Source organism: Arthrobacter sp. P1_D12, assembly GCF_056406175.1.
On record NZ_JBFUAR010000026.1, the window covers coordinates 56,102 to 113,772 of the forward strand.

The window sequence follows — 57,671 nt, forward strand, 5'->3', positions numbered from 1 at the left end:
TCCTCGTCAAACCAGGCCTCCCTGAAGTGCAGGGTGCCCTCTTCGTCACGCTTGTAAACTCTGATAATTCCACTCATATGCCAGTTCCTTCCTGGGCCGTCCGGCGCCGGATTCAGTGGCGCCCACGGGTAGTGCTCAACGGATGTGCTGGCTACAGCTGCGGGATGCTGCCGGTGCTGGGGTGTTCCTGGCCGGGCAAGGGGCGCGCAAACGGCACCTTGGTGCCCAGGACCTGGGCGACGACGTCGTGCGTGATCTGCTGGGCGGTCAGGCCCACGCGTTCGAGCACCTGGCTGCGCGTGCCGTGTTCGAGGAACTCGACCGGCAGGCCGACCTCGTTGAGGGCGGTGTCGACGCCCGCGGCACGCATCTCCTGGCGGATCCGGGAGCCGACGCCGCCGGCCCGCACACCGTCCTCGATGCAAATGACCAGGCGGTGGCGCGCGGCGAGATCGATGATGGACTGCCGGACCGGGAGGACCCAGCGGGGATCCACCACCGTGGAGCTGATGCCCTGGGCACCGAGCCGGCTGGAGACGTCCAGCGCGAGTTCTGACATCGCGCCCACGCTGACGATCAGGACGTCGTTCTCGCTCGAGCCAGCGGGCCGGCGGGCCAGCACGTCCACGCCGTCGTCCAGGCGTTCGACCGCCTCGACTTCGGGGCCGACGTTGCCCTTGGAGTAGCGGAGCACGCTCGGGGCGTCTTCAATGGCCACGGCCTCGCGCAGTTCCTCCCGCAGCCGGGTGGCGTCGCGCGGCGCGGCGAGGTGCAGCCCGGGGACGATCTGGACCATGGCCATGTCCCACATGCCGTGATGGCTTGCGCCGTCGGGTCCGGTGACGCCGGCCCGGTCCAGCACGATCGTGACGCCGGCTTTGTGCAGGGCGACATCCATCAGCAGCTGGTCGAAGGCACGGTTCAGGAACGTCGCGTAGACCGCGACCACCGGGTGCAGTCCCCCGAACGCCATGCCGGCAGCCGAGGTGAGGGCGTGCTGCTCGGCGATGCCGACGTCGAACACGCGCTCCGGGTGCCTGGCGGCGAACTTGTGCAGCCCGACCGGAATCAGCATGGCACCGGTAATCCCGACGATGTCCTGGCGCTCGTCGGCGATGTCGGCGATCTCGTCGGCGAACACCGCGGTCCAGGACTTCGCGCCACCGGCCTCGGTGGGTGCCCCGGTCTCCGGATCGATGATCCCTACGGCATGGAACTGGTCCGCTTCATGGGCGCGGGCCGGGGCGTAGCCGTGGCCCTTTTCCGTCATGGCGTGCACAATCACGGGGCCGGCATAGTTCTTGGCGGTGGACAGGGCGTTTTCCATGGCCTGGAGGTCGTGGCCGTCGACGGGACCGATGTACTTCATGCCGAGGTCCTCGAACATGCCCTGCGGGGCCCACCAGTCCTTGATGCCCTTCTTCATGGCGTGCAGGCTCTTGTACGTGAACTGCCCCGCGGGGCCGCCCTTCTGCAGTTTGCGCTTCCACCACTCGAGCGTGCCTTCATAGGAGGGGGCGGCCCGGAGGGAATCGATGGTGGGGCGCAGGGACGCCAGGTAGTCGGCGAAGCCGCCGACCGTCGGGGCGTACGAGCGGCCGTTGTCGTTGACCACGATCACGACACGGCGTTTCTTGTCCGCCGCGATGTTGTTGATGGCCTCCCAGGCCATGCCGCCGGTCAGGGCGCCGTCGCCCACCACCGCGACGACGAAGCGGTCGCCGTCGCCGGTCAGCTGCCGGGCGCGCGAGATGCCGTCGGCCCAGGACAGCGAGGAAGACGCGTGCGAGCTTTCGACGATGTCGTGCTCGGATTCGCCGCGGTCCGGGTAGCCGGACATGCCGCCCTGCTGGCGGAGCGTGCTGAAATCCTGCCGTCCGGTGAGGAGCTTGTGCACGTAGGACTGGTGCCCTGTGTCGAAGACAATGCTGTCGCGGGGGGAATCGAAGATCCGGTGCACCGCGATGGTGAGCTCGACGACGCCGAGGTTCGGGCCCAGGTGCCCTCCCGTCCGGGAGACGTTGCCGATCAGGAAATCCCTGACCTCGGCTGCCAGCTGATCCAGCTGCGCCCCGGACAACTTACTCAGGTCCTGCGGATTCCGGATGGTGTCCAAGATTCCCAACGGCCCCTCCTTCGGGTGGTAGACATGCCTTTTAACTCTAACGCCTCCGGGCAGGCCGCCGCGCCGGAGGCGTTCCGGCGCCCTGCACGGCCCCGCCCGCCGCTCCCCCGCTCGAGATCCAGCACCCGCGGCCGAAACCGGGAACGCAACGGCCCCGGCCGGTCAGTGACGTGCCCGGCAGCTCCGCTAGTGTGCGGAGATCTGGCGCAGGACGTACTGCAGGATGCCGCCGTTGCGGTAGTAGTCTGCCTCGCCCGGGGTGTCGATGCGCAGCACGGCGTCGAAGGACGTGACGGAACCGTCTTCGGCGGTGGCCGTGACCTTGAGGGTCTTCGGCGTGGTGCCGTCGTTCAGGGCGGTGACGCCCTCAACTGCGTAGGTTTCCGTACCGGTCAGGCCGAGGCTGGCGGCGTTCTGGCCGGCCGGGTACTGCAGCGGGAGGACACCCATGCCGATCAGGTTGGAGCGGTGGATGCGCTCGTAGCTCTCGGCAACGACAGCCTTGACGCCCAGCAGGGCAGTGCCCTTGGCGGCCCAGTCACGGGACGAACCCGAGCCGTACTCCTTGCCGGCCAGGACCACCAGCGCGGTGCCGGCTGCCTGGTAGTTCTGCGCGGCGTCGTAGACGTAGGCCTGCGGGCCGTCGGCCTGGGTGAAGTCGCGGGTGAAGCCGCCCTCCACGCCGTCCAGGAGTTGGTTCTTGATGCGGATGTTCGCGAACGTGCCGCGGATCATGACCTCGTGGTTGCCACGGCGTGAGCCGTAGGAGTTGAAGTCCTTGCGCTCCACACCGTTGGCCAGCAGGTACTGGCCGGCCGGGGTGTCCGACTTGAAGGAACCGGCCGGGGAGATGTGGTCCGTGGTGACGGAGTCGCCCAGCTTGAGCAGCACGCGCGCACCGGTGATGTCCTGGACCGGCTCCGGCTGGGCCTTCATGCCCTCGAAGTACGGGGGCTTGCGGACGTACGTGGACTTCTCGTCCCAGGCGAAGGTGTCGCCGGCGGGGGTGTCGAGCGCCTTCCAGCGATCGTCGCCCTCAAAGACGCCTTCGTAGCCGCGGGCGAACATTTCCTTGTCGATCGAGGAATCGATGACCTGCTGGACCTCGACCGGGTTCGGCCAGATGTCCTTCAGGAAGACGTCGTTGCCGGCCTCGTCCTGGCCCAGGGCGTCGTTGTCGAAGTCGAAGTCCATGGAACCGGCCAGGGCGTAGGCGATGACCAGCGGCGGGGAGGCCAGGTAGTTCATCTTCACGTCCGGGTTGATCCGGCCTTCGAAGTTACGGTTGCCGGAGAGCACCGCGGTGACGGAGAGGTCGTTGGCCTGGATGGCCTCGGAGATCTCGGCGTCGAGCGGACCGGAGTTGCCGATGCAGGTGGCGCAGCCATAGCCCACGATGTAGAAGCCGAGCTTCTCCAGGTACGGGGTCAGGCCCGACTTGTTGTAGTAGTCGGTGACCACCTTGGAACCGGGAGCCACGGAGGTCTTGACCCAGGGCTTGGACGTCAGGCCCTTGTCGACGGCGTTGCGGGCCAGCAGTGCGGCGGCCAGCATCACGGACGGGTTGGACGTGTTGGTGCAGGAGGTGATCGAGGCGATCGAGACGGCGCCGTGGTCGAGCTCGAACTCGCGTCCGTCCGCGGTCTTGACGCTGACCTTGTTGGACGGGCGGCCGTTGGACTTCGGGCCGTGCGCGTGCGGGGCCACGTCGCTCGGGTGCGACGAAGAGGCGGTGAATGAGGGCGAGTCCGAAGCCGGGAAGCTTTCGTCGATCGCTTCGTCCAGGCTTCCGTCGGCCAGGTCTTCCTTCACGTAGTTGCGCAGGTCCTCGCGGAACTGGGCCTTGGACTCCGTGAGGATGATGCGGTCCTGCGGGCGCTTCGGGCCGGAGATCGACGGCACAACCGTGGACAGGTCCAGTTCGAGGTACTCGGAGAACTTGATCTCGCGGGAGGGGTCGTGCCAGAGGCCCTGTTCCTTCGCGTACGACTCCACGAGCGCGACGTTCTCGTCGGACCGGCCGGTGAGGCGCAGGTAGTCGAGGGTGACGTCGTCGATCGGGAACATCGCGGCGGTGGAGCCGAACTCCGGGCTCATGTTGCCGATCGTTGCACGGTTGGCCAGCGGCACAGCCGCGACGCCTTCACCGTAGAACTCGACGAACTTGCCGACCACACCGTGCTTGCGCAGCTGCTCGGTGATGGTCAGGACGACGTCGGTGGCGGTGGCGCCGGCCGGGATGGAGCCGGTGAGCTTGAAGCCCACGACGCGCGGGATGAGCATGGACACGGGCTGGCCGAGCATGGCAGCCTCGGCCTCGATGCCGCCAACGCCCCAGCCCAGTACGCCCAGGCCGTTGACCATGGTGGTGTGCGAGTCGGTGCCGACGCAGGTGTCCGGGTAAGCGCGGACAACGCCGTCGACTTCACGGGTCATGACGGTGCGGGCCAGGTACTCGATGTTGACTTGGTGCACAATGCCGGTGCCCGGCGGGACGACCTTGAAGTCGTCAAATGCAGTCTGGCCCCAGCGCAGGAACTGGTAACGCTCCCCGTTGCGCTGGTATTCGATCTCCATGTTGCGCTCCAGTGCGCCGGAGTTGCCGAAGGCGTCAATCTGGACCGAGTGGTCAATGACCATTTCGGCCGGTGCCAGCGGGTTGACCCGCTTCGGGTCTCCGCCGAGCTCCTTGACGGCCTCACGCATGGTGGCGAGGTCAACGACGCACGGCACGCCGGTGAAGTCCTGCATGATCACGCGCGCCGGCGTGAACTGGATCTCGGTGTCGGGCTCGGCGCTGGGATCCCAGCCTGCCAGCGCACGGACGTGGTCGGCCGTGATGTTGGCACCGTCCTCGGTCCTCAACAGGTTTTCAAGCAATACCTTGAGGCTGAACGGAAGGTTTTCTGCACCTTCGACGGAGTTCAACCGGAAAATTTCATATTCGGTTCCGGCTACATTAAGTTTGCCTTTTGAACCGAAGCTGTCCACAATGCTCATCGCAGGACTCCTCTCGCAACAGTTTCATCTTTGCCGCGCCGCAGGACCCTTGCTAGTTAGGTCGGCCTAACTAATACAGGCATCGGTACATCAAGGTACGCAATGCAGGTAAGAAACGCAGGGAACGGCCGATCAACGCCAGTCCATTAACAGCAATGGTGATGGAGCGCGACGACGGACTACTACGCCCATCCTAGTGGCATCACGGTTGGGGAGTCAGTAACGCCACAGTCTCCATGTGGTGGGTGTGCGGATAGAGGTCGAAGGCACGCAGCCCGGCCATGCCCCAACCGCCCTGCCGGAAGTAGCCGAGGTCGCGGGCGAACGACGCCGGATCGCAGGAGACGTAGGCAACGGCCCGGGGACCGGCGTCGATCAGCTGTTTGACTACCGCCTTGCCGGCACCTGCGCGTGGCGGGTCCAGGATCAGGGCGTCGAAGTTGCGGGGTTTCTGCCGCAGCACGCGCTCCACACGGCCCTGGACGATCTCGACCTGGGCGGCGTCGTGCAGGTTCTTGCGTGCATCGCGGCTGGTTCCGGGTGCTCCCTCGACAGAGAGCACGGATCCGGTCACGCCCACGGCATCGGCCAGCGGTGCCGTGAACAGTCCGGCCCCGGCGTACAGGTCCGCCACCACCGAGCCCGGCGCGAGGTAGCCGCCGTCGTGCAGGAAACCGGTGACGGCGCCGACGAGTGTCTCCGGGGCATCCCGGTGGATCTGCCAGAAGCCGTCGCCGGTAACCCGGTACTCGTGGCCCGCGGCGGACTCCTGGACGTAGGTGCGGCCGCGCAACTGCAGCACCTCGCCGGTGGCCGGGTCCAGGCTGGCGACCGAGACGTCGTCGGGCAGCTGGGCCAGGATGCCGCTGAGCCGCTTGGACCGGGTTCCCGGGGCTGGGACCAGCAGCACCAGCGGCCGGGAGCCGTTCGCCGGGGCGGCAACCTCGACCCGGTCGATGCCCTGCAGGTCGATGTCCCAGAGCCGGAGCGCGTTGATCCCGTCCACGGCCAGCGGCATGTCGCGCACGGGCAGGATGGCATCGGAGCGGTGGGCGTGCATGCCGAGCTTGCCGGCCGCCGTCACGGCGAAGCCGGCGCGCGTCCGCCAGCCCAGGCCGGAAGGGGCCGGCTCCCCCGCACTGCCGGCATCCTCCGGCGCGCCTGCGCCGGCCCCTGCCGCCGCGCCGACGGCTTCGACTGTGATCTGCCCCGCCGGCGCAAATTCGACGCCGGCCAGCCGCTTGAGCTGTTCGGCCAGGACCTCGGCCTTGAGGCTGCGCTGGCGCGCCAGGGACATGTGGCCGAGTTCGGCGCCGCCGACGGGCGGGTGCCGGTGCGACCAGGAACGCGCGGAATCGGCGAGGTCCCAGAAGTGCGGCACCCGGTCCGGGGAGGGCTCCAGGACCTCCACCACATCGGCGCGCCAGAATTTCGCGGCCGGGCCGTCGTCAGTGAGCCGGACACGGGCCTTCTCACCGGGAATGCCGTGCCGGACGAAGATGACGCGTCCCTCGTGCCGGGCCACGCAGTGCCCGCCGTGGGCGACGGGTCCGACATCTACGACGAGATCGGTGTGGGCGTGCGTCCGGGTGTCGGGGGTCATTGGATATCCTGCAGGTTCTTGGCTTCTTCGGACGATTTCAGCTGCCACGGCACACTGGCCACCATGACGCCGGGCTCGAAGTGCAGCCGGGTCTTGATGCGCAGCGCGGTCTGGTTGTGGACCAGCTGCTCCCACCATTTGCCGACGACATACTCCGGGATGTAGACAACGATCAGGTCGCGGGGCGAATCCCGGCGCATGCTCTTGATGTACTCCATGATCGGGGTCACCGTTTCACGGAACGGGCTGGCAAGCACGGTCAGCGGCACCGGGATTTCGAGCTTCTCCCAGTCCGCAACTGTCGCCTCGGTCTCTTCGGGGCTGATGTCCACCGTGATGGCATCCAGCCGCGACGGGCGTGAGGCCCGGGCGTAGGCGAGGGCGCGCAGCACCGGTTTGCGCACGTGCGAGACGAGCAGCACGGCGTGCACACGGGTGGGCAGCGCGCGCGGCGAGGAGTCCTCGTCCACGGCGAGTTCCTTGGCCACGTTGTCATAGTGCGCCCGGATGCTCCACATGATCAGGAACAGCACGAACATGGCCAGCAGTGCGATCCAGGCGCCCTGGGAGAACTTGGTGATGAGGACGATCACCAGCACCAGAGCGGTCATGCAAAAGCCCACCGTATTGATGGTCCGGGATTTGATGATGCGCAACCGCACGGCGGAGTCCTTGGACAGTTTCAGTTCCCGGCCCCAGTGCCTGATCATGCCCAGCTGGCTCATCGTAAAGGAGATGAAGACGCCCACGATGTAGAGCTGGATGAGCTTGGTGACGTCGGCGTTGAAGGCGAGGATCAGAACGATGGCGCCGGCCGCCAGGGCCAGGACGCCGTTGCTGAAGGCCAGCCGGTCGCCACGGGTGCGCAACTGGCGCGGCAGGTAGCCGTCCTGGGCCAAAATTGAGCCGAGTACCGGGAAGCCATTGAACGCCGTGTTGGAGGCGAACACCAGGATGACGCCGGTGGCGGCCACCACGATATAGAACGGGATGGACCCCTCGCCGAAAACTGTCTGCGCGATCTGGCTGATAGCCGGGTTCTGGATGTACCCCTCTTCCAGCGGTTTGCCGTTCAGGAGGAATTCCGTCGCCGGATCCAGCACGATGTGCACCTTGGTGGCGTTGGCCAGGTAGATGATGCCCGCGAGCATGGCGGAGGCAATCACGCCGAGCAGCAGCAGAGTGGTGGCCGCGTTCTTGCTCTTGGGCTTCTGGAAGTTGGGCACACCATTGCTGATGGCCTCGACGCCGGTCAGGGCCGCCGCACCGGAGGAGAAGGCACGCAGCAGCAGGAACGCGCCGGCCAGGCCGACAAGTCCTTCATCGAAGCCCGGCTCCGGCACAATCTCGAACGCTGCCGAGGGTGCCTGCCCCAGTTGGCCTGTCACGGCCTGGTAGATCCCGACGGCGGTCATGCCCAGGATGGAGGCCATGAAGATGTAGGTCGGGACGGCGAAGACACTGCCGGCCTCCCTGATGCCGCGCAGGTTCACGAGGGCCAGGATGATGACGCCGATCGTGGCAATCGCCGCCTGCTGTCCGTGCAGCGAGGGCACGGCGGTGGTCAGGTACGTCGCGGCCGAGGACATGGACACGGCCACGGTCAGGACGTAGTCGACCAGCAGCGCCGAGGCGACGGTGAGGCCGGCAAATTTGCCGAGGTTGACGTTGGCGATCTCGTAGTCGCCGCCGCCGGAGGGGTAGGCGTGGACGTTCTGGCGGTAGGAGGCCACCACGGTCAGGAGCACCACCATGACGGCGAGGCCCACCCACGGGGCGACGGCGACAGCGCTGACGCCGGCGATGGCCAGGGTCAGGAGGATTTCGTCAGGGGCATAGGCCACGGAGGACAATGCATCCGAAGCGAAAATGGGCAGCGCGATCCGCTTCGGCAAGAGCGTGTGGGCCAGACGGTCGTTCCGGAAGGGCTTGCCTACCAGCACCCGCTTCACGGCATTGAAAATTGTCAGCACCACACAAAGCTAGTCTGATTCGGACGCGATGTCATGACGGCGAAGTCGGCGTCCGCAAGGGCGCCGGCCGGCGCCCCGTGCCCGTGGCCTTCCGGGACCGCGTGGCCGGTAGAGTTTTACGCAGTATCAGACGCAGAACCAAGAGGAGGCCCATGTGGCGCACTTCGTGATCATGGGTTGTGGCCGTGTCGGGGCAACCCTGGCACACACGCTCGAGGACGCCGGGCATTCGGTGGCCATCATCGACCAGGACGACCGCGCCTTCCGGCGGCTCCGCACAGGATTTTCCGGACGGAAGGTCACGGGGGTCGGGTTTGACCGCGAGACGATGAAGCGCGCCGGCGTAGAGGAAGCCTACGCCTTCGCGGCGGTTTCCAGCGGCGACAACTCCAACATCCTCGCCACCCGGGTGGCGCGGGAGACCTTCCACGTGCCCCATGTGGTGGCCAGGATCTATGACCCGGGCCGCGCCGAAATCTACCAGCGCCTCGGCATTCCCACGGTCGCCGCGGTCCGCTGGAGCGCCGACCAGGTACTGCGCCGCATCCTGCCCGAACAGCACATCGCCGGTGACTTCCGGGAGCCCTCGGGCCGGCTGGTGCTCGCCGAGGTTGACCTCAACCCCGACTGGATCGGGCACCCGATCTCCTCGATCGAGAAGGCGGCCGGCATCCGGATCGCGTATCTGACCCGGTTCGGTGAGGGCATGCTGCCCGCTGCCGCCACGTCCTACCAGGACGGCGACACTGTCCACGCCATGCTGAACGTGGACCGGAGCTCCGAGATCGGCCACATTCTCGCCAAATCCCCCGCCAAGGAGTCCTGAGTGAAAGTCGTCATCGTCGGTGCCGGAAGCGTCGGGTCCTCGATCGCCCGCGAGTTGCTGGCCCACAAGCACGAAATCCTGCTGATCGACGAGAAGCCGGAGGTCATCGGCCGGAGCGGGCTGCGCGGAGCCCACTGGCTGGTCGGTGATGCCTGCGAGCTGAGCACGCTGCAGGACGCCAAACTCGAGGACGCCGACGTCGTGGTTTCCGCCACCGGTGACGACAAGGTCAACCTGGTGGTCTCGCTGCTGGCCAAAACGGAATTCGGCGTCGGGCGTACCGTCGGCCGGGTCAACAACCCCAAGAACGACTGGATGTTCGACGACTCCTGGGGCGTCGACGTCGCGGTCAACACCCCGCAGCTGATGACCGCCCTGGTGGAGGAGGCGGTGGAGATCGGTGACCTGGTGCGGCTGCTGACACTGCAGACCGGGGTGTCCTCGCTGGTGGAGTTCACGGTCCCGCACGACTCGCATGTGATCGGGCTGACCGTGGGCGATGTCCAGTGGCCCGAGGACGCCACCCTCGTTGCGATCCTGCGGGACCAGGCGCCCATCACACCGAGCCGCGACGACGTGATCGACGGCGGCGACGAACTGTTCTTTGTCACCACGATCGCGGCCGAGGACGACCTCCGCGCCCTGCTGGCGCCCGAATCACCGCTGGAGGACCAGCACCCGGTGACCTCGGACCAGCATGGCCACGGCACCCAGCCGGCCGGGGACGACGGCTTCGACGGCTGATCCGTTCCGCTCCCAATAGTTGCGCTACCAGATATGGCCGTTCCCGAAGTTTGGGAACGGCCATATCTGATAGCGCATCGGGTCAGTTGGCCTCTGGGGCCGCGGCGGGCACCGGGGCCGGCCGGGTGATCAGCCACGCAATCCAGATGCCGAGGATGTACAGCGGGGCGCCCATGAGGAGCCTGGTGGTGGCGAGGGCGGCGAGGCCCTGCTCGCCCATAAAGTAGAGCGGCACCTGCACCACGAGCCGCAGGACCAGCACGGCAACGATCACCCACGTGCCGATGCTGTACGCCCTGATCCGTTTCGGGTCCTTGCGCCATTCCAGGCCCTCGTTGCGGATGAAGCCGAAGAGCAGGCCGGCGATCGGCCAGCGCACGAACACGGAGATCGACATTGCCAGGATGTAGCCGACGTTGGTGAAGAACCCCAGGACGTAGAAGTTCTCTGCTTTGCCGGTCGAGGTGGCCAGCCAGGCGGAGAGGCCGACGCCGATGAAGCCGGCGAGAGCCTGCGTCAGTGGTTTGCGCTGAACCAGCCGCGCCACGGTGAAGACGGCGGCCACCGCCAGGGAGGCCGTGACGGCCATCGCCAGGTTTTCCCGGTCGATAGTGAAGGCAATCAGGAAGACCAGGCCCGGGAGGATGCTCTCGGCGATGCCCTGGATGCCGCCGGCGCTTCTAAGCACATCGATGTTGCCGTTGCTCGACCGGTGCAGGCCGGCCTTGGCCGCGTAGTCCCCGGCAAGCTGTGCGACAGTTGGCGCGGCGGTTGTGGGCTCGGAAGTCACGGGTGCGGAGATGTCCCGGCCGCCGTCCGCGGATTCCGCCGGCTCCTGCCGGTCGGTGTCTTGTTGAGGCCGCTCCGGGCGGTCCCGCTCGGGGTGTTCGGGCAAGGTCATTGCTCCTCCTGGCGGGAGAGTATTTCGTAGCGTGGGTTGAAGATCGTGGGCAGCCCGTCGCGGATGGTGACCATGCCCTCGAGCCGGAGCTCCGTTCCGGCGTCGACGCCGGGGATCCGGCGCCGGCCCAGCCATACAACGCGCAGCCGCTCCTTGGGACCGGCCGGCCGCTGGCGCTGGGCGCCGGGGCGCACCCGGTGTGTTGATACCCCGTTGGCCGGCAGGCTGCTGGCCGCCCCGGCACCGGAGCCGGCTTTGGCACCAAAACCCGGGAAACGGCTGACGGGCGCAGGTAGGTCGTGATCGATCAGGATCGCAATGAAGGAAGCCACCTGGTTGGCGGGCACGTACGTGACGGACTCGATGAAGCCGTGGCACAGCACCCGCCCGCGGTCCGGCAAGTCCCGGACGGACATGGCGGCGGTGGCTTTCTTGCCGGCGGCATCAGCCAATCTGGGTTATCTCCGGTCCGCGTTCGGGCTGTTCGAATTCGGGGGCCGCCTGCGGCGACGGTGCAGCGGCGGTGTCCTTGGGCAGGCGCAGCTGCAGCAGGTCACGCGGCGGCATGGGGTTCTCGCCGCGGACCACGACGATCTTCCGGAAGAGCCCCTCCAGTCCGGCCGCCGCGTCGCGGTCAAGGGCTGCCTCGCCGCCGAAGACTCCGCGGAGGAACCAGCGCGGGCCATCGACGCCGATGAAGCGGGCCACGCGGTATCCCTGGCTGCCGTCCGCGCCGCCGGCGGGAAGCTTCGCCACGAGTTCGGTGCCGAAGCTGCCCTCGACTTCCTCGACCTGGCCGCCCTGGCTGCCGACAGACTGCCCGATCTGCTCACGGATTTCATCCCACAGGCCCTCGGAGCGGGGGGCGGCGAAGGCCTGCAGCTGAAGGCTCGATCCCTCCAGGTCCATGGTGACGGCGACGACGCGCTGGCTCGCCTCTTCAACCTCCAAGCGGAGCTGGAGTCCCTCGCGGGGTGCGATCAGCAGCGCACCGAGGTCCACGTACCCGTCCTGGTCGTCGATTTCCGAGACGTCGAAGGGGCCGGTCGCGGCCCGGCCGGCGGTTTCGGCAACGTTCCCGGCCGGTGTCGCGGCGGCGTCACCAGCAGCTTCCGTGGCCACAGCGTTCTGGTCCGTATCGGCCCCGGTCGGCTGCTCCTGTTTGGCTTTCCTGCCGCGCCCAAAAACCATGGGGTGTCTCCTTCAGTTGTGATCCTGTACCGCCGCCCGGCGCCGTCCTGGCGCCTGTCCGCGTGGCCGCCCGCTACCCCGCGGCCGGCTCCTTATTCCGTGCATCATTGCCTGCATGTGCTGCAGTGCCAGCGGCGCTGCAGAAACGCAGTTGGCTCCCGTGGCGTTGCCGGGGCCTGCGCTCAGGCCGGTCCGCCGAAACCGCCGGTGGAACCGAAGCCTCCCCCGCCGCGGACGGAGCCGTCGAGCTCCTCGACCGGGAGGAACCTGGCGTACTCCACGCGCTGAATGACCATTTGTGCAATTCTATCGCCGCGGCGGAGCTCGATCGCCTCGTCCCGGTCCGTATTGAGCAGTGTCACCGCGATTTCACCGCGGTAGCCGGCGTCCACGGTCCCCGGGGCGTTCACCACCGTGAGTCCGTGCTTGGTGGCGAGGCCGGACCTGGGGTGGATCAGCGCAACGAATCCATCCGGAAGCGCAATCGAGACGCCTGTCGGGACGAGACGGCGCTCCCCCGGGGCGAGGACGACGTCCTCGCGGGCGCGGAGGTCAGCGCCCGCATCGCCCGGGTGCGCGTACGACGGCGGCTCGAGCCCGTCGTCGAGCATTTTCAGCTGTACCGTCAAGGTGGGCGTTCCGTAGGCTGTGTCGCTGGCGGTCGGTGCGGCACTGGCGACGGCGGTGTTTTCTTCAGTCACAGTCCCTCACTCTAACGCCCGCAAGGAACATCGTCCTAGCCGCCGCTGGCCTGCCCGGGCACGGCCCCCGCAGGTTGATCCAGGGCTGGAGCCGGGCGGGGCCGAGGTGAAATAGCCCGGGAAAGATGAAAAGCTGTGCTTATGCCCGAATCCAGCGCAGCCGCGCCTGCCCCGAAGAGCGCCCCGAGCGACTCCACTGCCCTTTACTCCGAGAAGCTTTGGCCGAACTTCTGGATCTGGCTGGTCGCGGCGGGGTTCTCCAGTGCCGGGATCCTCATGCTGGCGCCCATCAGCATCTGGGCCGGTATCACCGCAGCGATCGTGCTCTTCGTCATCATCTCCGTGCTGCTGGTCCTATCCACGCCGTCAATCACTGTCACGAGGACCACCCTGAAGGTGGGCAGGGCCACGATTGAACGCGGGTTCCTGGGCAAGGCCACGGCGTTCCGGGGCAAAGAAGCGACGGCGGAGCGGGGCACCCGGCTCAATGGGCTGGCGTTCCTGTGTATCCGTGGGTGGGTGGATCCGGTGGTCCGAATCGAGATCGAGGACCCCTCGGACCGCACCCCGTACTGGCTGGCGTCCAGCCGCCACCCGGAGCAACTGATCGCCGCGCTCAACGCTTAGTTCCCACCGCCTCCTGCACGGCTCTCCCCAACTCCCAGAGGGCACCTCACGTCGGCTCCTCCCCGGTCCTGACATGCGTGCCCGGGATCCGGGATGCGGGGTCCTGGTCAGGACTGCCGCGTGCCTAGCCCTCGCAATCCTTGCAGTACTTGAGGCCGTCCTTTTCGCGGGCAATCTGCGAACGGTGGCGGACGAGGAAGCAGGAGGCACACGTGAATTCGTCAGCCTGGGCGGGCAGGACCCGGACCAGCAGTTCCTCCCCGGACAGGTCTGCGCCGGGAAGTTCGTAGCCTTCGGCGAGGTCGGACTCATCTTCATCCACCACGGCGGAAGGCTTCTCCGTACGCCGCGCCTTCAGAGCCTCAATCGAATCCTCGCTGAGGTCTTCTTCGGTCTTACGCGGCGCATCGTAATCAGTCGCCATTATTTGTTGCTCACACTCCGCATTCGTTCGATTGATTCGCCGTTCCGGGATGGCCCGCCGGGATGGTAACCCTGGGCACCGGGAACGGTTCACCGTTGTAACGCCGGACATGCGGTTTTTGTGCCCGGTGTCGGGTCATTTTTGCTTAAGCGCCTCCCGAATGCCAGAGCCCACCGGTCCTCTCGCCCCGATCTCTCCCACAGACCAGCAAAAACCGGCGGAAAGTCGCGGAAAGTCGCGGAAAATCACGGCGCGCCTGCCGTCCTAACCCGAAATGCGTCCCGCTGGTGGCAGAGTTTCGATTGTTAGTAATGCCAGGGTGGAGGATTTGTATGCAGGATCTACGGCTTGTAGGCGTCCACGACGACGGAGAGCATCTCCTGTTGAGTGGCACCGGCGGCGAGATGTTCCAGCTGCCGATCGATGAAGCACTTCGGGTGGCAGCCAGCCGGACGTCGGCGAAGACCGCGTCCAGCGCGGCCGCACCCCCTATTGCCATGTCACCGCGCGACATCCAGACCAGGATTCGCAACGGGGCCACCGCCGCCGAAGTGGCGGAGCTGTCCGGAATTCCGCTGGAGAAAGTCCAGCGTTACGAGGGCCCGGTCCTGGCCGAACGCGAGTACATCGCGCAGCAGGCCCGCAAGGTGGAGGTCGCCTCCCCCGCCCCGGGCCACGACGCCTACCGGTCGGTGTTCGGTGAAAACCCGGCGTCCCTCAGCGACATGGTCGAGCACCGGCTCCGGGCCTACGGTGTCGAGCCCTCAACCCTGGAGTGGGATTCCTGGCGACGTCCCGATGGCAGCTGGAACGTGGTGGCCCGCTTCGAGCCCAAGCCCGGCGGCCCGGCCGGAATCGGCGAGGAGCCGCCGGCCCTGTGGACCTTCCACCCCGCCCGGAAGACCCTGCAAAACGCCAACCGCTGGGCCCAGCAGCTGAGCGAACTTGAGCCGCTCGAAGGCCCAGTGCCGACCCGGCGCCTTACGGCCGTCTCCGACCGGCCCTTCGACTTTGAAACCGATGCCGAGGCCGCGGCCCGCACAGCGACCGGCCAGCACAGCATTATTCACCAGATGCTGCTCCAGCAGGACAGGATCCACCAGGAACAAGACGCCGACGGGCTGCTGGACATGCTGCGTTCCCGCCGCGGCCAGCGGATCGGCGTGGACGAGGACGCGGACGACGCCCTTGCCACGCTCCTGACCACCGGCGTCCCCGCGGCCCMCCCCCGCCCGTCGGAGGTCCCGGAAGCAACCGGGCTTCCGGCAGCTGTGGAGCCGGACGCCATCCCCGAATCCGCTGCGGAGGGCGATCCCGTCCCGGCCGAGACCGATCCGGCTCTCATCAACCCCGGTCTGCCGGACGTTCCGGCAGTGGAGGCGGCCGCCGCGTCGGAAACCGACTCCTTCACGCGACGGCGCGACGGCAGGCCGTCGATGCTCTCGCGGCTGAGCCTCGCACCGCGCCTCCCGGAGGAGGACGATGCCCTGAAACTGCACGACGGCGTCAGCACGGAGACCCGGGAAGTCACCATCGCGGCCTCGCAACTGCGCCCGGCCCCTAAGAGCGGCCCGACGGCGAGCCCGGGCCTGGATGAATTGATCGGCGGCGGAACGTCCCGGCGGCAGCACCGCGAGTCCCACGCCGCTGCCCGGAGCGAGCCCGGAACGGACCAGCCCGAGCGCCAGCCGGCCAAGCCGAAGCGCTCCAGCGTTCCGAGCTGGGACGAAATCGTCTTCGGAACCCGCAACGACCAATAAGAACCGGGCCCGCGTTTCCAGCAGGAATTTCAGGCAGCGATTTCCGGCGTGGCCGTCAGCCGCGGGGTGCTTTTTTACCGTCCGCCTGGAAGTAGAGCAGCGGGACTTCCCGCTCGGCTTTCGTCAGGGAACCGTGCTGGCCCACGACCTCAAGGGCAGTGGGCCGGACCCTGCGTGTATCGTAAAGCGCCAGCGCGTCCCGGGCCGCGATCATGACGTCGCCGATCCGCAAGGCAGCCTCGGCCCGCACGTCGCCGAACAGGCCGCCCGCGATCGCTTCCTCACGGGTGAAGGCCCATATTCTGTCCCCGAAACGGGACCGCCAGTTGGCCAGCAGGCGGCCGCGGGCGTCGTCGTCCGTTCCATCCTCGAGGTAGAGGTGGACCATGCGCGGCTCTCCAGCGGTGTGCCGCACGCCGGCGAGCAGCGCCGGCTCCGCGGAGTAGTCGATCCGCTGCGATTCGGGCACGTCCACCATTCCGTGGTCCGCCGTCAGCAGTACGGTGGTGCCGGCCGGCAGGGTGGCGTTGAGCCGGCGCACAGTGGCATCGAGCTCTTCCAGCTGGTGCTCCCACTGGGCTGACTGGCAGCCGTGGCGGTGCCCGGCCTTGTCGAGCTCATTGACATAGAAGTACATCAGCGAAGGACCGGCGCCGGCCATGGCCTCGGCGGCAGCTTCGGTCCGGGCGTGCGACGTGGTTCCGGTGAGGAAGCGGCCTCCGCGGAGCGCGGCCTCGGTCATGGCCGAGGTGCTGAACTGCGGCAGGCTGACCGTCGTGACATCGACGTGTTCCGCGGCCCGTTCGAAAACGGTGGGGAACGGCTGCCACGTCCGCGGGTCCACGCCGGCGTCCCAGTTGCCCAGCATGTTCACTACCCGGTCCTGATCCGGATCCAGGACGTCATAGCCCACCATGCCGTGCTGGCCCGCCGACAGTCCGGTGCCAAAGCTGGCGAGGGATGCCGCGGTGGTGGACGGGAACGCCGAGTCCAGCGCCACGGGCACCTGGCCCTGGCCGGCCTGCTGGACCGCACGCAGGAACGGGGTGTGGGCGCTCTTCTGCTTCAACAGGTTCCGGCCCAGCCCGTCGGCCAGCACCACACACACGCGTTTGGCGGCCGGAAGGTTCAGTTTGTTCTCAAACCCCGGGACACCCAGGCTGGCGGCGGCGCTGGTGAGCACCTCGGCGATGGAACGGTGCCCGAACGCCGGGGCGGGCGGGAGCGGGGACGGACCGGCGCCGGCGGCCAGCGGGACGGCGGCGGCGGTGTCGGCGGCCAGGGAGGGAGCCAATACCGGGACTGGCAGCTGATCTTCGGCGGGCTCAGGCTGACGGAAATGGGCCATGTCAGCGCTGATGGCCGCGGCTGAGGCGGTTTCCGAACACGCCCATCCGCGGTCGGGGCGGCAGCCCGGGCCCGTTGTGCGGGACCGGCGCCGCGGAGCCGGTGTTCACTGCACGGAGGGCGCGGGCGAAGAGCTTGGCATCCTGTACGGCCTGCAGGCCGTCCGCTTCGGCGCTGATGCGCAGGACGATGTCTTCCTGGGCAATGGTGCCGCTGTAGCCGTGATCGGCCTCGCACTGAGGATCCCCGCAGCTGGCCGGACCCATGTCGAGGCGCTGGCCGCCGGACCATGCAATGGACAACGTCAGCTCGCGGACAGGGTCGGAAGGCTTGTAGTCCTGCGGCTGGGCGTAGACATAGCTCAAGACCACCGAGCGGATCTGAGTGACGGGAACGGACTCGGTGGACACCTGGGCGACGGTCTGCTCGCCGGCCTCGTCGAGCTGCTGGTCGTCGACATGGGTAATGACCAACATGTCGTCGGTCAACACCAGGACGGTGATGTGGCGGCGGACCTCGGCCCGGTCGAAGTGTGTCTCGAGATGTACGAGGTGGGCCACGCAATCACGGCCATCCAGGGCATCGGCGACGACGTCGGCCACGAGCCGGGGGTAAAAACCGGCCTGCTGGAGGGCCCCTTCCAGGCTCTGGCCCTGCGCACTGTGGTCATGGAGGCCGTGGTGGTGCGCGGTCTGGCGTGCGGGGGCGGTCGCCAGGGGCTTGGGTGCTGGAGGCTGGGTGCTCATAGTCTCCATTTTCACAGATCAGCTGGGGACTTGCTAACTGCAGGGCCCCGGACGCGGGCTGCAGCCCGGGAGGTTCGACCCTAACTGCGCATCGCCCGGCGCGCACTGTCGGTCCGCTGGGCGGCGTTCGCGATCCTGACATCGGCGGCCAGGATCGAGGCGCCATCGGGCCCGGCGAGGACGGGATTGAAATGCACCAGCGCGATCTCCGGGTGGTTGTCCTTCAGCCTGGTGAGGCGGGCTGCGAGGTCCTCGAGCGCCGCGACGTCGACGGCGGGCAGGCCCTGGTAGCCGAAAAGCTTCCGCGACGCCCGGGGCGCCCGGATGAAGTCGTGGACGTCGGAGCCGGAGAGCGGCGGCACGCGGTGGGCCCAGTCATCGAGCAGGTTCACGGCGTCTCCGGCCAGGCCGAAGGAGATCACCGGCCCCAGCAGCGGGTCTTCGATGGCGCGGAAAGTGCAGGCCTGCCCCACGGGCACCATGGTCTGCACTTCCAGGGACGGCGAGCCGTACCGCTCGAGCGATTTGCGCATCTCCAGCACGTTGCGCCGCAGCGAATCGGCGTCCTGGATGTCCAGCCGCACACCGCCGAGGTCCAGCCGGTGCCGCAGTGCCGGGTCCGTGGTCTTCAAGGCCACGGGCCAGCCGAGCTGCCCTGCCGCGGCCACGGCCTCCTCCGCCGTCTCGAACCCGACGGACGGGACCAGCCGGATGCCGTAGTGGCCCAGCAGCCGGGCGGCCGTGTCCTGGTCCAGCCGGACGAGCTGCTCGCCGCCCACATCGCGCAGAAGGACCTCCAGGTCCGCCCGGGCGGGCTCCGGGTGGCACCCTTCGGGTTCCACGAACAGGCCCTGGTCCCGGTCCAGCCATTGGGCGTAGCGCACGACGGCGGCAAGGGCCGCCACCGCCGCACCCGGGTTGGAGTAGCACGGGACCGGCGGAGCGGGGGCGGGCTGGTGGGGCTGTTCAGGTTCGGCGCCGACCATGCCCTCCACATAGATGGAGGGATCAAGGATTCCGCTAAAGGCGGCAACCACCGGCTTGCCGGCCGCCGCGGAGCATTCGGCCAGCACACCGGCGATCTTTTCGACGGTGAGACCGTGCGCCGGCAGCAGCGCGACCACCGCGGCGTACACCGTGTCCGCGGTCAGGGTTTCCTGCAGGCTCCGCCGCAGGGCCGGCAGTGCCCGGGACATGCCCGCGTCGAGGTCGACGTCGGTCACGATCCGTTCCACGCCAAGCCCCTGGCGGGCGGCACTGTCCGCGACCACCTTGCCAAGGGCGCGCGAGTTGCTGAAGACGGCCATGCCGGGGCCCCCGGGCAGCGGCTGGCTCGAGACGATCTGGGCGACGTCCATGAGCTCTTCGATGGTCTCGACCCGGATCACCCCCGCCTGCCGCATCATGGCGTCCAGCGCTTCCGAGGGCGCCTGGGTGGTGCGGACGGCATGACCGGGCGGCAGGTTCAGGCCCATGGCGTCGGACTTGGCCACAATCACCGGTTTGGTGCGGGCAAGGCGGCGGGCCAGCCGGGAGAACTTGCGCGGGTTGCCGATCGATTCCAGGTACAGGCCCACCGCCGTGGTGTCGGCGTCGTCTTCCCAGTACTGCATCATGTCGTTGCCGGAGACGTCGGCCCGGTTGCCGGCCGAGAGGAAGGTCGAGATGCCAACCCGGCGCCGGCTGGAGGCCGCGTAGAGGGAGACGCCGATCGCGGCCGACTGGCTGAACAGCCCCAGGCCGCCGCGGCGGGCCAGGGCCGGTGCCATCGAGGCGTTGAGGGACACGGCCGGGTTGGTGTTGACGATGCCCAGGGACGCCGGGCCGATCACGCGCATGCCGTTTTCCCGGGCCTGCCGGACCAGTTCGCGCTGGCGCGCCAGGCCGCGTTCGCCGTCGTCCGCGTACCCAGCGGTGGCCACCACGATTCCCTTGACCCCGGCGGCCGCGCATTCCTGGACCACCTTGGGGACCTCGTCGTACGGGACCGCGATGATGGCGAGCGTGACCGGGCCGGGAACCTCGGAGAGCCGGGCGAAGGAGAGCATGCCGGCAAGTTCCAGGGCCTCCGGGTTGATCGCATAGACCGGGCCGCTGAAGCCGCCTTCGATGACGTGCTCGAGCAGCTGGTAGCCGACGGTGCCCCATTTGCGGCTGGCTCCGATCACGGCCACGGACGCCGGGGCTAGCAGTTCCTGGATGCTGCGGGCCTCGGCGCGGTGCTCGCGGGATTCCATCACGGCGCGGGATTTGTCGGTGGGGTCGATGTTGAACTCGAGGCTGACGACGCCGTCGTCGAAGTGGCGTTTGACGTCGTAGCCGGCGTCGGAGAAGACCATGAGCATCTTGCGGTTCTCCGGAAGCACCTCGGCGCTGAACTTGCGGATCCCGTTCTCGCGGGCCGCGGCGGCGAGGTGTTCGAGCAGGATCGAGCCGATGCCGCGGCCCTGGTGGGCGTCGGCGATGTTGAAGGCGACCTCGGCCTCGGCCGGGTCATCGAGCCGGTCGTAACGGCCGATGCCCAGGATTTCGCCGCCGATGGTGATCACCAGGGCCACCCGGTCCTTGTAGTCCACCTCGGTGAAGCGCTTGAGTTCCTTGCTGGAAAGCTTGGACTTGAAGGCGAAGAAGCGCATGTAGATGGACTTCTGGGACTGGCCCACGTGGAAGGCCTGGACCGCATCTGCATCGGAGGGGTGGATGGGGCGCACATGCGCCGTGCCGCCGTCGCGCAGGACAACATCGGCTTCCCAATATTCCGGATATACGCCGTCCGCCGGCTGATCCACCATAGGCTTAGCCTAGTCATAAACTTACGCAGTACCCGTTCAGCACCCCTCAGAAGGATCCACCAGCCTTATGGCACGCCGCCAAACCACGCCCCCGGCAGGGGAACCCAGCCAGGATTTCGTTGAGAACATCGTCGATATCGATGTCACGTCCGAGATGGAAGGCTCATTCCTCGAATACGCCTATTCGGTGATCTATTCGCGGGCCCTCCCCGACGCCCGCGACGGCCTGAAGCCCGTCCAGCGGCGGATCCTCTACATGATGTCCGACATGGGGCTGCGCCCGGACCGCGGCCACGTCAAGAGCGCCCGCGTGGTGGGCGAGGTCATGGGCAAGCTGCACCCGCACGGTGACGCCGCGATCTACGACGCCATGGTGCGCATGGCCCAGGACTTTTCCCTGCGGCTGCCGCTGATCGACGGACACGGCAACTTTGGCTCGCTCGACGACGGCCCGGCGGCGCCCCGCTACACGGAAGCCCGGCTGGCGGCCGCGGCCCTGACCCTCACTGACCACCTCGACGAGGACGTCGTCGATTTCGTTCCCAACTACGACAACCAGCTGACCCAGCCGGACGTGCTGCCGGCCGCGTTCCCCAACCTGCTGGTCAACGGCGCGACGGGCATCGCCGTCGGCATGGCCACCAATATGGCCCCGCACAACCTGGTGGAGGTCATCGCCGCGGCCCGGCACCTGATCGACAACCCGGACGCCACGCTCGAGGACATCATGAGGTTCGTCCCCGGCCCGGACCTGCCCACCGGCGGCCGGATCGTGGGCCTGGACGGCATCCGCGACGCCTATGCCACCGGCCGCGGCTCCTTCAAGACCCGGGCAAAGGTGGACATCGAGCAGCTCTCTGCCCGCCGCACCGGCCTGGTGGTCACGGAACTGCCCTACATGGTGGGCCCGGAAAAGGTGATCGAGAAGATCAAGGATGCCGTCAACGGCAAGAAGCTCACCGGCATCAGCGACGTCGTGGACCTCACCGACCGCAAGCACGGCCTGCGCCTGGTCATTGAGCTCAAGAACGGCTTCAACCCCACTGCCGTGCTCCAGCAGCTCTACCGCTACACCCCGATGGAAGACTCCTTCGGCATCAACAACGTGACGCTCGTCGACGGCCAGCCGCAGACCCTCGGGCTGCTCCAGCTGCTCTCGGTCTACGTGGACCACCGGATCAACGTGGTCCGGCGCCGCACCGCGTTCCGGCTGGGCAAGAAGAAGGACCGCCTGCACCTGGTCGAAGGCCTCCTGGTCGCGATCGTGGACATTGACGAGGTCATCCAGATCATCCGGTCCTCCGACGAGGTGGCCGAGGCCCGTACCCGGCTGATGTCCATCTACGATCTCTCCGAGATCCAGGCCAACTACATCCTGGAACTGCGGCTGCGGCAGCTGACCAAGTATTCGCGGGTCGAGCTGGAGAAGGAGCAGGAGGAGCTCCGCCGGGAGATCGCGGAGCTTGAGGCGATCCTGGGCTCCCCCGTGCTGCTCCGTGCCCTGGTGTCCGACGAACTCGGCGAGATCGCGGAGAAGTACGGCACACCGCGCCGGACCGTCCTGCTGGAATCCGAGGCCGTCTCCCCCACCGTCGCCGCGGCACTGGGCGCAGCCGCCGGGGCCAAGGGCAAGGCCGCACCGCTGGCCCTTGAGATCGCGGACGATCCTTGCTGGGCCATCCTCACCGTGTCCGGACAGATTGCCCGCACCGCCAACCAGGACAGCCTGGCCGAGGCCGGACCGCGGACCCGGCACGACGTTTTCTCCTCCGTGGTCAAAACCACCGCCCGCGGCGAGATCGCCGCCGTGACCTCGCAGGGCCGCATGCTGCGCCTGCAGGTCATGGACATGCCTGTGCTGCCGCCAACCTCGGGCACCCCCAACATGGCCGGCGGGGTAGCGGCCAAGGATTTCATCACCCTGCTCAAGGGGGAATCGCTGGTGGCTTTCGCGCCGCTGGACCAGGTCCTGGCAATCGGAACGGCCCAGGGCGTGGTCAAACGGGTGCAGCCGGACTATCCGCTGAACCGCGAAGACTGGGAAGCGATCGCGCTCAAAGACAAGGACACCGTGGTGGGCGTTGCCCCCGCCGGGTCCGACGACGACGACCTCGTCTTCATCACGCGCCAGGCCCAGCTGCTGCGCTTCAGTGCCTCCGCCGTCCGCCCGCAGGGCCGGACGGCCGGCGGCATGGCCGGGATCAAGCTGGCCGCCGGGGACCGGGTGATGTTTTTCGGGACCGCCAGCCCCGCTGACGCCGCCGCCGTCGTCGTGACCATCGCGGGGACCGAAGGCGCGCTGCCGGGCACAGCCCCCGGGGCCGCGAAGGTCACCGCCCTGGCCGAGTACCCGGTCAAGGGCCGGGCGACTGCCGGGGTACGGGCACACCGTTTCCTCAAGGGCGAGGACACGCTGCTGCTCGGCTGGGCTGGGCACGGTCCGGCCAAGGCGTCCTCCCTGGCAGGTGTGGCGCGCTCACTCCCCGGCGAGCATGGCCGCCGCGACGGCTCCGGCATTCCACTGTCCCAGGCGATCGACGCCATTGGACCCAGCATGGCGTGGTCAGAGGACCCGGAAGCCGGCAACGACACGTAGGACCGCGGACGAACGAAACCCGGCCGGCGGCGCTGTCGCGCTCCAGCCGGGCTTCGTGATCAGGCGTTGCCTCCGGCGACCTCAGTCCCGGAAGCCCCGCCGCATCCTGTGGGCCGGCGCTAGGCCATGTGGTTCAGGCTCAGGATGTTGCCCTCCGTGTCCAGGAACCACGCGGCCGTGCTTCCGTCAGGGGTGCTGGCGATGCCGTCCTCCGTTTTTAGGCCCGGAAAGTCGTATTCTTCGAAGACGACTCCCTTGGCCCGGAGTTCCGCAACTGCACCCGGAAGGTCATCGACCACCCAGCCGATCTGCGTGTTCTTGGCCGTTCCGGCATTAGGCGTCTGGTACAGGAGGAACCCGGTACCGCCGCCGCACTTGTACTGCAGGTTATCCTCGGCATCCGCGTTCTCGGGTTCGAGCCCGAGCTTATCGCGGTAGAAATCCCGTGCACGCGCGATGTCCGCTGCCGGTAGCACTGCGCCGACTTGCTTGTCCTTGAGCATGGCTATTCTCTTTCCAGGCCCGCCCCCCGGAAGGAATGATACTCCTCCACATCCCCCACGTACCTGAGAAACCGCGACGCTGATTTCCTTGGCCGGCGGGGGCGTTGGTGGGGAAACTGCGCCGACACGGCGCCCTGATGTCTGCCGCTGGTTAGGCGAGATGTCCCCTGTTGGTCAGGCGAGGGAGAGGAAGAGCTTTTCGAGCTCCTTTCGGTCCATGGTGGTGTCTTCGCGGACGAGGCACTGCTCAAGTCCGCTGGCGATGATCGCGAATCCGGCCTTGTCCAGAGCCTTCGAGACGGCCGCCAACTGCGTGACGATGGCCCTGCAATCCCCGCCCTCCTCCAGCATGCGGGTCACAGCAGCGAGCTGACCCTGGGCGCGCTTGAGGCGGTTAACCACGGGGATTAGTTCAGTCGGATCGAGTTGCATGAGGTCTCCAAAGGCGTAGGGGGCTCACCATCACCATATACCCCACCGGGTATTTTGCATACCCCCATGGGTATCTGCCATACTCGGTGGGGTATTCACCCACGACCCCTTTCGAGAGGCCCCGCCATGATTTCGCCTTCCACCGCCATTTCCGCTCTCGCTCCGGAGACCTTGCGCAGCTGGGTCACCGAGCATCAGGACCTCATGATCATTGACGTCCGCTCGGCCGCTGAGTTCGAGTCCGTGCACATCCGCGGGTCATACAACGTGCCGCTGCCGCTGCTGTCCGAACACACCGATGAGCTCGCCGCCCGTCTGGGTAGCCGCGTCGTCCTCGTTTGCCAGTCAGGGGCCCGCGCTGAACAGGCGCGGCAGCGCCTCGGCAGTTCCGGCATCAATACGGCCTACGTCCTGACCGGCGGCGTCCCCGGCTTCGCAGCGGCCGGGGGTGACGTGGTCAAGGGCAAGGAACGCTGGGACCTGGAGCGGCAGGTCCGTCTCGCCGCCGGGTCGCTGGTGGTCCTCGGCCTGGCTGGCGGCAAGTTCGTCTCCCCCAGGATCCGGACGCTTGCCGGCGTCATCGGCGCCGGCCTGACCTTTTCCGCGGCGACCAACACCTGCGCCATGGGCCGGGCCATCTCGGCCATGCCGTGGAACAAGTCCGCCACGGAGCCCACGCGCGAAACCGCCATCATGAACCTCCCGGTTGTTCCGGCTGAGCAGACTCCGGCAGCATGATCGCGGCCCTGTCTCTGGGGCTCGTCGTCGGCATCGTTCTCGGTGTGGTGGGTGGCGGCGGGTCGATCATCGCCGTTCCCGCCCTGGTCTACGGCGTGGGCATGAGCCCCGCGGAGGCCATTCCCACCTCCCTGCTCGTGGTGGGCATCTCGTCCCTGGCGGCACTGGTGCCCAGGCTCCGTGAAGGCATCAACTGGCCAGTGGTCCTGATTGTCGGTGCCGCGGGCATCCCTGCCGCTTGGGCCGGAACCGCCCTGGGCCGCCTGCTCGATCCGAACATCCTGATGCTCGCCTTCGCTGGCATCATGGTGATCGCGGGGATCCGGATGCTCGCGCGGACCAAGGAAACCGACGGTTCCTGCAGCATCGGGCCCACCAGGGCTTTCCGCACCTGCGCCCCAAAGGCCGTCGGGGTTGGCCTCCTGGTCGGGTTCCTCACAGGGCTGCTGGGTGTGGGCGGAGGGTTCCTGATCACCCCGGCTCTCACACTGTTCCTGGGGCTGCGCATGAAACAGGCAGTCGGTTCCTCCCTGGCCATCATTGTGATCAATTCGACGGCGGGCTTCGGGGCCCACGCCGCAGGTTTCACGATCGAGTGGCCCACGGTCCTGGGCTTCGCGGTCCCGGCCATCCTTGGATCCCTCTTTGCTGCCCGGCTTGCCCGCCGGCTGCAGGACAAGCACATCCGGGTCTCCTTCGCGATGCTCATCTTTGTCGTAGCGGCATGGGTCACAACGAGCACCGTCACCGCCTGACCCGCCAACCCCCAACCCTCCCGCTGGAGAAGCTCCGGCGGCACCCCTAACGCCGTACCGAAAACCTGGCACAGCCGGCACGCAGGATCAGATACCAAACTTCCCCCACGAAGGAGAGCACCAATGCTTATCGAGCGCATTTACGATGAAGACCTCGCCCAGGCCAGCTACCTGATTGGCTGCCAGGCCAAGGGTGAGGCTGTTGTTGTGGACGGCCGCCGGGACATCGCGGTGTACCAGGAACTGGCCGAGAAGAACGGCATGAAGATTGTGGCCGTCACCGAAACCCACATTCACGCCGACTACCTCTCCGGCACCCGCGAGCTGGCCGCAGCCACCGGCGCCACGATCTATGTCTCCGGCGAAGGCGGCCCGGACTGGCAGTACGAATTCGACGGCGAACGGCTCTACGACGGCGACAGGATCGCCCTCGGCAACATCACCATCCAGGCTCTTCATACCCCGGGCCACACCCCGGAGCACCTGTCCTTCCTGGTGACTGACGGCGCCTTCAGCGACCAGCCCGGCTACCTGCTCTCCGGTGACTTCGTCTTCTCCGGTGACCTGGGGCGCCCGGACCTGCTGGACGAAGCGGCCGGCGGCGTGGACACCCGGTTTGAGGGTGCCAGGCAGCTCTTCGCCAGTCTGCGGGACAAATTCCTGCCCCTGCCCGACTACGTCCAGGTCCACCCGGCCCACGGCGCCGGCAGCGCCTGCGGCAAGGCCCTGGGCGCCATCCCCTCCACCACCGTCGGTTACGAACGGCTCTACGCCTGGTGGGGCCCGTACCTCGCCGCGAACGACGAGCAGGGGTTCGTCAATGAGCTTCTCGACGGCCAGCCGGACGCCCACGCCTACTTCGGGCGGATGAAGCGCGAAAACCGTATCGGCCCGGCAATCTTGAGGGAACGTGCCCCGCTGCAGGAGCTGGACATCGCCGCCGTGACCAGGGATCTGGCTGCGGACAAGGCAACCTTCATAGACACCCGCTCCAACACCGAGGTCCACGAGGGCACCGTCACCGGCTCCCTGAACATCCCCGCCGGCAAGTCAGTGGCCAGCTACGGCGCCTGGGTCGTGAACCCGGAAACCGATAAGAACCCGTTGGTTCTGCTGGCCGCCGGGCCGGAGCAGGCCCAAGAGATGTGGGATCACTTGGTCCGCGTCGGCATCGACAACATCGCCGGCTACCTCACCGGCGTCGAAGGCCTCCCAACCTCTACCCCGCGGCTGATCCAGCCTGCCGATCTGGCCGACTTTGACGCTGCCATGGTGCTGGACGTCCGCAACCGCACCGAGCACCTGGCCGGACACATCCCCGGATCCCACCAGCTCAGCGGCGGCCGCGTCATGTGGCACCTCGACGAACTCCCGGCCGGAGGCACTATCGTGACCTACTGCCAAAGCGGCATCCGCAACTCCGTCGCGGCCAGCGCCCTGCGCCGCGCCGGGTACGACATCGTTGAACTCGACGGCAGCTACGCGGCCTGGGCCGCCCACCGGCCCTCCGTGGCCTCATCCCGCTGACCCTGGGAAGGGACGTCCGTCGCCACGCCGGGGGGCACGCGAAGCCAACGGTGACCGCCCCGGACGGCGTCGAAGGCTCCCGGGGCGGGGAGGCCTTCGGACTCTACCGGTCAGCCGAGGTCGGCCAAAGAATCGGAATAGCAATGGTCTGAGGCGAAAGGGCACCGGTCTTGATGTGGGGCTACGGCATGAATATGGCCTGGATGTGGATGTGGGGCATACTCCTGCTCATCGGCATAGCGCTGCTGGTACTGGTCGCCGTGCGCATGTTTGCCGGAGGCGGCACTCACGGCGGGATGCAGGGACCGCAGGGTCCCTACCCCGGCAGGAGCCGGGCCCGGCAGATCCTCGATGAACGCTTTGCCCGGGGTGAACTGACGGCGGAGCAATACCGCGAGCAGCTAAAGGTTCTCGGCGAGGACCAATAGTGCTCCCAATGAGACGCCGGAACGCGCTCCTGCTGGGCGGCCTCGGCACGGCAGCCATAGCCGCCGGCGGAGCCGGGCTCTGGTGGACGGTCAGTTCCCGGTTCTCGACCGTCGCGGGCGGAGACTTCACCGACCCGAAGCAGCTGCGCAGCAGCAACGGACGGTTGCAGGTCCGGCTCGAAGCGTCCGCTGGCTCAGTGCAGCTCGGCGGCCAGCAGGCCTCGGCGCTTGGCTACAACGGCGGAATCCCCGGCCCAACCCTGCGTTTGAGGAGTGGGGACGTGTTCGCCGTCGAACTGGTCAACAGCATGGACGTCCCGACAAACCTGCACGTCCACGGACTCCACGTTTCACCCCAGGGCAACGGAGACAACGTTTTCAACGTCGTCGAGCCCGGCCACTCGTTCCGCTACGAGTACCGGCTCCCTGCGGACCATCCGCCCGGCGTGTACTGGTACCACCCCCATCATCACGGCATGGTCGCCGATCAGATTTTCGCCGGCCTGTTCGGTGCGATCATCGTCGAGGACGCACAGCCCGTGGACGTCAGCCGCGAGCGGGTGATGGTCGTCTCTGACATCACCCTGGACGGCTCCGGAACCGTCGGCGGCCCCTCGCCCATGGACCGGATGCTCGGCCGGGAAGGTGAACTTGTCCTGGTCAACGGACAAAGCAACCCGAAACTTTCCGCCCGGCCGGGCGAGCGTGAGCGGTGGCGGATCGTGAACACGTGCGTGGCGCGCTACCTGCAGCTGCGCCTGGACGGGCAGCAGATGCAGCTCCTCGGCATCGATTCCGGCCGCTTCCCCACACCCCGGAACACGGACGAGGTGCTGCTGGCGCCGGGCAACCGTGCAGATGTCCTGGTCACAGCTGTCGAGGGCGACGCCACTCTCAGTGCCGTCTACTACAACCGTGGCAGCATGGCCGGCATGATGGGACCGGCAGGGCCAGCCCCGAACAGCGCCCAGGGCACAGGGGATCTCGTGCTGGCGACCCTCTCGGTCACCGGTGCCCCGGCCGCTCCTCCTCCGGCGGTGCCGTCCCGGACCGCAGCGGCAGACCTGAGGACCGCGGCCGTTGCCGCCCGCAGGCAGCTGACCTTCGCCGTCGGCGGCATGGGCATGGGGATGGGAATGAGTTTCACCATCAACGGCCGTGAATTCAACGCAAGCCGGACGGACACCACCGTTGCCGCGCAGACGGTGGAGGAGTGGACCCTGATCAATCCCAGCCCGATGGACCATCCCTTCCACCTGCACGTCTGGCCGATGCAGATCATCGAGGAACAGAGCCAGACGCCGGGCCAGCCCGTCTGGCGTGACGTCGTCAACATACCCGCCAACGGACAGGTGCGGGTCCGGATCCACTTCAAGGATTTCACCGGCCGCTCCGTGTACCACTGCCACATTCTGGACCACGAGGACCAAGGAATGATGGGCGTCATCGAAGTCCGCTAGCCACGGGGAGCAAGTATCCCGACGACGGCCCGGCAAATGCCCAGCCTGTAGCCTTGACCTGGCTACCATCCAACACTGCCAACCGGAGGGAGAATGCCATGGCCGCAGCTTTCATGAGCCATGCCGCAACCGCCCTTCGCCGCGGATTCCTGCTAGTGGGCCTGCTGGCCGTCGTGGCTGGATTCCTCGGGATGCACATCATGACCGGAATGCATGGCGCTCATGCCATGACCGCGGTGACATCCTCCGCGGAAGCCGCGGGGTCATCTTCCCGGCCGGAGACCAACCTCGCACCTCATCCGGCCGCCCATGCCCTGCAAGAGCGCACTATGGGCCATGACTCCTTGGCTCCGCGCCCTGCGACCCCAGCCGGTCCCGACCTGACGGCCGGCAGCCGGGCCGCTGCCCCCGCGGTGTCGTGCATATGCCAATCGAACTGCGCCGACGCTGCGTCAATGCACTCGGCCTGTGTGCCCTCGGCGGCAATGACGTCCCTGGCCGCGCCGCCACCTGGCATGGCGCCGGCCTCGATGCACAACCCGGACACGCACGGCGACGCCGCCGTCAGGGCCTGCTGCTATCTCCCCGCAAGTCCTTCGCCGGGCGATCTTTCCATCAGCCGGACGTAAGACGGGATCGCGCCGTGTCGTTGTCCGGCGTCCCCACTTACCCGACACGCTCCATCCCGTTCTTCCAGCGGCGCGGGCGTGTCATCCGCAGGCGTGCCACAACGCCGATTGATGATTGAAGGACCTGACCCCATGAAGAACTCCCTGACCATTTCTGCCACAATTTCTGCCTTCGGCATTTCCGCCGCCATCGCCCTTGCCGGCTGCGCCGGCACCTCCGGAAGCACACCCGCCGGCACCATGCCGGGCATGGGCAGCGGCGGCCTGGGCATGTCGTCAAGCTCAGCGCCCGCAACCGCGGGCCACAACGCGGCAGACACCATGTTCACCCAAGGGATGATCCCGCACCACGCCCAGGCCGTGGAAATGAGCGACATGATGCTCAGGAAGCAGGGCATGGACGCGCGGATCACCGCGCTCGCCACAAAGATCAAGGCCGCACAGGCACCCGAAATCGCGCAGATGACGGGCTGGCTCAAGACCTGGAACGAACCCGCCCAGATGGCGTCCGGCCATGGCATGGGTGACGGGGTGATGGGCGATGACGACCTGAAGAAGCTCGATGCCGCCCAGGGCGCCGACGCGGCCACGTTGTTCCTGGCCCAGATGATCGTCCACCACGAGGGCGCGGTGATGATGGCCAAGACTGAAAGCAGCCAAGGCAAGAACCCTGACGCCCTCAGCCTCAGCAAGGCAATCGTGACCGCCCAGGAAGCTGAAATCCAGGAGATGAAGGATCTGCTGGCCAGCCTCTAGCAGAGTCCCGGCCCCGGTCCGCCTTCGGACCGGGGCCAGCAGCGTCCCGGCCCCGGCCGACGCAGTCCAAAGCATCGGCCGACGGCGGTGCTGCTTTGGCCTCGCACCTGGGTGCCGCACCGGCTGCAGCGACGGGCCGGGATGCCCGGCGGAACGAATGCACCTACACTGCTGGAATGCCTATCATTCCGGATTCCAAGGACTGGACTTGGGTCCTGTCGCAGCCCTGCCCCGAGTGCGGTTTCGATGCCTCCACCGCGACCCCGGCCACGGTGCCGGGGATCGTCATCAGCATGCTCCCGCGGTGGCGTGCAGCCCTCCGACGGCCGGACGCGACGGAACGGCCCAACGAAGCCACGTGGTCCGTCCTCGAGTATGGCTGCCACGTCCGGGACGTCTTCACACTTTTCGATCACCGCCTGTCCCTCATGTTGTCCGAGGACGATGCCCGGTTCGATGACTGGGACCAGGACAAGACGGCAATCGAGCAGGACTACGCCAACGCCGATCCAGCCCAGGTCGGCATCGAGCTGACGGCGGAGGGCGAGCAGATTGCCGCGTCCTTCGCACGGGTAAAGGAGGAGGATTGGGTCCGATTGGGGACCCGGAGCAACGGCTCGGTGTTCACTGTCCTGACCTTCGCGCAGTATTTCCTACACGACGTAGTCCACCACCTCCACGACGTGGACGGCTAACGCGAAGAACTGGCGCGCGGACGGCAGCCACGCGGACGGCCGGCGGGCGGGCGCAGGGTCTGCGGTTCCCTGAGGCGGCCCCTACGGCACGGCCGGCTGAAGCTCCTTGTCCCACGCCATGCTCCGGTTGACGGCCACATAGCCCATCTTGATGTAGAGCGCGAGGGCCCCGCTCGGGTTCTCCGAGTCGACATCCAGCGACGCCACGTCCATGCCCGCGGCCGCGAAGCGGCGCATGGCATCGGCCAAGAGCACCTGCGCGATGCCCCGGCCACGGTACTCGCGCCGGACGCCGAGGAGCTCCGTGTAGCCTTCGCGGAAGCCGCGGGTCAGGGCGGCCTCGACGTCGTGGGTGGCCAACTGGTACCCGGCCACCGTGCCGGTAGAACGGTCCAGCACGACGCCGCTCAGGTCCGGCCGGGCCTGCGGATCATTCACCACAAAGCCCCAACCCTCCTGGTCGCGGGGCTCGCTGCCCCAGTGGTCCCGGAATGCCGCGTTGTGCGCCAGCCGCACCGGTTCATGCAACTCCGGCCCAAAAGTGACGAGCTCCAGTCCGGGGTCCAGGAAGGATTCAGGCACAGCCTGGGTCAGTGGCCGGTGCATCTCGTTGTAATAGCGGACAATGCCGTAGCCGGAACCGGCGAACAAGGCGGCCTGGTGCTGGTGCTGCTGCTCGGTATGGAGCCGCAGTCTCGGGCACGGGACGCCCCCGTCGCCGGCATCGCCGGCATCCCCAACTGTGCCGGCATCCCCAACCGTGCCGGCATCCCCAACCGTGCCGGCAGGCCGTGCGTCCTCGGCAAAGCGGTCCCTGGTCCGCTGTTCCATCCAGCCCAGCAGCGAGGTGCCGATCCCGCTCCCCTGCCACTCCGGGTCAACGCAGCCGGAGCCGTTCGCCTTGTCACCGTCTCGGTTCTTGGTGATCCGGCCGTAGGCCCGGGCAACGCCCTCCGGATCGAAGCCGATGATGGTGTTCGCCGTTACCGGGTTATTTTTGGACTCCAGGATCTGTTCCAGGTCCGCCTGGCGCTCGAACCAGACGGGTTGCTCGACGGCGGCCGTGCGGGCAATCAGGCCAGCCCACGCGTCGAGGTTGCGGCGCTCCGCCGGCCGCCAGGACAGCCGGGGATCGAGTGCGGGCCGGGGGTGGAGCTCGCCGTTGCGGTTCATGGCAACAGGCTAATAGGCGGGTTACCCGCGCGCCAGCACGGCCGCCGTCGCCGGACCCTCGCCCGCGGCGCCCGTGGCGGCAGCCGCGGCTGCGGCGTCCAGGTCCAGTCTGGTGTCCGCGGCGTCGATATCGTCCGGGTTGTGGGTGACCAGGACAACGGTCCGGTCGCGCAGCCCGTCGCGCAATTCGGCGAGCATGAGCCTGCCTGACTCGGCATCGAGGTGCGCCGTCGGTTCATCGAGCAGGATGACGTCGGCCCCGGTCATGAGCGTGCGCGCAACGGCCAGGCGCGTACGCTCTCCGCCGCTGAGGAAGGCCCCGCCCGGGCCGATCCGGGTGTCCAGGCCGTCCTCAAGCCGGGCCAGCATCGGGCCGAGTCCGACGGCGTCGAGGGAAGCCCGCATCTGCTCGTCCCCGTTGGCCACCACGGCGCCGCCGGGTCCACGCTGCGCACTGTCCGTACCGGCGGGAGCTGGCTCCGGCCGCGCCAGGAGAAGGTTGCCGCGGATGGTCGAGTCGAACAGGTGTGCCTCCTGCGGGCACCAGGCGGCGCGTCCGCTCAGGTACAGGTGGCCGCCGGCCGCCGGCAGGAACCCCAGGACCGTGGCCAGGAGGGTCGACTTGCCGGAGCCGGAGGCGCCGGTGACGGCCAGCCAGCGCCCGGGGCCGGCCTCGGCCGTGAGTCCGCTGAAGACATTTCCGCCGCCAGGCCACGCGGCAGCGAGGTCCACGAGTTCAATCCCTGGCCGGCCGCCGGGCCGCGAAGCCACGGGCACCAGTCCGCCCGTTGCGGCGCCGCCGTCCGCGTCACTGTTCGCCCCCGCCTCCAGGACTCCTGCCGCGCTGATCCGCCGCATCACGGCGCGGAGCGCGGGATACTGCCGCACGGCCGTGGTGATGGCCGCGTAAGGGTCCACCAGGGCCAGCTGCACGAGGACGACGACGGCAACAGTCTCCGGTTCGACCGCGCCGCTCAGGGCGAGCGGGGCGGCCAGCACGGCGCTGGCCAGGGCGGCCCCGGCACAGGCCAGGACGGTCAGGGCCTGGCCGAGACCCTCCGCCCATGCCGACCGCTGTGAGGCTGCCGTCGCGGCCCGGTCCGCCCGGCCAATCGCATCGAGCACGGGGGCGCTGACGCCGTTCGCGTGCAGTTCCGCGCGGGCGTCCAGGGCAGCGGCAACGTGACGGAGCACGCCGGAACGGAGGTTTTGTTCGGTGCCGGCGGACATGCGGTCGGCGGCCAACGCCAGGGCGGGGGAAACGACAATGCTCAGCAGCGCTGCGGCGGCCACGGCAGGCAGCGCAGCGGGAAGCAGCAGCCCGATCCCGGCCACTGCGGCCGCGGCGACAGCGATGGCGGTCACGGGCGGCAGCACGACGCGGGGCAAAAGCTCGCGGACCGTGTCGACGTCGTCCACCACCGTGCCGAGTACGTTGCCGCCCTGCAGGAGCCGGCGCAGGGACAGCGCGCGGCGGCTCAGCGACTCCCAGAGCCGGCCCCGGAGCCGGGTCAAGGCGGCGAACACGGCATCGTGCAGCACCAACCGCTCGGAGTACCGCAGGCACGCCCGGCCGACGCCGAAAAACCTCACGCCGACGATCGCGGTCAGCAGGTACAGGATGGGCGGCTGTTCACTGGCCCGGATGATGAGCCAGCCGGACAGCCCCGCGAGGGCGACGGCGAACAGGGCCGCCAACGTGCCTACGGCTCCGGCGGCGGCGAACCGGCCCTTGACCGGGGCCAGCAGGCGACGCAGCTGGGCAGGGACCGAACCGGACGGGCCGGCTGCACCGGAGTCGGAGCCGGAGCCGGAGCCGATTGAGCTGGCCGAACCGGCGGCCGCGGCAGGTGCGGTGCCGGTTTCAGGGCGGCCCGGAGTCGTGCCCGGATCCGGGGTCGGGCTTGGGCCCGGGCTCTGGCTGTGGCCCGGCGCCGCGGCGTCCACGAGGAAGGGCGCCCGGGTGGCCGCCGCCTGCACGCCCGGCTCTCCCCCGGCGGATGCCGGCAGGGGCGGGACGAGGGCCGGAGGTTCACCGCCGTGGTGGCCGCCGGCGCCCGGCGTCACCGCGACGAGAGTGTCGGCAAGGTCCCGGGTGTGCCGGTCGTGCGCAACGAGCAGCACGGTGACCTTTCCGCGGAGCCCGGCGAGGGCCCGATTGACCAGTGTGGCCGATCCCCGGTCCAGATGGGCGGTGGGTTCATCCAGGAGCAGTACGCGGGCGCCGGCCTCGATCCTCGCCAGCCCGCGGGCCAGAGCAACCCGTCTCAGCTCTCCCGGGCTCAGCTCGGCCAGGTGCTTGGCCGCCAGGTGCCCCGCGCCCACGGCTGCCAGGCACCTCACTGCCGCATCGACTTCCGCGCCCACGTCGGTGCCGCCCGCCTCGGTGCCGGCGGCGGCGGGAACGCCGTCGTCGGCGGCGGGAACGCCGAGATACAGCCGGATCTCATCCAGCACCGTGGAGGCCACCATGACGGGGTGCTGTGGCACCCAGGCGACCTCCGCCGTCGTGAATCCTCCGAGGCGTCCGGACACGGCGGTCTCCGCGTCCGTCCCGACGGTCCCGGCGAGGACTCCGAGCACGGTGCTCTTGCCGGCGCCGCTGGCACCGTCGAGTGCCGTGATCTGGCCGGCCGCGGCAGTGAAGCTCAACGGTCCGACGGCGGCGTCCGTGCGTCCGCCGAAGCGGACGGTCAGTCCGTCCACGGTGATGGCGGGCGGGCCGGCAGCAGGACCGGAGGCCGGCGTCGGATCCAGGGGTGCGGCTCCGGGATCCGCGAGGACTGCTGTGGTTTCGGCGAGCGCTGCCCGGCCGTCGTCGCTGGCGTGGTGTGCGGTGCCGAGCTCCCGGAGCGGAAGGTAGCAGTCGGGAGCGAGGATGAGCGCAAGCAGCCCTGCCTCAAGCGCCATGTCGCCGTGGACCAGGCGGACGCCGATGAACACGGCGACGACCGCCACGGAAATCGTCGAGATGAGCTCCAGGGCCAGGGCGGAGAGGAAGGCCGTGCGCAGAGTCCCCATGGTCCGGGAACGATATTCCTCGGACATGTCCTCCAGCGCCTGGCGCTGGGCTGAGGCCCGGCCCAGGCCCACGAGGACGGGCAGCCCTTTGGCGAGCTCGAGCATGTGCCCGGAGAGCCGTGCCAGTGCGGACTGGGCGTCCCTGACACGTTCCTCGGTGTACCGCCCGATCAGGATCATGAACAGCGGCACCAGCGGCACCGTCAGCACGATCACCACGGCGCTGACCCAGTCGGCGAACAGGATGCGGGCGCCCAGCAGCAGCGGAATGGCCGCGCAGTTCACCAGCGCGGGCAGGAACTGGGTGTAGTAGCTATCCAGGGCATCCAGCCCCCGGGTGGCCAGCACGGCGAGGCCGCCGTCGGCGGGCCCGGCAGACCGCGTGCCGTTCCTGAGCGCCTGCTCCAGCAGTTGCGAGCGCAGCTCCTCCTTCACGCCGAGCGCCGCCAGGCGTGAGGCCACGGACTGGCCCCATACCGTCAGTGAGCGCAGCACTGCCCCCGCGGCGCCCAGAACCAGCTGGTCTGCCCAGGCGGGGTCATGAGCGGCGAGCCCGGCGAGCATCGAAGCGACGGCCTGCGCCATGAGCACGAGCGAGAGCGCTTTGAGGGCGGCAAGCAGTCCCAGCAGGTAGAGGGCGGAACGGGTCGAGGGGCCGGCGGGGAACGGTCTCATCTGGGAAGTTAGTCCTTCGGTGCCAGCGCTTTGGCGGCGATCGCGGGAAGGAAGCTGTGCGCCTCCGGGATATGCGCTGCGCTCACCCGGCGCCGGAACACCCAGTACGTCCAGGCCTGGTACGCCAGGACCAGCGGCAGCCCGATGCAGGCCACAATGCTCATCAGGCCCAGGGTGTAGTCCGAGGACGAGGCGTTGGAGACGGTGAGATTGAACGCGGGATCCAGCGTGGACGGAAGAACCACGGGGAAGGCGGCACCGAAGATGGAGGCGCTGCCGAGCAGGAGGAATGCACCCAGCGACATGAAGGCACGGCCTTCGGCACCCTTGCGGGCGAAATTCCACGCCAGGACCGCGGCGACGACGGCGGCGACCACGGCAGCGATGGTCCAGGCCTCGCCGCTGAGGAGCTGGAGGCTCACCGCCCAGCCGGCCATGGGCAGCAGCAGCACAGGCAGCAGCCGGACGAACCAGGCCCGCGCCCGGTGGCGAACCTCGCCGTCGGTCTTCAGCGCCAGGAACCCGAGACCGTGCAGGAGGGAGAATCCGACGACGGCGAGCCCGCCGAGCACGGCGTAGCCGCTGAACCAGGCAAAGGGGCCGCCCTCGCGGTCGCCGTTGGCGTTCAGCGGCAGTCCCGTGGTGGTCAGGGCCAGTGCGGCGCCGACGCCGAAGGCCGCGACGAACGACCCTGCCGAGATGGCCCAGTCCCAGCGGGCGCGCCACCGGGGGTTGTCCACCTTGCCGCGGTATTCGAAGGCGACCGCCCGGAAAATGAGCGCCACGAGAACCAGCAGGAGTGGCAGGTACAGGGCGGAGAACAGCGAGGCGTACCAGAGCGGGAACGCCGCGAAGGTGGCGCCGCCGGCGGTCAGGAGCCAGACTTCGTTGCCGTCCCAGACCGGGCCGATCGTGTTGATCAGGACGCGGCGTTCGGTGTTGTTCCGGGCGAATCCCTTCATCAGCATGCCGACGCCGAGGTCGAAGCCCTCGAGGAAGAGATAGCCCGTCCACAACACCGCGATGGCAACGAACCAGATGGTGGGTAGCAGTTCCATGCTGAGAATCCTCTGCGTATTTTTCGTGTGGGTTGCTGGGTGGTGGGGTGCCGGGCGGGCGCCTAGTAGGCGAACGCCAGGACGTCGTCGTCGGGTTTGCCGGGACCGCCCCGGGGGGTGTTGTCCTCGTTTTCGTCAACGGGGGCGTGGGCAAGTTCCGGCATGGCCGAGGCCACGCCGCCGCGGATGTACTTGACCAGGAGCTTGACCTCCACCACCAGCAGCACAGCATAGATGGAGGTCAGGACCACGAGGGAGGTCAGGATCTCTCCGGCCGAGACTCCCGGTGAGACGGCCGCGGCGGTGAACATGAAGACCTGGTCGATGCCGCTGGGGTCCGGGTTGGGGGCGACGACGAACGGCTGGCGGCCCATCTCGGTAAAGATCCAGCCCGCCGCGTTGGCACCAAACGGTGCGAGGATCCCGAACACCGCCAGGCGCATGAGGCCGCGGGAGGCCGGCACGGTTCCCTTGCGGGTGGCCCACAGCGCCAGAAGGGCGGCGAGGGCGGCCACGCCGCCGAAGCCGATCATCATCCGGAAGCCCCAGTAGGTGACTTCCATGACGGGCACGTACTGGATTTGCTGTCCGGCGCGGTCCCCGTAGATGGGGTTGTCCGGCAGGGTAGTGCCGTACTTGTCCTGGTACTCGCCCAGCAGGCTGTTGACGCCCTTGACCTCCGTGGTGAAGTCGCCCTTGGCCAGGAAGGACAGGATGCCGGGGACCTCGATCACGGCCACGATGTCATCGCAGTTCTTGGCGCCGAGGTTGCCGACGCTGAGGACCGAGAAGCCGGTGCCATCATGGCAGGCTGCCTCGGCGGCGGCCATCTTCATGGGCTGCTGCTCGAACATGAGCTTGCCCTGCAGATCTCCGGTGACGGCGGTGCCCGCGAAGGAAATCATGGCGACGACGGCGCCGATCCTCAGCGAGCGGATCCAGACGGTGTGGTCGCTGCGGTCCCGGCCGAGGATGCCGGCGGCTTCGCCGGGTATCACCTTGCCGTCGGCCCCGATGGTGTCGATGCCGTCGTGGCGGCGGCGCCACAGGTGGTACCAGGCGATGCCGAGCAGGAACCCGCCGGCGACGGCGAGGGCGCCGAAGAGAGTGTGGGGCACGGCGACCAGGGCAGTGTTGTTGGTGAAGACGGCCCACGCGTCGGTCATGACGGGGCGGCCGTTGACCATTTCGACGCCGACGGGGTGTTGCATCCAGCTGTTGGCCACGATGATGAAGTAGGCCGAGAAGACGGAGCCAATGACGGCGATCCAGAGGCAGGCCAGGTGGATGGCGGGCTTGAGCTGTTTCCAGCCGAAGATCCACAGGCCCAGGAAGGTTGACTCGACGAAGAACGCCAACAACGCTTCCAGGGCCAGCGGGGCGCCAAAAACGTCACCGACAAAGCGGCTGTACTCGCTCCAGGCCATACCGAACTGGAACTCCTGCACGATTCCGGTGGCCACGCCCATGATGAAGTTGATCAGGAAGAGCTTGCCCCAGAACTTGGTCATGCGCAGATATTCGGGCTTGCCGGTGCGGTACCAGAGCGTCTGGATCACAGCCACCACCAGCCCTAGGCCGATCGTGAGCGGCACCATCATGAAGTGGTAGACCGTGGTGATTCCGAATTGCCAGCGTGCGATTTCCAAGGCGTCCAAGGCAGTCCCTACTTTTGGCTAGGTCCGAGCAACTTCTACGTGGCGTAGAAATGATTCTTCTACAGAGTGTAGAACACATCCTCGCTTCCCCGTAACTCAGACTCCCACGGCACGTCACGGCCTGCAATGGAAGAAAGCCCCTGTCCCGCCGCCCCGGGGCCGGCGGCGCGACACGCCGGGCGGCCGTGTTCTACTTCATGTAGAAAGAATGCGCAAAACGCTGTAAATTTGTAAACGAAGTATTCACATACACCGCCCCGGCAGGCACCAGCAGTTTCCCAGCATGACGCCGGCGCGGCAGGCATAGAAGGATGTACGCAATGGCAAGTCTCGGTGAACTGGAACGGGCAGTGATGGACCTGCTCTGGGCAGGCCAAGAAGCTGCGACAGCCAATACGCTGCGGGACCTCCTCGCACAAAGCACCCAGCCCCAGGACGGCAGCGCCGGACACGTGGGCAAAGACCTCGCGGTCACCACGGTGCTGACCGTACTCTCGCGCCTTGAGCGGAAGGGCCTGGTGGAACGCGAACGCGGCACCCGCCCGCACCGCTACCAGGCCGTCTCGAGCCGCGCGGACCACACCGCGGAACTCATGCACGAGGTCCTCGGCTCCGCTCCGGACCGCGAAGCCGTCCTGGCCCGGTTCATTGGTTCCGTCACGGATAACGAGGCAGAAACCCTGCGCAAGCTTTTGGGCCGCAGCTAGCGCCCGATGTTCTGGACCTCATATTTTCTGGCGGTCCTGGCGATAGCATTGGCGTGGCCGGTGCCTATCCTCCTTTCCCGTGCCCAATGGCCGGCCCGCTCCCCCTTCACTGCGATGCTGTTGTGGCAGGCGATCGCGCTGGCCGGTGGCCTGTCCATGATCGGCGCCATGCTCGTTTACGGGCTCGAGCCGGTCGGGGACAACCTGCTCTCCGGCCTGCGGGCGCTGGCTGGCATGGTCTTCCACAATGCCCCCACCACGGAACTGGGCTTCTGGCACATCTTTGCGCTCTCGGCCGCGGCCCTGCTGACGGCGCACCTGGTATTTACCCTGCTGCTGACCTACTACAAGATCCAGCGCCAGCGCCGCCGCCACCGCGAGCTGCTGGACCTCCTGGCTTCGCCGTCCTCCGACGGCCCGGGGACGATGGTCCTGAACGTGGACTCGCCTGTGGCGTACTGCCTGCCCGGCGGCGCACGGTCCGTGACGGTTCTCTCCGACGGCCTCATGGCCGCCCTGGAGCCCGATGAGTTGCGTGCCGTGCTGATTCACGAGAACGCCCACCTGAGCCAGCGCCACCACCTCCTGCTGTGGGCCTTCGCCGCGTGGCGCCAGGCGCTGCCCTGGCTGCCCACCACCCGGCTGGCGCAGGAGTCGGTCAACTCTCTGATCGAGATGCTGGCCGACGACGTCGCGCTCAAGACGGAGAGCAAGGCGACCCTGATCAGGGCGATTGCCATTGTGGCTAGCGGGTCCCCGGCCACCCCCGCGGTGCGCCTGGCGTTCGGCGAGCCCGGCGTGGCCGACGGCGACCCCAGCCAGCCCGGCGCCACCGGAGGCAGCGGCTCGGCGGGTACGACGGCGTCACGCGTCAGCCGCCTGCTCTCGCCGCAGCCGCCGCTGCCGGAACCGCTGCGCGCCGCTGTCCTGGCCTGCTGCGTGCTGCTGCTGGCCGTGCCGACGGCCCTGCTGCTGGTCCCCGGCCTGCTCGGCTAAGTCCGGCTCCCTGCCACCCTGGTCCCCGTCGGCGGGGCGTCAGGCGTCGATGCGGTCCCGGTCCAGGTTGGCGGCGCCTGCAATGATGAAGTCCTTGCGCGGCGCCACGTCCGAGCCCATGAGGAGGCCGAAAGTCTCTTCGGCCTGCTTGGCGTTCTCGATCCCGACCTTCCGGAGCGTCCGGTGCCGGGGGTCCATGGTGGTTTCGGCCAGCTGCTCGGCATCCATTTCGCCCAGCCCCTTGTACCGCTGGATCGGCTCCTTGTAGCGCTTGCCCTCCTTGGCGAGCCGCGCCAGCAGGACATGGAGCTCAGCCTCGGAGTAGGTGTAGATCATCTCGTTGGCCTTCTGGCCGGCGTTGACGACCTCCACACGGTGCAGCGGCGGGACGGCGGCGAAGACGCGCCCCTGGTCGATCATCGGACGCATGTAGCGGAAGAAGAGCGTCAGGAGCAGGGTCCGGATGTGGGCGCCGTCGACGTCGGCGTCTGTCATCAGGATCACTTTGCCGTACCGGGCGGCGCTGATGTCGAACGTGCGGCCGGAACCAGCCCCCACCACCTGGATCAGGGCAGCGCACTCGGCGTTGGAGAGCATGTCCCCCACCGAGGCCTTCTGGACGTTGAGGATCTTGCCGCGGATCGGCAGGAGCGCCTGGAAGTCGGAGGACCGCGCCAGCTTGGCGGTGCCTAGCGCGGAGTCACCTTCGACGATGAACAGTTCGGAGCGTCCGACGTCGTCGGTGCGGCAGTCGGCGAGCTTGGTGGGCATGGAGGAGGTTTCCAGCGCATTCTTGCGGCGCTGGGTTTCCTTGTGGACCCGCGCCGAGATGCGGGACTTCATCTCGCTGACGATCTTTTCCAGCAGCAGCGCGGACTGGGCCTTGTCGTTGCGGTTTGCGGAGGTCAGCTTCGCGGTGATCTCCTGTTCCACCACCTTGGCCACGATGGCCCGGACGGCGGAGGTGCCCAGGATTTCCTTGGTCTGGCCCTCGAACTGCGGTTCGGCCAGCCGGACGGTCAGGACCGCGGTCAGGCCGGCGAAGATGTCGTCTTTTTCGATCTTGTCGTTGCCGGCCTTGAGCTTGCGGGCATTGGTCTCCACGGCCTTGCGGAAGGTCTTCAGCAGGGCCTGCTCGAAGCCGGACTGGTGGGTGCCGCCCTTGGGCGTGGAAATGATGTTGACGAAGGTCCGGACCGTGCTGTCGTAGCCGATCCCCCAGCGCAGCGCGACGTCGACCTCACAGTCGCGTTCGACCTCCGCGAGCTGGCTGTGGCCCTTTTCGTCGAGGACGGGGACGGTTTCCTTGAATTTCCCGGCACCGTGGAGGCGCCAGATATCCGTGACGGCGGGGTCGGCGGCGAGGAAGTCGACAAATTCGGAGATGCCGCCGTCGTGGTGGAAGACCTCCTCATGCGGGCCCGATTCTCCGGGCGTGCCGGCAATCCTGCGTTCATCCCGGACCGTGAGCTTCAGTCCGGGCACCAGGAACGAGGTCTGGCGGGCACGCGCGGCGAGGTCATCGTAGGAGAATTTGGCGTCGGGCGTGAAAATCTGCCGGTCCGCCCAGTAGCGGATCCGGGTTCCTGTCACGCCGCGCTTGGCCTTGCCCACGACATCGAGCACAGAGCCGTCGATGAAGGGTTCGAACAGGGTCGCGGGGTCCGGCTTGGTGCCCGGATCTTTGAACCGGCCCGGCTCGCCCCGGCGGAAGGACATCTTGTATGTCTTGCCGCCGCGGTCCACTTCGACGTCGAGGCGGGCCGAGAGCGCGTTGACCACCGAGGCGCCCACGCCGTGCAGGCCGCCGGAAGCGGTGTAGGAGCCGCCGCCGAACTTTCCGCCGGCGTGCAGTTTGGTGAAGACGACCTCGACGCCGGTCAGCCCGGTTTTCGGTTCGACGTCCACGGGGATGCCGCGGCCGTCGTCGTGGATCTCGACCGAGTTGTCCGCGTGGAGGATGATCTTGATGTCGTGGCCGAAGCCGGCGAGGGCCTCGTCGACGGAGTTGTCGATGATTTCCCAGAGGCAGTGCATGAGGCCGCGGGAGTCCGTGGAGCCGATGTACATGCCCGGGCGCTTACGGACGGCCTCGAGGCCCTCCAGCACGGAGAGGTGCCGGGCGGTGTAATCAGAACTGGGTGCCACGGGTCGTGAACTCCTTACAGGATCGGGACAGCCACCGCAGCGTGCGCAGGCGGCAGTCACAGAATTTGACGCTCTTCCTAGGTTAGTCGGACTCCGGGTGATCGACGGTCTGCCACTCCCCGCGGGGGCTCTCCGGCCACCCGCCGTTACTGAGACGTGATACGCGGACAGCGAAAGTAGGCCATCCGTGCCATGGTTTGGCCACGAATGCTGGTTATATAGGTATACCGATCTACTAAGGAGGCCGAACATGACAACAGCAGTTGCGGACCGCACACTGACCGCCGCAGACCGGTGCGATCGTTGCGGAGCACAGGCATATGTCCGAGTTGTTCTCGGTGCCTCCGGCGGTGAGCTTCTTTTCTGCGGCCACCACGCACGCGCCGTAGAACCGACCCTCAAGCCGCTCAGTTCAGACTGGCATGATGAGACTGACCGCCTTCACCAGAAGGCCCCGGTTCCGGTCGACTAGACCGCACCGGTTTCAGCCCGGCGCCCTACAGGGTTCCGGGCGACTTGAGACCACTGCATCAGGGCCCCTCCATACCGGAGGGGCCCTGATTCGTTAAGTGCTGGTTCGTCAGGTGCCGGTTCACTGAGGTGCCGTGCACCCCGCCGCAGCGGCAAAAAGCAATGCGGGCTCCCTTCCGGCCCGTTCCTCCGGTGAGGATGGGCGGGAAGCGACCCCGCATTGCTGAGAACCTTTACCCGGTCTGCGACCAGTGGCGCTTAGTCCAGGTAGTCGCGCAGGACCTGTGAGCGCGACGGGTGCCGCAGCTTGGACATGGTCTTGGATTCGATCTGGCGGATGCGCTCACGCGTCACACCGTAGACCTTGCCGATTTCGTCTAAAGTCTTCGGCTGGCCGTCGGTAAGGCCGAAGCGCATTGCTACCACGCCGGCTTCGCGCTCGGAGAGGGTGTCCAGCACCGAGTGCAGCTGTTCCTGCAGCAGGGTGAAGCTCACGGCATCCGCGGGAACCACGGCTTCGGAGTCCTCGATGAGGTCGCCGAATTCGGAGTCGCCGTCCTCGCCAAGCGGGGTGTGCAGCGAGATGGGCTCGCGGCCGTACTTCTGGACCTCCACGACCTTTTCCGGGGTCATGTCGAGTTCGAGAGCCAGCTCCTCCGGGGTGGGTTCGCGGCCGAGGTCCTGCAGCATCTGGCGCTGGACGCGGGCCAGCTTGTTGATGACTTCCACCATGTGCACCGGGATGCGGATGGTGCGGGCCTGGTCGGCCATGGCGCGGGTGATCGCCTGGCGGATCCACCAGGTGGCGTAGGTGGAGAACTTGAAGCCCTTGGTGTAGTCGAATTTCTCGACCGCACGGATCAGGCCCAAGTTGCCTTCCTGGATCAGGTCCAGGAACAGCATGCCGCGGCCGGTGTAGCGCTTGGCCAGCGAGACGACGAGGCGGAGGTTGGCCTCCAGCAGGTGGTTCTTGGCCCGTTTGCCGTCGTGGATGACGAATTCGAGCTCGCGCTTGAGTTTCGGATCCATGGTGCCGTCGTCGGCGGCGATCTTTTCTTCAGCGAAGAGACCGGCCTCGATCCGCAGGGCCAGGTCTACTTCCTGTTCGGCATTCAGCAGGGCGACCTTGCCGATCTGCTTCAGGTAGTCCTTGACTGGGTCGGCGGTGGCGCCGGCAGACATAACCTGCTGCACCGGAGCGTCGTCGTCGTCGGCGTCGGAGTAGACGAAGCCGGAGCCGGTGGTGGCCGCAGCCTTGCCGGCGACTTCCTCGCCTTCTACTTCGTCGCCGAGCTCGGCGGCGTCGGGCGTGATGTCGTCGAGATCCTCTTCCGCGTCGACGTCATCGTCAGACGTACTGGCAGAGTTGCCGGCGGCTTCTGCCGCGGCTTTCGCGCCGGGCTTGGGCCCGCGCTTCTTGGGCTCAGGCTTGGCGACGGTGTCGCCACCCTCTGCGGAAGCGGCGTCCTTGACAGCCTTGTTGGCTGCGCGCGTGGCGGCGCGCTTGGCGTTGGTCGCCGCCTTCTTCTCCTCAGGGGACAATTCGGCCTGGTCGGCGGGTTCCTTCTTCGCGGAAGACGGGGTCACTGAAAACCTTTCTAGCTGCGGTCTGCGGAATCACCATACGGGCAACACCACTATGACCCTGTCAAGTCCGTGTTCAACATCAGGTGCAACCACGACCAGCAGAGCCACTTAGTAGAACTGCTGGCGCGGCCTTAATGTTCCCTGTTTCCAAGGATCATTTAGGGCACTTGATACACGGACCCAACCGGGTCTCGGCAACCATTGTCTCACGGTTTTCAGGCCAGGTGCCTTTCGCGACGCCGGGTCGACGATATCGCGGCGCCTTCGCCCGCCGCGTCAGGACCTCATGCCGCGTACGGGGCAAACTTCTGCCAGGCAGCCTCCCGCCTTGCAGCCCAGCCGCAAAGGGTGCCGCGCCGGCCAAGCTCTGCCAGCAGTTCCGCGAGCCTGTATCCCGGGTGGCCCTGCAAGGCCTGGCAGTAGAGCGCGTCGGCGTAGGAGCCGCGGCCACGGCACCATTCGATCCAGCCCCGCGCCGTCACGGCGGCTGCTGTTGCCTCCCCGTCACCAAGACTGCCGAGCCGTTCCAGGACCCGCTCGAGCCCGACCATCAGGGTCCAGTCCGGGGCCGACGGCGCCAGTCCGAGCAGGACTTCCCCGTAACCGGGAACAGCCCCCGCATCAGGCACGGCTCCGGCGGCGGACCGGCCGCTGCCGGGTGCCACCGGCAGGGGCATCCGCGGAGCGGACCTGGACCGTGAAGTGCGGCCGGACATTAACCCCGGCAGGGGGCTGGGCGTCGGTCGGAGCCGTGAGGCGGGCGTGTCATCGGGGAAAGCGGCGGACCCGGGGTCTGGGTCGAAGATACCGAAGTCCTCGGCGCCACGTTCGGCCGCGGACCGTCCGGCGGCCGCCATCACCAGGACCGCATCCCGCCATGACGGAATGCACAGGCTGGCCCGCAGGTAGCCGGCGAGTTCCGGTGAGAGCTGAAGCGGCCGGCCAATGGTCCAGGGATCGGGCGTCCCGGAGCCGGTGGTCCCGGCGTCGGTGCCGGCGTCGGGCGTCCCGGAGCCGGTGGTCCCGGCGTCGTTCCCGGAGTTGGTGGTCCCGGAGTCGGTGGTTCCGGCGCCGGGGACGGCACCGGGCGTCCCGGAGCCGGTGGTCCCGGCGTCGTTCCCGGAGTTGGTGGTCCCGGAGTCGGTGGTTCCGGCGCCGGGGACGGCACCCCTAGCCGCGTCACCCGGGGTGGGGACAGGAAGGTGCTCCTGGCCAACGGCGGCCTGCATGGCCATCATCCAGACATCGAGGACCTGGTCGAATTGGGCCCGGTCCCGCCGTCGCGGGGAGAATTGTTCCGCCCAGCCGCACTCGGCAAGGCTCACCGCGGGGTCCACCGGCAGCGGCGCCGGGCTGGTCCCCTGGGCGCCGGGGACCGCGCCGACGCTGCTGCCGCGGTATACCATCTCGGCGTTGAGCCTGCTGTTCCTGATCTGCTCGACCGGCCGACCCGGCATCCCACAGCATTCCGGATCGCTGCAGTGTGCGTTGCGCCAGAACTCAGTACCGATAATCCAGGCATCCCTCAACGGCAATCCGGCTGCCTCAAGGGCAAGCTCGAGTTCTTCGAGCAGGGGCGCCCACGCATGGCCACCGCCGGGACTCTTCGAATCGGCGTCGGCGTCGGCGTCAGTGAAGAAGGCCAACAGCGAACCGTCCGCGGCGTCGTCCGCCTGCAGATAGGCCACGACATTTCGGGCGAAGCCGGCCAGCATGTCCCTCCGGCCTGAGCCGCCTCCGGGCACGGGGAGGTCGACCCGCAAGGTGGCTCCGAGGCGTTTGCCCTGCAAGGTCATGGCCACGAGGCTGTCTTCCGGCCAGTAGCCGAGGGAGTGCGGGATGAAGCCCAGGATGTCTTCGGGGCCGGTGATTCTCAGGTGATCGGGAGCTGTCATAAGCCCAGCTTCGCGGCGGCCGCGTCCCGGGTGACAGTACCGGGTTGCGCTATGTGGATAAACGAGGGTGGATAGCCGTCCGTGGATAGCCGTCCGTGGATAAGCAACAGTGACTGGACGCACAAGGCACGAACGCCTGATGACAATCGCCGGCAGACCAGCCCATACCGCCCAAACAGCTGGTTCAGGGCGTGCGGCGGCGCTCCGCGACCAGCCTGCGCTGCTCGGCCAGGGACTTGAGCAGGGGTGGAACCATGACTCCCTGGGCCGCCATCTGGCGCCGGACCTTCCGCCGGGTCACCATGATGGCTCCTGCTCCCCCGGCCAGCAGCAGGAACTGCACGCTCAGGGCCACGCGGAACGGATCCAGGCCGTAGAGCTCCCCTTGCGAGAACCCGGAGGCATGCAGGACGTCGAGCACCAGCCCGATCAGGTAAATGGACACGAGCGCTGCGATGAAGCCACCCACGTTGACGATCCCCGTGGCGGTGCCGAGCCGGTGGGCCGGGTTGAAGGTCCGGGCGAAATCGAAGCCGATCATGGAACCGGGGCCGCCGACGGCGAGTGTCACCACCAGCGCAGCCAGGAGCCAGAGCGGCGCGCGTCCCGGCACCAACAGAACCGCCGCCCAGGCGGCAGCGGTGCATCCGGAAATGAGCAGCACCATAGTGGAGCGCCGCAGCGGATGCCGGGCAACGAATCGGCCCATCAGGGGTCCGGCGGCGATGGCGCCGGCGACGTACAGCGCCATGAGGGCCGAGACCGTGCCGCGGTCCAGCCCCTCGGCGGAAATCAGGAAAGGGTAGCCCCACGTCATGGCAAAAACGGTGCCGCTGAACTGGACGGTGAAGTGGCTCCACAGCCCGAGCCGGGTTCCGGGTTGCCGCCAGGCGTGTCCCAGCGAAATGCCGGTGGCACGCAGCCCCTGGGACTGTGCCGGTGCGGAGTGCCCGGGCGGAAGATCCTGGAGCAGGATCAGCACCAGCACGACGGCGAGGCCGGACATCGCGGCGAGCGTCAGGAAGGCCGGCGTCCACCCCGCGGAGTGCAGGATCATGGCGAACGGCACCACGCTGAAGAGCTGGCCGAGCTGGCCGGACATGCCGGTCAACTGCGTCAGGAGCGGGACGCGCCCCGGGGCGAACCAGAGCGGGATGAGCCGGATGACGGAAATAAACGTCATGGCGTCACCGGCGCCCACCAGGACACGTCCCAGGACTCCGCCGGGAATGTTGTCGGCAAAAGCCAGCTGAAGCTGGCCGAGTCCCATCAGGACACCACCGCCCGCCAGCATAGCGCGGGAGCCGAACCGGTCCACCAGAATGCCCACGGGAATCTGCAGCGCCGCATATACCAGCAGCTGCAGCACGGTGAAGAAGGAGATCTCCGCGGCACTGGCGTGGAAGCGTTCCGTTGCCTCCAGGCCGACCACCCCGAAGGAGGTCCGTTGGCTGACGGCCACGAGATAGGCGAAGATCCCGACGATCCAAATCAGCCAGGCGCGGGGGGAGGTCACTCCCCCATTATGCCCGGCTCAAGATAAATAGTATTTATTCGCCGGGTTCTTTACGGGCCAGGTACGCCTCGACGGCGGCACCAAGAGCGTCGGCGTTGGGGAGCTGGTCGTTCTCGTCTGCCAGCAGGGACCTCCGGACCGTCCCCTCGGCCTTTTCGTCGTATCGGGTCTCCAGCCGTGAGACCACCTGCTGGACCTCCTCGGATGCCTCGATCTGCTCGGCAATCTGCCGGCCCACCTCGCGTCCCGCCTCGCGCAGACGGTCGGTCGGCAGCATGAGCGACGTTGCCGCGCCCAGGTACTCGAGCCCGGCGACGGCGGCCGTTGGGTACTCGGCTTCGGCCAGGTAGTGCGGCACATGGATCACATAGCCGGCGATGTTCCGGCCGGCCTCCGTCAGCCGCAGCTCCAGGATGTGGCCCACCGCGGCCGGCACCTCCACTGTGGGCTTCCAGACAGAGATTCCCTCGATCAGCTCCGGCCGGTTGCCGTGCACGGTCACACCGACCGGCCGGGTGTGGGGAACGGGCATCGGGATCGAATGGATCCAGGTGACGAGGTTGACGTCGAGCTCCTCGACGAGGCCGACGACGGCGCGAGCGAAGCGCTCCCATTGCAGGTCCGGCTCGAACCCGGCAAGGAGCAGGAACGGGCTGCCCAGTCCGTCGACCAGCCGGTAGAGCGCCAGGCTCGGTGCCTGGTAGTCCTGCAGGTGGTCCTCGACGAAGCTGACCTGCGGGCGCCGGGACCGGTAGTCGATCAGCTGGTCGGCGTCGAACTCGGCGATCATCTCGGCATCGAGCGTGTCCAGCAGTTCAGCGGTGATCTGCCGGACCACGTGGCCCGCGTCGGCGAAGCCGGTGAACCCCATGACGAGGTTGAGTCCGCGCAGTTCGGTGCTGGAGAACAGCGCGTCATCACGGATATAGAGCGACTGGGGATCCAGCAAAGAGCCGGAAATCCGTTCAATCACGGCGTGTTCCTTTCACGATGGCGGCGGTGGGAGAAGCGGGGCGCAGTCCGCCATTCGGGCGGTGCCTGGCGGAACGGCCAGCCAGGCGGATCCTGCCGGCCAGTCCCATGGAGCACTCACCGCTCCGCAGCGTCTCTACCAATACAACGCCCCGGCACCCGGGCTAATTCCTGCCCGGGGTGTGCTCCAGCTCTCATTCGATTGAATTTCCGCACGGTCGAGAGACTACGATCGGTGATGGCCCTAGGGCCTGTTTTGCAGACACCGGGTTGCGTCCCAAACCGACGGCGCCCCGGGATCCGTGGCAGGGCGCCAAACATGCAGTTCCTGCCGAATATCACCGAGAACCATCACAGAGAATTGAGGACTGTCCTCGTGGTCAAGAATAGTGAAGTCAAACTTAGTGCAGTCGCAGGGGATTTGAAGAAGTCCCCCAGCGATGCCCTCGTCATCGGCGTCGGACAGGGTCCTGACGGCCCCGTTCTGCTCGACAATCCACTGACGGCCAAGGCCGCGGAGGCCCTGGCGGAATCACTGAGCGTTCTTGGCATCACCGGCGCGGCGGACCAGGCTCACCGGCTGCCCGGCCTGCCCGAGGCGGGAGCGACCATCCTGCTGCTCGCCGGCGTCGGCAAGCTTTCGGCCACGCAGCCGCTCTCCGAGGAGGCACTGCGCCGCGCCGCCGGCTCGGCCGTCCGCCAGCTGGCCGGCGTCGCCACCGTCACCCTTGCCCTGCCCACGACCACCCTGGCCGAGGTCGCGGCGGTCGCCGAGGGCGCCGCGATGGGCGCCTACTCCTACACGGAGTTCCGGTCCTCCAAGGACGGGCTCAAGGACCCGGTGAAGAACGTCATCATCCGCACCGACTTCGCCACGGACAAGGCGCTGGCGCCGGTCCTGAACCGGGCATCCCTGATCGGCACTGCCGTGAACGCGACCCGCACGCTGGTCAACCAGCCGCCGAGCCACCTCTACCCCGAGTCCTTCGCCGACGCCGCCAAGGAACTTTCCAAGGGCCTGCCGGTGAAGGTGACCGTCTGGGACGAGAAGCGTCTTGAGAAGGAGGGCTTCGGCGGCATCCTCGGCGTCGGCAAGGGCTCCACCCGGCAGCCGCGCCTCGTAAAGGTCGAATACGCCCCGGCGAAGCCCACGGCCAAGATCGCCCTCGTGGGCAAGGGCATCACCTTTGACACGGGCGGCATCTCCATCAAGCCGGCCCTGGGCATGGGCGACATGAAGTCCGACATGGCGGGTGCCGCCGTCGTCCTCAACACCGTCCTGGCCCTCGCGGGCCTCGGGCTGCCCGTCAAAGCGACTGCGTGGCTCTGCATCGCCGAGAACATGCCCTCCGGCGCTGCACAGCGCCCGGCGGACGTTCTGACGATGTTCGGCGGCAAGACCGTTGAGGTCCTCAACACCGACGCCGAGGGGCGCCTGGTCATGGCCGATGGCATCGTCGCCGCCAGCCAGGAATTCCCGGACGCCATCATCGACGTCGCAACCCTCACCGGCGCCCAGCTCATTGCCCTTGGCGACCGCACCGCCGGCGTAATGGGTTCCGACTCCCTCACCGGCGCCATCAAGACCGCCGCGGACCGGGCCGGCGAGCTCGTCTGGCCCATGCCGCTGCCGGAAGAACTCCGGGCCAGCCTCGACTCCCAGGTCGCCGACATCGCCAACATTGGCGAACGCCACGGCGGCATGATGACGGCGGCCGTCTTCCTGCGCGAGTTCGTGGGCAAGGGCAAGGGCGGGGAACAGATCCCGTGGGCGCACATCGACATCGCCGGCCCGTCGTTCAATAACGGCAGCCCCTACGGCTACAACCACAAACAGGGCACGGGCTGCACCGTCCGCACCCTGGTGGCCTACGTCGAGGACATCCTCGCCAAGACCGTCTAGCGCATCGCGGCTTTGTGGCCGGGGCGGCGATGCCTTCCCGCAAATGAAAGGGAACCGGCCGGCTGGCACAATCACAGCAGACAGGTTCCAAGACCAGATGATGCGTACTCTCGTGTCATCGTTCACGCGAGGGAGCGTTTTAGTGGCCGATCAGGCAACTGCGCAAGAATTCGACATCCTGGTACTCGGCGGCGGCAGCGGCGGCTACGCCACCGCACTGCGTGCTGTCCAGCTTGGCCTCACCGTCGGCCTCATCGAAAAGGGCAAGCTCGGCGGCACCTGCCTGCACAACGGCTGTATCCCCACCAAGGCCCTGCTGCACTCGGCAGAGCTGGCGGACCACGCCCGCGACTCGGCCAAGTACGGCGTCAACGTGACCCTTGACAGCATCGACATCACGGCTGTCAACGCTTACAAGGACGGCATCATTGCCGGCAAGTTCAAGGGCCTGCAGGGTCTGATCAAGGGCAAGAAGGGCATCACCGTCATTGAGGGTGAGGGCAAGCTTCAGGGCACCGACACCGTCGTCGTGAATGGCACCGCGTACAAGGGCAAGAACATTGTCCTCGCGACCGGCTCGTACTCCCGCACCCTGCCGGGCCTGGAAATCGGCGGCAAGGTCATCACCTCCGACGAAGCCCTGACCATGGATTACATCCCCAAGAGCGCGATCATCCTGGGCGGCGGCGTGATCGGCGTCGAGTTCGCTTCGGTCTGGAAGTCGTTCGGCGTCGACGTCACGATCGTCGAAGGCCTCCCGTCGCTGGTTCCGAACGAGGACGCCACGATCGTCAAGGCCTTTGAGCGCGCCTTCAAGAAGCGCGGCATCAAGTTCTCCACCGGTGTCTTCTTCCAGGGCGTCGAGCAGAACGACGACGGCGTCAAGGTAACCCTCGTGGACGGCAAGACCTTCGAGGCCGACCTCCTGCTCGTCGCCGTCGGCCGCGGCCCCGTCACGGCGAACCTCGGCTACGAAGAGGCCGGGATCACGATCGACCGCGGCTTCGTCATCACCAACGAGCGCCTGCACACCGGCGTCGGCAACATCTTCGCCGTCGGCGACATCGTCCCCGGCGTGCAGCTCGCGCACCGCGGCTACCAGCAGGGCATCTTCGTCGCCGAAGAGATCGCCGGCCTGAAGCCGGTCATCGTCGAGGACGTCAACATCCCCAAGGTCACCTACTCCGAACCCGAGATCGCCACCGTCGGCTACAGCGAGAAGGCCGCCAAGGAGAAGTTCGGCGAGGACCAGATCCAGACCCAGGAATACAACCTGGCCGGCAACGGGAAGAGCTCCATCCTGGGCACGTCCGGCCTGGTCAAGCTGGTCCGCCAGAAGGACGGCCCCGTCGTCGGCGTCCACATGATCGGCGCCCGCATGGGCGAGCAGATCGGTGAAGCACAGCTGATTGTGAACTGGGAAGCCTACCCGGAGGACGTGGCCCAGCTGGTCCACGCCCACCCCACCCAGAACGAATCCCTGGGCGAGGCGCATCTGGCGCTGGCGGGCAAGCCGCTCCACGGCTAGCAGCTCCGCCCGCACCACCGCATGAACTCAGAGCTTGGTGCACCCGGCCCGCAAAGCCGGGGGGTCGGTGACCGGGTAGAGGTGGACGAGCCGCTGCTCGAAGTCTCCACCGACAAAGTAGACACCGAGATCCCCTCTCCGATCGCCGGCGTGATCGAGGAAATCCTCGTCGCCGAGGACGAGACCGCTGAAGTTGGCGCCCCGCTGGTCCGCATCGGCTCCGGCGACGCCGCCCCGGCCGCGGCAGAGGCTCCGGCCGCGGCCGCCGAAGAGGCACCGGCTCCCGCCGCAGCGGCGCCGGCCGCAGAAGAGGCTCCCGCGGAGGCTCCGGCCGCCGAGGCCCCTGCCGCCGCTCCGGAATCTGCTCCGGCAGGTGAAGGACACGATGTCACGCTGCCTGCCCTGGGTGAAAGCGTCACCGAAGGCACTGTGACCCGCTGGCTGAAGAGCATCGGCGACACTGTAGAGGTCGACGAGCCGCTGCTCGAGGTTTCCACCGACAAGGTCGACACCGAAATCCCGTCCCCGGTTGCCGGAACCCTCCTGGAAATCCGCGTCAACGAGGACGAGACGGCCGAGGTCGGATCCGTCCTGGCCGTCATCGGCTCCGGCGCCGCGGCACCGGCCGCACCGGCCCCCGCCGCGGCCCCCAAGCAGGAAGCAGCACCGGCAGCCCCCAAGCAGGAAGCGCCGGCCGCCCCCGCACCGGCAGCAGCACCGGAGGCTCCCAAGCAGGAAGCTCCCGCAGCGGCTGCTCCGTCTGCGCCCGCCGCCCCGGCAGCTCCCGCGCCTGCGGCAGCAGCTGCCGCACCGGCAGAGTCCGGCTACGTCACTCCCCTGGTCCGCAAGCTGGCCAACCAGCAGGGCGTCGACATCGCGGCCCTCACCGGCACCGGCGTCGGCGGCCGCATCCGCAAGCAGGATGTGCTGGCAGCTGCCGAGGCAAAGGCAGCACCGGCCGCAGCCCCCGCCGCATCTGCGCCGGCAGCCGCACCACCCGCAGGTGCAGCCTCCTCGCTGCGCGGCACCGTGCAGAAGGCCCCGCGCATCCGCCAGGTCATTGCCCGCCGCATGCGCGAGTCGCTGGACATCTCCACCCAGCTGACCCAGGTCCACGAGGTCGACATGACCAAGGTTGCCAAGCTGCGCGCCAAGGCCAAGAACTCCTTCCAGGCCCAGAACGGCTCCAAGCTGACCTTCCTGCCCTTCATCGCCAAGGCTGTTGCCGAGGCCCTGAAGCAGCACCCGAAGGTCAACGCCTCCTACGACGAGGACAAGCAGGAGATCACCTACCACAACGCCGAGCACCTGGCGATTGCGGTGGACACCGACAAGGGCCTGCTGGTTCCGGTCATCTCGGACGCCGGCAACCTGAACCTTGCCGGCCTGGCCGGCAAGATTGCCGACGTCGCCGACCGCACCCGCAGCGGCAAGATCGGCCCGGACGAGCTCTCCGGCGGCACCTTCAGCATCACCAACATCGGTTCGGTGGGCGCCCTGTTCGACACCCCGATCATCAACCAGCCGCAGGTTGCCATCCTCGGCACCGGCGCGATCGTCAAGCGGGCCGTAGTGGTCGCCGACGAGAACGGCGATGACTCGCTGGCCATCCGTTCGATGATGTACCTCTCCCTGACGTACGATCACCGCCTGGTCGACGGCGCCGACGCAGGACGCTTCCTGCAGACGCTGAAGGCACGCCTTGAGGAAGGCGCCTTCGAGGCCGACCTCGGACTCTAGGGTCTAGAAGCACACTGACGGCGACGGCGGTACGGGCTCCGGTGGGAAACCACCGGGCGCCCGTGCCGCCGTCGCCGTTTTTGCTGTTCCTCCCCGGGGCCGCGGCGGGTCCTACTACGGTGCGTAGAAGACTCTGGCTACACTGATGCCATGAACATCGTCTATAACGTCATGGTCTTCCTGCACATCATCGGCGCCGCCATGATTGTCGGTATCTGGATCGGCCAGATGAAGAAGCCCACCGTCCACCCGCGCCAGTTCGACGGCGCGATGCTGCAGCTGATTACGGGCATCATCATGATGGGGCTGATCCCGGTCCTGGACATGAACGCCAACTACGCCAAGCTCGGCGTCAAGCTTGTCATCGCCCTGATCGTCGGCGTCCTGGCCTTCATTGGCCGCCGCAAGTACAAGAAGGGCGAGCCGATCAGCAAGGGCCTCGCGAACAGCGTTGGCGGCCTGGCACTGCTCAACGTTGCGATCGCGACCCTGTGGCAGTAACCGGCTGACTGCACCTGCCATGACGGCGCCGCTCCCCCSCGGGGGKGCGGCGCCGTCGTTGTTTAACTGCCACCGTTAAGCCGTCAGTCGCCGGCGATGCAGAATTCGTTGCCCTCGGGATCCTGCATCACATCCCAGTGGAAGTCGCCGATACCATTGCCCTCCACGAACCCGGCACCGAGGGACTCGGCGCGGGCGCGCAACGCCGCAGGGTCGGGCCCATGGATGTCCAGGTGCAGGCGCCGCCTGCCCTCCGTGGGGTCCTGGACCTGCTGGAAGGCCAGCTGCGGGGCCCCTGGGCCGGCGGGCTCCAGCCAGACGAACTGCTCGAAGCGCGAGGAGACGCCCGTACCCAACAAGTCGGCCCAGAACTGCGCCAGGCGCGCGGCATCGACGGCGTTGACCATGATCGTGGCAATACGCGCCACGGGCGCCCCTGGCACCTGCGCATCTTCGGTAAGTTCCATGACGACACTGTACGGGTCACAATCCTCTGACAGCGGAACCCCCGTGCGGCGGCCGCACAGAATCCCTAGGATTGATCACGGCAGGCTCCGGCACCAGCCGGACCCCTGATTCACAACGACGTCGAGGAGTGGACATGGCTACAACACGCACCGCACACACTGTATGGAATGGCGACCTGATGACAGGCGCCGGCAACACCACCCTGGACAGCTCCGGGCTGGGCAACTTCGACGTCACCTGGAAGGCGCGCGCCGAGGCCGCCGAGGGCAAGACCAGCCCCGAGGAGCTCATTGCGGCAGCGCACTCCGCGTGTTTCTCGATGGCGTTCAGCAACGCCCTGGCCCAGGCCGGCCACACGGCCGAGGAGATCAACACCAAGGCCGACGTGACGTTCCAGCCGGGTACCGGGATCACCGGCAGCCACCTCACCCTGGCCGCGCGCGTCCCGGGCATTTCCGCCGACGATTTCCAGCGGCTGGCCGAGGAAGCCAAGACCGGCTGCCCCGTCTCCGCTGCCCTGACCGGCATCGAAATCACCCTGGACGCCACCCTGGCCTCCTAGCCCGGCTGCAGTACCACGAGGCCCCCGCCGCCCGGGATATCCAGGGTGGCGGGGGCCTTGCCGTCTGTCCTGCGCGGACCGTCTGTGCGGGCCGCGCCCGGGAGCGCCTAGGCCTGGCCGGCCTGCTGGCGCGCAGGCAGCGGTGCGGGCCGGACCCGGCGGTAACCCTCGCGCAGCGGCGGACGGTCCGTGGGCAGTTCCTGGATCATTTCCTTCAGCGCCCCGATTCCGTACTCCAGTTGCGGGTCGGTTCCGGCGGCGTAGGCGTGCGGCGGGAAGGTCACCTCGATGTCAGGGGTGACGCCGAAGTTTTCCACGCCCCAGCCAACACCACCGGCGAACCAGGTGGCGTAGCGCGGCTGGGTGACGCCGGTGCCGTCGGCCAGCGCGAAGCGGTTGTCGATCCCGACGACGCCGCCCCAGGTGCGGGTGCCAATGACGGGCCCGATCCCCCGCAGCTTGGAGACCTGCGTGATGATGTCGCCATCGGAGCCGGCGAACTCATCGGTGAGAATGATGACCGGTCCGCGGGGAGCGTGGTGCGGGTACGTCCGCGGCTTTTCCCCGCGCGGCATGCTCCAGCCGGTGACCTTGCGCCCGATGAGCTCGGCCACGAGCTGGGAGGTGTGGCCGCCGCGGTTGCGCCGGACATCGACGATCAGTCCGTCCAAGGCCGTTTCGGTGTCGAGATCGCGGTGCAGCTGTGCCCAGCCGTTGGCCATCATGTCCGGGATGTGCAGGTAGCCGAACGTCCCGTTCGAGGCTTCCCGGACAGTTCGCCGGTTGCCGGAGACCCATTCCTGGTAGCGCAGGCGCTCCTCGTCCTTGACCGGGACCACGGCCACGCGGCGCTGGGCGCCCGCGGCCGCCCCATGGCCGGCGCCATTGCGCAGCGTAAGTTCCACGGCGCGGCCGGCCGCGCCGACAAGCTGCATTGCCGGGGTCCGCGTTTGGGTCAGTTCGACGCCGTCGATCGCCAGCAGGATATCGCCCGGCTTCGCGTCGGCGCCGGGACGGGTCAGCGGCGAAGTGGCCAGCGGGTCCGAGGACTCCCCCGCCAGGATGCGGGTGATTTCCCACCCCTCGCCGGTGAACCTCAGGTCCCCGCCGAGGCGGCCCTGAGGGCTGCTGCCGTTCTCGACAGCGGCCATGGGCCGGACGTAGGCGTGGGAGGTGCCGAGCTCGCCGTGCAGCTCCCACAGCAGGTCCACCAGGTCGTCATGGGAGCCGAGGCGTTCCACCACCGGGCGGTAGCGGGCGTGGACGGACTCCCAGTCCTGGCCGGCCATGTCCTCGGTCCAGAAGAAGTCGCGCTGGAGCCGCCATGCCTCGTCAAAGGCCTGGCCCCACACGCTGAGTGGGTCCAGCTGCACCCGGATGCGGCCAAGGTCCACCTTGACCAGCTGGCCGGAGTCCTCATCGGCCTTGGCGGCGGCCGGCGCCACGCGGATCTGCTTGTCCTGGATGAACACGATCTTTTCGCCGTCGCCGGAGAGCCGGTAGCTGTCCAGGGCCTCAACGATCGTGGCGGTACGGCGCTTGGCCAGGTCGTAGCGGACCAGGCTCGGCGCCGCGCCCTTGTCCTCGAGGCTGGCCCGGCCCTCACCGGTGGTGCCGGCGAGCTCGCTGTCCAGCCAGAGCAGGGCGCCGGCGACGGCGGTGAGTCCGGCGTAGTTGCCTTGCGGCACCGGGACCCCGATGACGCGGTGGGCCAGGCCCTCGGCGTCGACCCGCACGGACGGCACGGGTTTGGCCGCCGGTTGCGGCCCGGACGCAGCAGCCGCTGTTCCGGCGGCACCTGCCTCGGCGTCGG

46 protein-coding genes (2 of these 46 running past the window's edge) are annotated in these 57,671 nt (G+C 67.8%); 20 read left to right on the plus strand and 26 right to left on the minus strand.

Annotated features, from left to right (window positions below; all coding sequences use genetic code 11):
* The 5 genes from AC1DZV_RS18190 to AC1DZV_RS18210 all read right to left on the minus strand — a co-directional run.
* Positions 1–77: the start of a hypothetical protein gene (locus tag AC1DZV_RS18190; RefSeq protein WP_028277007.1), read on the minus strand. Its footprint begins 481 nt before the window's first position; only the first 77 of its 558 coding nucleotides appear in the window; the start codon lies at positions 75–77; the stop codon falls past the left edge of the window.
* A 74-nt stretch (positions 78–151) separates the two neighbouring features.
* Positions 152–2,125: a 1-deoxy-D-xylulose-5-phosphate synthase gene (gene dxs, locus AC1DZV_RS18195; protein WP_476954303.1), complete on the minus strand. Its 1,974-nt coding sequence runs from the start codon at positions 2,123–2,125 to the stop codon at positions 152–154.
* 186 nt (positions 2,126–2,311) lie between these two features.
* The gene (locus tag AC1DZV_RS18200) at positions 2,312–5,125 is read right to left on the minus strand and encodes an aconitate hydratase (RefSeq protein WP_476944123.1); all 2,814 of its coding nucleotides are present in this window, start codon (positions 5,123–5,125) and stop codon (positions 2,312–2,314) included.
* Between the two features lie 202 nt (positions 5,126–5,327).
* Complete coding sequence (locus tag AC1DZV_RS18205) at positions 5,328–6,728, minus strand: class I SAM-dependent RNA methyltransferase (protein ID WP_476950194.1); 1,401 nt, start codon at positions 6,726–6,728, stop codon at positions 5,328–5,330.
* A complete protein-coding gene (locus tag AC1DZV_RS18210) occupies positions 6,725–8,701 on the minus strand; it encodes an APC family permease (RefSeq protein ID WP_476950193.1) in 1,977 nt (658 codons plus the stop codon). The genes AC1DZV_RS18205 and AC1DZV_RS18210 overlap by 4 nt, the downstream gene beginning before the upstream one ends.
* Positions 8,702–8,855: 154 nt before the next feature.
* On the opposite strand from AC1DZV_RS18210, the gene AC1DZV_RS18215 reads away from it, so the two are divergent.
* Together AC1DZV_RS18215 and AC1DZV_RS18220 are read left to right on the plus strand one after the other, a co-directional pair.
* Positions 8,856–9,527, plus strand: a complete 672-nt coding sequence (locus AC1DZV_RS18215) for a potassium channel family protein (protein WP_079553719.1) — start codon at positions 8,856–8,858, stop codon at positions 9,525–9,527.
* A complete protein-coding gene (locus AC1DZV_RS18220; RefSeq protein WP_018772421.1) occupies positions 9,528–10,271 on the plus strand; it encodes a potassium channel family protein in 744 nt (247 codons plus the stop codon).
* Between the two features lie 82 nt (positions 10,272–10,353).
* On the opposite strand, the gene AC1DZV_RS18225 is transcribed toward AC1DZV_RS18220, so the two are convergent.
* From AC1DZV_RS18225 to dut, 4 genes are all read right to left on the minus strand, one after another.
* A complete protein-coding gene (locus tag AC1DZV_RS18225; RefSeq protein WP_476954304.1) occupies positions 10,354–11,172 on the minus strand; it encodes a DUF3159 domain-containing protein in 819 nt (272 codons plus the stop codon).
* Positions 11,169–11,624, minus strand: coding sequence for a hypothetical protein (locus AC1DZV_RS18230; RefSeq protein ID WP_476954305.1), 456 nt, complete (start codon positions 11,622–11,624; stop codon positions 11,169–11,171). The genes AC1DZV_RS18225 and AC1DZV_RS18230 overlap by 4 nt, the downstream gene beginning before the upstream one ends.
* Positions 11,617–12,363 carry a DUF3710 domain-containing protein gene (locus AC1DZV_RS18235; RefSeq protein WP_028277000.1) on the minus strand — a complete coding sequence of 249 codons (747 nt, stop codon included), beginning with the start codon at positions 12,361–12,363 and terminating at the stop codon, positions 11,617–11,619. Before AC1DZV_RS18235 ends, AC1DZV_RS18230 begins: the two co-directional genes overlap by 8 nt.
* A gap of 182 nt (positions 12,364–12,545) precedes the next feature.
* Positions 12,546–13,064 (minus strand): dUTP diphosphatase, encoded by a 519-nt coding sequence (dut, locus tag AC1DZV_RS18240; RefSeq protein WP_476954306.1) that lies wholly within the window; start codon positions 13,062–13,064, stop codon positions 12,546–12,548.
* A gap of 141 nt (positions 13,065–13,205) precedes the next feature.
* On the opposite strand from dut, the gene AC1DZV_RS18245 reads away from it, so the two are divergent.
* Positions 13,206–13,691 (plus strand): DUF3093 domain-containing protein, encoded by a 486-nt coding sequence (locus tag AC1DZV_RS18245; protein WP_028276998.1) that lies wholly within the window; start codon positions 13,206–13,208, stop codon positions 13,689–13,691.
* A 124-nt stretch (positions 13,692–13,815) separates the two neighbouring features.
* On the opposite strand, the gene AC1DZV_RS18250 is transcribed toward AC1DZV_RS18245, so the two are convergent.
* Positions 13,816–14,115, minus strand: a complete 300-nt coding sequence (locus AC1DZV_RS18250; RefSeq protein WP_018772415.1) for a DUF4193 domain-containing protein — start codon at positions 14,113–14,115, stop codon at positions 13,816–13,818.
* A 332-nt stretch (positions 14,116–14,447) separates the two neighbouring features.
* Here AC1DZV_RS18250 and sepH point away from each other — a divergent pair, with 332 nt between their 5' ends.
* Positions 14,448–15,875 (plus strand): septation protein SepH, encoded by a 1,428-nt coding sequence (gene sepH, locus AC1DZV_RS18255; protein ID WP_476954307.1) that lies wholly within the window; start codon positions 14,448–14,450, stop codon positions 15,873–15,875.
* Between the two features lie 55 nt (positions 15,876–15,930).
* Here sepH and AC1DZV_RS18260 read toward each other — a convergent pair whose 3' ends face one another.
* The 3 genes from AC1DZV_RS18260 to AC1DZV_RS18270 form a co-directional block, all read right to left on the minus strand.
* Positions 15,931–17,223, minus strand: a complete 1,293-nt coding sequence (locus AC1DZV_RS18260; RefSeq protein WP_476954308.1) for an alkaline phosphatase family protein — start codon at positions 17,221–17,223, stop codon at positions 15,931–15,933.
* Between the two features lies 1 nt (position 17,224).
* The gene (locus tag AC1DZV_RS18265; RefSeq protein ID WP_223917079.1) at positions 17,225–17,968 is read right to left on the minus strand and encodes a DUF5998 family protein; all 744 of its coding nucleotides are present in this window, start codon (positions 17,966–17,968) and stop codon (positions 17,225–17,227) included.
* Between the two features lie 80 nt (positions 17,969–18,048).
* Positions 18,049–20,760 carry a bifunctional acetate--CoA ligase family protein/GNAT family N-acetyltransferase gene (locus AC1DZV_RS18270; protein ID WP_476950188.1) on the minus strand — a complete coding sequence of 904 codons (2,712 nt, stop codon included), beginning with the start codon at positions 20,758–20,760 and terminating at the stop codon, positions 18,049–18,051.
* A gap of 67 nt (positions 20,761–20,827) precedes the next feature.
* Between AC1DZV_RS18270 and AC1DZV_RS18275 the strand changes: the two genes are divergently transcribed.
* A complete protein-coding gene (locus AC1DZV_RS18275; protein WP_476954309.1) occupies positions 20,828–23,356 on the plus strand; it encodes a DNA gyrase/topoisomerase IV subunit A in 2,529 nt (842 codons plus the stop codon).
* Between the two features lie 119 nt (positions 23,357–23,475).
* On the opposite strand, the gene AC1DZV_RS18280 is transcribed toward AC1DZV_RS18275, so the two are convergent.
* Together AC1DZV_RS18280 and AC1DZV_RS18285 are read right to left on the minus strand one after the other, a co-directional pair.
* Entirely contained in the window at positions 23,476–23,859 is a 384-nt protein-coding gene (locus AC1DZV_RS18280; RefSeq protein ID WP_028276442.1) for a VOC family protein, read from the minus strand.
* 174 nt (positions 23,860–24,033) lie between these two features.
* The gene (locus AC1DZV_RS18285; protein ID WP_476954310.1) at positions 24,034–24,291 is read right to left on the minus strand and encodes a metal-sensitive transcriptional regulator; all 258 of its coding nucleotides are present in this window, start codon (positions 24,289–24,291) and stop codon (positions 24,034–24,036) included.
* A gap of 126 nt (positions 24,292–24,417) precedes the next feature.
* On the opposite strand from AC1DZV_RS18285, the gene AC1DZV_RS18290 reads away from it, so the two are divergent.
* The 7 genes from AC1DZV_RS18290 (at position 24,418) to AC1DZV_RS18320 (ending at position 31,279) form a co-directional block, all read left to right on the plus strand.
* Positions 24,418–25,029, plus strand: a complete 612-nt coding sequence (locus AC1DZV_RS18290) for a rhodanese-like domain-containing protein (protein WP_476954311.1) — start codon at positions 24,418–24,420, stop codon at positions 25,027–25,029.
* A complete protein-coding gene (locus tag AC1DZV_RS18295; protein ID WP_476945538.1) occupies positions 25,026–25,784 on the plus strand; it encodes a sulfite exporter TauE/SafE family protein in 759 nt (252 codons plus the stop codon). The genes AC1DZV_RS18290 and AC1DZV_RS18295 overlap by 4 nt, the downstream gene beginning before the upstream one ends.
* Before the next feature lie 123 nt (positions 25,785–25,907).
* Positions 25,908–27,311, plus strand: coding sequence for an MBL fold metallo-hydrolase (locus tag AC1DZV_RS18300; RefSeq protein ID WP_476950184.1), 1,404 nt, complete (start codon positions 25,908–25,910; stop codon positions 27,309–27,311).
* Between the two features lie 170 nt (positions 27,312–27,481).
* On the plus strand, positions 27,482–27,739 hold the full coding sequence (locus AC1DZV_RS18305) for an SHOCT domain-containing protein (RefSeq protein ID WP_459384420.1): 258 nt from the start codon (positions 27,482–27,484) through the stop codon (positions 27,737–27,739).
* A gap of 8 nt (positions 27,740–27,747) precedes the next feature.
* Positions 27,748–29,199: a multicopper oxidase family protein gene (locus tag AC1DZV_RS18310; RefSeq protein ID WP_476950183.1), complete on the plus strand. Its 1,452-nt coding sequence runs from the start codon at positions 27,748–27,750 to the stop codon at positions 29,197–29,199.
* A gap of 761 nt (positions 29,200–29,960) precedes the next feature.
* Positions 29,961–30,584 carry a DUF305 domain-containing protein gene (locus AC1DZV_RS18315; RefSeq protein WP_476950182.1) on the plus strand — a complete coding sequence of 208 codons (624 nt, stop codon included), beginning with the start codon at positions 29,961–29,963 and terminating at the stop codon, positions 30,582–30,584.
* 176 nt (positions 30,585–30,760) lie between these two features.
* Positions 30,761–31,279, plus strand: coding sequence for a DinB family protein (locus tag AC1DZV_RS18320; RefSeq protein WP_476950181.1), 519 nt, complete (start codon positions 30,761–30,763; stop codon positions 31,277–31,279).
* Positions 31,280–31,360: 81 nt separating this feature from the next.
* Here AC1DZV_RS18320 and AC1DZV_RS18325 read toward each other — a convergent pair whose 3' ends face one another.
* From AC1DZV_RS18325 to AC1DZV_RS18340, 4 genes are all read right to left on the minus strand, one after another.
* The gene (locus tag AC1DZV_RS18325) at positions 31,361–32,452 is read right to left on the minus strand and encodes a GNAT family N-acetyltransferase (protein ID WP_476950180.1); all 1,092 of its coding nucleotides are present in this window, start codon (positions 32,450–32,452) and stop codon (positions 31,361–31,363) included.
* A 21-nt stretch (positions 32,453–32,473) separates the two neighbouring features.
* Positions 32,474–36,148: a thiol reductant ABC exporter subunit CydD gene (cydD, locus tag AC1DZV_RS18330; RefSeq protein WP_476950179.1), complete on the minus strand. Its 3,675-nt coding sequence runs from the start codon at positions 36,146–36,148 to the stop codon at positions 32,474–32,476.
* 8 nt (positions 36,149–36,156) lie between these two features.
* Positions 36,157–37,206 (minus strand): cytochrome d ubiquinol oxidase subunit II, encoded by a 1,050-nt coding sequence (cydB, locus tag AC1DZV_RS18335; protein WP_223917101.1) that lies wholly within the window; start codon positions 37,204–37,206, stop codon positions 36,157–36,159.
* A gap of 62 nt (positions 37,207–37,268) precedes the next feature.
* Positions 37,269–38,864: a cytochrome ubiquinol oxidase subunit I gene (locus tag AC1DZV_RS18340; protein WP_243179398.1), complete on the minus strand. Its 1,596-nt coding sequence runs from the start codon at positions 38,862–38,864 to the stop codon at positions 37,269–37,271.
* Positions 38,865–39,184: 320 nt separating this feature from the next.
* On the opposite strand from AC1DZV_RS18340, the gene AC1DZV_RS18345 reads away from it, so the two are divergent.
* Positions 39,185–39,571, plus strand: coding sequence for a BlaI/MecI/CopY family transcriptional regulator (locus tag AC1DZV_RS18345; protein WP_018772400.1), 387 nt, complete (start codon positions 39,185–39,187; stop codon positions 39,569–39,571).
* Between the two features lie 6 nt (positions 39,572–39,577).
* Positions 39,578–40,567: a M56 family metallopeptidase gene (locus AC1DZV_RS18350; protein ID WP_476950178.1), complete on the plus strand. Its 990-nt coding sequence runs from the start codon at positions 39,578–39,580 to the stop codon at positions 40,565–40,567.
* 39 nt (positions 40,568–40,606) lie between these two features.
* Here AC1DZV_RS18350 and AC1DZV_RS18355 read toward each other — a convergent pair whose 3' ends face one another.
* Positions 40,607–42,715 (minus strand): DNA gyrase/topoisomerase IV subunit B, encoded by a 2,109-nt coding sequence (locus tag AC1DZV_RS18355; protein ID WP_476950177.1) that lies wholly within the window; start codon positions 42,713–42,715, stop codon positions 40,607–40,609.
* A 250-nt stretch (positions 42,716–42,965) separates the two neighbouring features.
* Here AC1DZV_RS18355 and AC1DZV_RS18360 point away from each other — a divergent pair, with 250 nt between their 5' ends.
* Positions 42,966–43,187: a DUF7455 domain-containing protein gene (locus AC1DZV_RS18360; protein ID WP_026266251.1), complete on the plus strand. Its 222-nt coding sequence runs from the start codon at positions 42,966–42,968 to the stop codon at positions 43,185–43,187.
* Between the two features lie 257 nt (positions 43,188–43,444).
* On the opposite strand, the gene AC1DZV_RS18365 is transcribed toward AC1DZV_RS18360, so the two are convergent.
* The 4 genes from AC1DZV_RS18365 to AC1DZV_RS18380 form a co-directional block, all read right to left on the minus strand.
* Positions 43,445–44,773 (minus strand): RNA polymerase sigma factor, encoded by a 1,329-nt coding sequence (locus AC1DZV_RS18365; RefSeq protein ID WP_028276426.1) that lies wholly within the window; start codon positions 44,771–44,773, stop codon positions 43,445–43,447.
* Positions 44,774–45,057: 284 nt separating this feature from the next.
* The gene (locus AC1DZV_RS18370; protein WP_476954312.1) at positions 45,058–46,668 is read right to left on the minus strand and encodes a DUF4192 family protein; all 1,611 of its coding nucleotides are present in this window, start codon (positions 46,666–46,668) and stop codon (positions 45,058–45,060) included.
* A gap of 184 nt (positions 46,669–46,852) precedes the next feature.
* Complete coding sequence (locus AC1DZV_RS18375) at positions 46,853–48,184, minus strand: MFS transporter (RefSeq protein WP_243179410.1); 1,332 nt, start codon at positions 48,182–48,184, stop codon at positions 46,853–46,855.
* Between the two features lie 34 nt (positions 48,185–48,218).
* Positions 48,219–49,157 (minus strand): proteasome assembly chaperone family protein, encoded by a 939-nt coding sequence (locus AC1DZV_RS18380; protein WP_079553781.1) that lies wholly within the window; start codon positions 49,155–49,157, stop codon positions 48,219–48,221.
* A 375-nt stretch (positions 49,158–49,532) separates the two neighbouring features.
* Between AC1DZV_RS18380 and AC1DZV_RS18385 the strand changes: the two genes are divergently transcribed.
* From AC1DZV_RS18385 to AC1DZV_RS18400, 4 genes are all read left to right on the plus strand, one after another.
* Positions 49,533–51,059 (plus strand): leucyl aminopeptidase, encoded by a 1,527-nt coding sequence (locus AC1DZV_RS18385; protein ID WP_476950175.1) that lies wholly within the window; start codon positions 49,533–49,535, stop codon positions 51,057–51,059.
* 142 nt (positions 51,060–51,201) lie between these two features.
* Positions 51,202–52,587 (plus strand): dihydrolipoyl dehydrogenase, encoded by a 1,386-nt coding sequence (gene lpdA, locus AC1DZV_RS18390; protein ID WP_018772391.1) that lies wholly within the window; start codon positions 51,202–51,204, stop codon positions 52,585–52,587.
* Between the two features lie 21 nt (positions 52,588–52,608).
* Positions 52,609–54,327: a 2-oxoglutarate dehydrogenase, E2 component, dihydrolipoamide succinyltransferase gene (gene sucB, locus AC1DZV_RS18395; RefSeq protein WP_476954313.1), complete on the plus strand. Its 1,719-nt coding sequence runs from the start codon at positions 52,609–52,611 to the stop codon at positions 54,325–54,327.
* A gap of 150 nt (positions 54,328–54,477) precedes the next feature.
* Positions 54,478–54,828, plus strand: coding sequence for a hypothetical protein (locus tag AC1DZV_RS18400; RefSeq protein ID WP_028276422.1), 351 nt, complete (start codon positions 54,478–54,480; stop codon positions 54,826–54,828).
* An 83-nt stretch (positions 54,829–54,911) separates the two neighbouring features.
* Here AC1DZV_RS18400 and AC1DZV_RS18405 read toward each other — a convergent pair whose 3' ends face one another.
* The gene (locus tag AC1DZV_RS18405) at positions 54,912–55,295 is read right to left on the minus strand and encodes a VOC family protein (protein WP_476950173.1); all 384 of its coding nucleotides are present in this window, start codon (positions 55,293–55,295) and stop codon (positions 54,912–54,914) included.
* 134 nt (positions 55,296–55,429) lie between these two features.
* Here AC1DZV_RS18405 and AC1DZV_RS18410 point away from each other — a divergent pair, with 134 nt between their 5' ends.
* Complete coding sequence (locus AC1DZV_RS18410; protein ID WP_026266249.1) at positions 55,430–55,858, plus strand: OsmC family protein; 429 nt, start codon at positions 55,430–55,432, stop codon at positions 55,856–55,858.
* Between the two features lie 107 nt (positions 55,859–55,965).
* Here AC1DZV_RS18410 and AC1DZV_RS18415 read toward each other — a convergent pair whose 3' ends face one another.
* On the minus strand, positions 55,966–57,671 hold the 3' end of the coding sequence (locus AC1DZV_RS18415; RefSeq protein WP_476950172.1) for a S41 family peptidase. Its footprint extends 1,885 nt past the window's final position; the window shows 1,706 of its 3,591 coding nt (coding positions 1,886–3,591); its start codon lies beyond the right edge, outside the window — the gene reads right to left on this strand; its stop codon occupies positions 55,966–55,968.

Bases quoted from the DNA above. Each gene is read 5' to 3' on its own strand.
- AC1DZV_RS18200 (WP_476944123.1), bottom strand. From the start codon at position 5,125: ATGAGCATTGTGGACAGCTTCGGTTCAAAAGGCAAACTTAATGTAGCC.
- AC1DZV_RS18205 (WP_476950194.1), bottom strand. From the start codon at position 6,728: ATGACCCCCGACACCCGGACGCACGCCCACACCGATCTCGTCGTAGAT.
- AC1DZV_RS18225 (WP_476954304.1), bottom strand. From the start codon at position 11,172: ATGACCTTGCCCGAACACCCCGAGCGGGACCGCCCGGAGCGGCCTCAA.
- AC1DZV_RS18235 (WP_028277000.1), bottom strand. From the start codon at position 12,363: ATGGTTTTTGGGCGCGGCAGGAAAGCCAAACAGGAGCAGCCGACCGGG.
- AC1DZV_RS18245 (WP_028276998.1), top strand. From the start codon at position 13,206: ATGCCCGAATCCAGCGCAGCCGCGCCTGCCCCGAAGAGCGCCCCGAGC.
- AC1DZV_RS18250 (WP_018772415.1), bottom strand. From the start codon at position 14,115: ATGGCGACTGATTACGATGCGCCGCGTAAGACCGAAGAAGACCTCAGC.
- AC1DZV_RS18260 (WP_476954308.1), bottom strand. From the start codon at position 17,223: ATGGCCCATTTCCGTCAGCCTGAGCCCGCCGAAGATCAGCTGCCAGTC.
- AC1DZV_RS18265 (WP_223917079.1), bottom strand. From the start codon at position 17,968: ATGAGCACCCAGCCTCCAGCACCCAAGCCCCTGGCGACCGCCCCCGCA.
- AC1DZV_RS18270 (WP_476950188.1), bottom strand. From the start codon at position 20,760: ATGGTGGATCAGCCGGCGGACGGCGTATATCCGGAATATTGGGAAGCC.
- AC1DZV_RS18275 (WP_476954309.1), top strand. From the start codon at position 20,828: ATGGCACGCCGCCAAACCACGCCCCCGGCAGGGGAACCCAGCCAGGAT.
- AC1DZV_RS18280 (WP_028276442.1), bottom strand. From the start codon at position 23,859: ATGCTCAAGGACAAGCAAGTCGGCGCAGTGCTACCGGCAGCGGACATC.
- AC1DZV_RS18285 (WP_476954310.1), bottom strand. From the start codon at position 24,291: ATGCAACTCGATCCGACTGAACTAATCCCCGTGGTTAACCGCCTCAAG.
- AC1DZV_RS18290 (WP_476954311.1), top strand. From the start codon at position 24,418: ATGATTTCGCCTTCCACCGCCATTTCCGCTCTCGCTCCGGAGACCTTG.
- AC1DZV_RS18295 (WP_476945538.1), top strand. From the start codon at position 25,026: ATGATCGCGGCCCTGTCTCTGGGGCTCGTCGTCGGCATCGTTCTCGGT.
- AC1DZV_RS18300 (WP_476950184.1), top strand. From the start codon at position 25,908: ATGCTTATCGAGCGCATTTACGATGAAGACCTCGCCCAGGCCAGCTAC.
- AC1DZV_RS18310 (WP_476950183.1), top strand. From the start codon at position 27,748: ATGAGACGCCGGAACGCGCTCCTGCTGGGCGGCCTCGGCACGGCAGCC.
- AC1DZV_RS18315 (WP_476950182.1), top strand. From the start codon at position 29,961: ATGAAGAACTCCCTGACCATTTCTGCCACAATTTCTGCCTTCGGCATT.
- AC1DZV_RS18320 (WP_476950181.1), top strand. From the start codon at position 30,761: ATGCCTATCATTCCGGATTCCAAGGACTGGACTTGGGTCCTGTCGCAG.
- AC1DZV_RS18325 (WP_476950180.1), bottom strand. From the start codon at position 32,452: ATGAACCGCAACGGCGAGCTCCACCCCCGGCCCGCACTCGATCCCCGG.
- cydD (WP_476950179.1), bottom strand. From the start codon at position 36,148: ATGAGACCGTTCCCCGCCGGCCCCTCGACCCGTTCCGCCCTCTACCTG.
- cydB (WP_223917101.1), bottom strand. From the start codon at position 37,206: ATGGAACTGCTACCCACCATCTGGTTCGTTGCCATCGCGGTGTTGTGG.
- AC1DZV_RS18345 (WP_018772400.1), top strand. From the start codon at position 39,185: ATGGCAAGTCTCGGTGAACTGGAACGGGCAGTGATGGACCTGCTCTGG.
- AC1DZV_RS18350 (WP_476950178.1), top strand. From the start codon at position 39,578: ATGTTCTGGACCTCATATTTTCTGGCGGTCCTGGCGATAGCATTGGCG.
- AC1DZV_RS18360 (WP_026266251.1), top strand. From the start codon at position 42,966: ATGACAACAGCAGTTGCGGACCGCACACTGACCGCCGCAGACCGGTGC.
- AC1DZV_RS18370 (WP_476954312.1), bottom strand. From the start codon at position 46,668: ATGACAGCTCCCGATCACCTGAGAATCACCGGCCCCGAAGACATCCTG.
- sucB (WP_476954313.1), top strand. From the start codon at position 52,609: ATGAACTCAGAGCTTGGTGCACCCGGCCCGCAAAGCCGGGGGGTCGGT.
- AC1DZV_RS18400 (WP_028276422.1), top strand. From the start codon at position 54,478: ATGAACATCGTCTATAACGTCATGGTCTTCCTGCACATCATCGGCGCC.
- AC1DZV_RS18405 (WP_476950173.1), bottom strand. From the start codon at position 55,295: ATGGAACTTACCGAAGATGCGCAGGTGCCAGGGGCGCCCGTGGCGCGT.
- AC1DZV_RS18410 (WP_026266249.1), top strand. From the start codon at position 55,430: ATGGCTACAACACGCACCGCACACACTGTATGGAATGGCGACCTGATG.